We start from the raw sequence: 57,671 nt of genomic DNA on the forward strand, positions 1-57,671 counted from the left end.
GGCCAGGTCTGCGGCCGGTCCATGACTGCGGTGCGCGAAGGTCTGCTGATAGGGCAGCTTCAACATTTGCGCATACGCCGCTTCAGCCAGACGCGGTTGGCTGAAGCCCAGCGTTGCACACCACAGGCCTGACATGCCCTCGATGTAGCGCCGGCCTTGGTCATCAAATACATGAATGCCCTCGCCACGCTCGATCAGCAATGGACCGAGTTGTTCGTGCAGTCGCAGATTGGTCTGCGAGTGGAGATGGTGGGCGATGTCTCGCTTGGCCAGGGCCGAATCACGAGCGGTCATGACGTCATCCTCTTAAATCATTAATCAGTCGTATGCGTATGCGGTACGTAGTTTCATTTTTACGACTATTGGCGGTGATCGTCAAATGTTTTGTGTATCGCTGTAAGCAATAACGTTTCGTTGGAAGAAAAATTATTCGATGGATTTTTGTAAGGGGAAAGACTTTTGTCGAGAAATCATCCGCTTATGCTGCGGTCGGTGAGATGTCGAGATGAGGAGTTCAGTAAGGCGAAAATGCAGAGTCACAGACTTGTTTATCGATGATATACAGTTGTATCGTTTCGCCTACGCGAACACAGTGCTTTAGCACAAAGCTTGCCAGCTCGACGCGGGCTTCGATGAATCGCATGAACGGGATCAAATATGAGCGACGATGCAGGGAAAGGTGGAGTCAGATCGGTGCAACTGGCCCTCGATGTGCTCGAACGAGTGGCAAGCGCGGGGGATGAGATTGGGGTCAGTGAGTTGGCCGTACAACTGGGGACTACTAAAGGCTCAGTGTTCAGGCACCTGAAGACTCTGGTCGAGCGCGGTTACTTGAGTCAAAACCCGCAGACCTCAAAGTATCGACTGGGCATCCAGGCCTATGTGCTCGGGCAGGTAGCCGCCAGCGGCATCGACCTGCTAAGTGCATCCGCTGACGCCATTCGAGATCTGCGAGACGAACTGGGATTGACGGTGGTTCTGTCGGTGCTTCAAGCGCGCCGGTTGATAGTGGTCGAAACGCTATTGGGTAAATCCGCGCTTGAAATTGGTGTGCGTATCGGCACTGAACTGCAGCTGCATTGCAACGCCCAGGGCAAGGTCGCGCTGGCCTTTGCCAAGCAGTTGAGCATGGATCAACTCCCAGGCGAGTTGCCCGCCATCACGGTGAATACGGTGACCGACCGTGCCGATTTGGTGCACCAGGTCAGCGAAGCGAGGTCTCAAGGTTGGGCGTCAGCCATCGAGGAAGAAACACTGGGAATTTCTGCTATCGCTGCTCCGATATTAGGCATCAACGAGGAATTTATCGGCACTGTAGCGCTGGTGGCGACCGTGCAGAATATTTCTCGTGAACTGGATCCTGAACAGGTCAGGGCATTGAAAAAAGCAGCGTTGCGCGCGTCTTGGAACCTTGGGTTCAAAGGAGACTTTTGACGGGTGTAGTCATTACTGGCTAGCCGCATCCAAATCGACATGCTCCACATACACGACTTCACGGACGAGCCGGTGTAGGGGTCACCTTGGACGGGTATAGGCCGATCTTCTACTGCTTCCTACTATGGGGTCATGTTCAATGCCCCATTGGGGTAACAAGAAGCCTGAGTCATGGCGATCGACAGTAATGATTGTTCACGCCTGGGCCCTGCAGCTCGTGTATTTCTCGAGCACACACACGGTCACTTTTTGATGGGCAGTGGCAGGCGCCTACAGCCAGCATTGCTGTGCTCGACCCCTCCAGTGGTCATCAGATCAGTGCTATCGGGGCAGGCAATGCCGCGGATATCGACGCCGCTGTGCAGGCTGCTCATCGTGCTTTCAATCAGCCATCCTGGCGCGGACTGTCGCCGCTGGATCGTGAACGCCTGATCCTGCGCCTGGCCGATTTGATCGAAGCCAATATGGCACTTCTGGCTCAAGTCGAAAGCGTCGATAACGGCATGCCTTTGGGCTTTGCCGAAATCAACGTGGGCGTCGCCGCTGACGTTCTGCGCTACATGGCCGGCTGTGCACACGGCTATCCGCGCGAGCGTAGCTTACAGTTGTAGCGAGTCGGTGAAAAAAAACATTCCGATATTGCCGACTGCCTGCACTGAGGGTACGTCCATGAACCATAAGCTTTCTTCGAGTATCTGCGGTTTATTGGCTGGGGTTGTTCTGGCCAGCAATGCTTCGGCTCAGGTCACCTTGGTGTCTTGGGGGGGCATTTTTCAAGATGCGCAGCGAGAAGTGTTCTTCGATCCCCTGCGATCCGAAGGGCTGAACATTCATGAAGACAGTTGGGACGGTGGCATGGGTATCTTGCGTTCGAAGATCATGGCCGGTGACTCCGGATGGGAGCGTCAACCCAACCCTGAGGACGGGCGCAGCGCACTGCTTTGCCTGAGTGCGGAAGGCAAGGAGATGGTCCACCGGATCCTCGATGATTCTCACGAGCGAAACGAACGCATGCTGCCAGGTCCCATTCACAGGCTCGGCAGTTGCCAACTTGCGCGCACTGTGTTTTGGCCATTGCCTTTAGGTCATCCAATTCAAGCACAACTGTTTGAAGATCAAGTAAAACATCTTGTTGGTGCTGCTGTAGAGCGTTGCGCTCTCGTAGCAGCGTGTCCCGATCTGCTTGCAGCGCAAGAAAGGTTCCTAGATTGATTTTCTCTTGATCTTCTCTGCGTGACCCAAACAGAAAGCTTGGCTTTTGATCAGAATGGTAGACCTACATCCAATGACGTAAATCAGAGTGACGGATTGTTAGCTGAGCTGGCTCGACATGACTTCCCAAAGGGACTGAAATACCAAGACTGCCATACGGTAATTCTTTGTTTCGTATGGCATCATAGATTTTTTCCGTAGCTATATACAGACATGGCCATTGAGGGAATAGGGCAGAAAGTTCATCAAGATAGGATAAAGTTGCTTGCCTGATTTGTGCTTCGAAATGAAAGAGATTGCACCAGCGCAATGCCGCTTCAATTGGGCGATAGAGAATTTTGGCGTGTGGATTGTATGTGTCGGACATAAAACGATGGACCTCCACTCCTCATGGAAGGCCTCTGCCGAACACCTGTGTTTCAACCAAACTAAGGGTGGCGGCTGTTTACTCGGATTTATGATTCGGTGAGGTCATCCATTCTCGTCGAAACATTGCACGTAATTTGTATTTGTCGATACTAAGAACATCCCCTCCTCGACAATGAATGACGAATAAGCTTTGAATGCTTTTGCTAAGAATGCTGCCACAGACTCGTCAGAAAACTGCAACATTATGAATGAATGCCCATCGTGGCGAAAAAACGCAAGGAGTTTAGTAATAGCTTGAGACCCGATTTTATTTCGCCTGTGCTCCGGAAAAATAAACAAACGACGAATTTCAGATGTCGTACGACGAAAAATGCAAAATCCGACAGCTTTGTCGCGCAATAATATTATAAGACACACATCATCTAGATCCTTGTCAGGCTCAGTGAACCAAGCGAGCTCCGGCTTGGCGGCCAACTGAACGGTAGCAATCATTGCCAGACGCTGCTCCTTGCTAGCTAAAATAATCGTTAATTGCCTTACCATGTTGTTTGCTCTTTCGCAGCTGATCGCTTGACTATCATAGGTATCTGACCTCCCAGTATTAGTCGGCCTTGGGATCGGACTGTCCAATTGGCTATTGTCAGATGTTTACAGGCAATATCATTTGAAAGTTCAATATTAAAGGAGCTGCTATTTTTATTTTTTACTGAAAAGGCACTCATGTTTTTAGACTCAAATCGTACGGAATTCAAGGTTGTTAAAGCTTTGGCAGTGTCGCAGTGAACATAAGTACACAACCTTCCCGTTTGAAGGTGACATTGCGAAAATGTTGTTTCAGATGGGTTTCAAAACCTGCTTCGGTATCCGCGCTATTAGCGAAAATGCACTTTCGGTTGTAGATTGTCATCAGCCTGCGTCCAAAGCCATTGTGGTCGGTGGCATCACCCAGAATGGTTGCACTGAACAATATGCCTTGGGGATCGACAATGCTCAGGAAACCCAGTTCGTCGAACCTGCCGATATAGCCGGACAGGAAAAAGCCAGACGCGCGCTTCATTACTCCAGTACAACCGTGCGCGATGTAGCGAACGGGTGAGCGGCACGTTGGCAAACAAGCGTTTTTCCCAGTTGGCATAGGCCCGTTCATCTCGTGGGATCACCCAGGCAGGGGTGCGCTGCAGGATGTGTAGCTTGGCCACTTTTTGCGCAATTTCCGGGGCGTACTGGATAGCGCTGCTGCCCGTGCCAATCGACAGTACATGCTTGCCTGTCAGATCGTAATCATGGTCCCACTGCGCTGAGTGGAATATTTGGCCCTTGAATTTTTCCTGCCCTGGAAGCGTGGGGATAGACGGGACATGAAGGGGGCCGGAAGCCATTACCACATGGCGAGCAACAAACTGCTCACCTGCCATGGTGTCGACGGCCCACAGTCCCTTGGCCTGATCGAAGTGCATGGCGCAGACTTTACGATTGAAGCGCACGAATGGACGGATGCCGAATTTATCTGTCGTATCCAGAATGTATTGCTGGATTTCCTGCCAGCCTGCATAACGTTTGCTCCAGTCGTGCTTCGGTGCAAAGGAAAACGAATACATGTGCGATTGCACATCGCAGGCAGCGCCCGGATAGCTGTTTTCCCTCCAGGTGCTGCCTACTTCGTCGGCCTTTTCTAGCACAACAAAGTTGTCGTTACCTGCTTCGCGCAACTTGATGGCCATGCCCAGCCCACCAAAACCTGAACCAATGATGACGACATCGATAATTTTTCTTACGCCGGTATCGGCTTGTGCTTGGTTGTTCATAGGCATTCTTGGACGGGGAGGAAACTCGACGGGGCCAGTCTAGGAACCTGTACTTGCTGGGGCTATGCTAGGATTGAGAATAAATTGATAATTCCGGCAAGCTAATAAAACCAATACGGCCAGTCACCCTATCCTCGGATTCATCTACATCATCAAGAGCCTGCATAAGCAGGGTTTGGATGTCTCCCCGCTACTACAGCGCCATGGTCTGAATCTGGAGCACCTGGCCCCCGATGCCCGTATTGATCGTAACCTGGAGCTACGCCTGCTCTGTGAGTTAGCCGAAGAGCTGGAAGAGCCCAGCATCGGCCTGAGCATGGGAAGTGGCGTTGGCTTTGCCGGCTACGGTCCCCTGGGGCTGCTTATGTTGAGTTGCGATACCGTCTATGAGGTCATGCACTGCGGACTGCGCTATCAACAATTGACCTATCTGTTCAGCGAACTTGGTTTTCATCCCGGCGAGAAAACTAATGCTTTGACCCTGACACCACTCAAGCTGGCAGAGCCAGCGCGGCGATTGATGGTCGACCATCCAGATGGCCGGCACCTACAAGTTTATACGCGACATTCAGACCAGCCTGCACAAGGGCCTGCACGTCATTCAGGTAGACATTCCTTACCCCAAGCCCGCGCAGGCCCAGCTCTATGAGCAGTTTTATGGTTGCTCAGTGAGGTTTGCCGCGAGTAAAGGGCGTTTCTGGATGTATAACGTGCACTTTCAATCGCACCTGCCCAGTGGCGATCCGACGGCTAAAGCGCTCTACCGCCAGCAATGCGATCAACTGTTGCAAAAGCAAAAACAGGAACAGACCAGCAGTAACCTAGCCGAACAGGTGCGTGCGCACTTGACCCTATTTACCGAAGACTTTCCAGCGGTCGCAGAGGTGTCCGCGATTCTGGGATTGCCCGAGCGGACCTTGCGTCATGAACTGCGCCGTCTGGGGACTTCGTTTCGTCGCATTCTGGACGACTTGCGCTTCAATCGCGCACGGCAGTTACTCGAGAACAGCCAGCTACCCGGGCCGACTCAAGCTCTGGGCGCAACAGCCTATGAGGGTGTTCGCGTCTCTGGTGCCGCGTACGCTGGAAAAGACAACATCGACTCGTTTGGCGTGTGCGCGTAAGTTGAGGACAGCACGGCGCTGAGTCGATCGCCCAACAGGTTCCAGGCGCTTTTCTTCTCTTCGGCATAGTCGTGATGCAGGTAGTGGCGTCTCACCCGCGAGCCTGCCAGTACATGATTTTGGCAGCGATCGATGACGTCCAGGCTGACCCCCAAAGCCTGCATCATGGTCGCGCCCGTGCGGCGCAGGTCATGTGGCGTCCAGTCGCCGTTTTGGCCGTGGGCAAGGAGCAGGGTGTCGTCGTGACGCCGTCTTGAGAGGGCCTTGCGGTTTTTGAACCGGGCTTGGCGATCGCCGACCTGTTTACTCACCACCTTTACGTCCACATGCCCATCATCCTGCTTGTTCGGAAAGCACCACTGGGAGTCTCCCGTCAGGGTCTTGAGTTCCTGAAAAAAATGCAGGGCGAAGGGGGAGAGGAACACATGGTGGTCCTGTTTCTTGCCCCGGGTGCCTTTGACGTTTTCGCTGGGGAGGAACCAGGTCTGCCGGTCCAGATCGACGTTTTTCCATTCGGCCTGGAGCAACTCGCCTATCCGGCACAAGGTGCCCAAGCTGATCCAGAGCGCGAGTTGAGTTTCTTTTTTCAACGGCCGAATGCCATCGTATTTTTGGCCCGCGGGGAGGGCGTTGTAATCGGCGGTCATTTGCTGGAAGCGGTTGTGCAATTCCAATAGCTCAGCCGGGGAAAGGATGCGGCTTCTTTCCGCTTCGTAGTCGGCAGGGATCAAGGGGGAGATGTCGACCAGTTCCGTCGGATCGCCCTCGACCAGTAACGCCCGCCAGGGCTGGCGCTTTCTGGCCCAGCTGAACATCTGGGTGAGGTCGGCGAAGAAACTGATGGCTTGTCGGTGAGCGCCGCGGTTGACCACGGTGCGGGTCAGCGCCCGAATATCGTGTTCGGACACACTACTCACCGCGGTCTTGCCAAGTGCCGGGAATAGGTCCTTGTTAAAACGGCGCTGCAACTCGGCATTGCCGTCTTTCCGCGCGACGCCATCCAACAGCCAGGCCTTGGCCAGATCCTGGACGGTCAGTGTTTGCGCCTTCGACGTCTTTACCTGTTCGGCCTCTATATCAGCCGCGGCGTATGCCTGTGTCTTGGCGGTCTTCTTTTGCTCGTTAGGATTGATTTGCTCATCGATGAGCGCCCGGGCTTGGTTGCGTGCCTTGCGGATGTCCGTCAGGGATTTGCGCGGCCAGGTTCCGCAGGCGTACTCTTTGTTCTGGTCGCCCCAGCGATAACGATAGAAAAAGCTGACCGACACACCGTCCTTGCGGACGGAGATTCGACCGGCCAGATTGCCATCCTCCCGGAGGATTCGGCCGGCATCGTTGGGAGTCAGCGACTCGAGTTCTTTGATGGTAATTTTGGCCATGAAATGGACTCCCCCTACTTTTACCCCCACAAAAACGTCGGCTCTTAATGGACGTTACTAGACTCTCGTAGAGCAGAACACCGCTGGAGCTCAAGCAAATACTGGCTTAGAAAAATCCAGAGTAAAATTTTGGGATCTTTCAAGAAGTATGAAAAAGGAGATGGGGTGCTAGGGGTCGAGTGTTCGAATCACTCCGTCCCGACCATTTAATTTCAAGAAATCCAGTCACTTAGCGGTGACTGGATTTTTTTATAGCTTATCGTATTTTACATTGCTGATTTTTGCCCCGCTTTTTGCCCCACCGAAGATTTCGATTATCCGCCGGTCTGACTGTGTGGGGGATTTTACGTAGAGTGTGCGTTACCGGGGTTTCAAGCGACTCCGGTGTGAGTTCACGCCGCTTTTGGCCCTTTTTCGCGCTGCCTTTGGCACCAATCCTGTCTGATATTTCTCTTCCTTTCTCAGCTTTTTCGCATGTCAGATAGCCTTGCCAAGCGCCCTGTTTCCGGGCGATTAGGGCGTTTTTCCTCACCCGCTCCGCGGCACTAAACCTTGGAAGCTCAGTTCCGATTCTTCGTTCTTAACGGTCACCATCCAAAATCAGCGAACCGGCTGTACGTCACGCGGGCCGTGCCTTTGAAGACAAACRGAAGCACCTTTAGGCCGGACTTCCGATTGTGCGCTAGGGAAACGGAACAGAGCGCGGGGAKGCGGGGAGGGTGGTTGGGCAATCGCCAGGTCTGCGGAAGGTCTCTAGTCGCCGGYCGAGCCCTTTGATCACAAGGCCCAGGGGCCGATTTGGAATCAAACYATCGCGTCCGAGAGCCTKMYTCATACCTCCAAATTCGACGTTTTTGGGCCCAAACCGCAGTGCCAAACAGACCGCAAATTCACCCGACTTCTTGCTGTTTTGGTGAMAAACCATTTTGCAGGTAGTTGGCACCGATTGAGTGCCGCTGAACCCWCGAAAGATCCGTCGGCCGCGGCTTCTAGCGGTCAGCTCGGAATCTCTTGCAAGGTCCTGGTCGGTGCCAAATCCGCTGCTAACTCACAATAACGCCGACGGAGACTCTCCGTGTATCGGTAGTTCTGCTCTGCGTTTCTTAGGCGTGTTCATATTCGCCTCAAAGCTATCCACAAAAAACGGGGGTATACCTGTGGATAATGGCCCGGACACTGCGGAATACAGGGCTTGCAATGCAATGGTCAGTAACAGAGCAAGTTTTGTGTTCGGCTGAGCCTTGTTGGCGGTAATCTGCCCGTTATCAAAACTGTGCAGCAGTATTACTCTCAATTGCCTCTGCAGCTGTCAGAGTATTTCTCATCAAACAAGCAACGGTCATAGGACCTACGCCACCTGGAACTGGAGTAATTGCTGCTGCAACGTCCTTGGCAGAGTTGAGATCGACATCACCCACCAGAACCGACAGCCCGTCTCTTTCAACTCTGTTGATACCAACGTCAATGACCACTGCACCTGGCTTGATCGCCCTTGCATCAATAAATTCCGCCCGTCCAATCGCTACCACTAGGATGTCGGCCTGACGACATTCAGCGATGAGATCTCGTGTTCGGGAATGCACAATCGTGACCGTGCAGTTTTCCTGCAAGAGCAAATTCGCCATTGGCTTTCCGACGATGTTGGACCTGCCGACAATTACCGCTTTTTTACCGCTAAGGTCACCGATCTGATCCTTCAACATCATCAGGCATCCCAGAGGAGTGCAGGGAATCAGTTTGGCTTTACCCTGACCCAGCAGACCCACGTTGATCGGATGGAAACCGTCGACATCTTTGGCCGGATTAATTGCTGCAATAACCTTCGACTCATCGATATGGGCGGGCAACGGAAGCTGCACCAAAATCCCATGCACATAGCGGTCATTGTTCAGCTTATCGATCAGGTTCAGCAGGTCCGCTTCGGACGTATCGCTTTCCAGTAGGTGAGGGAAGGAGTCAATCCCGGACTCAAGCGCCTTTTTCATTTTGGTTTTCACGTAAACCTGACTGGCAGGATCGCTCCCGACTAGTACGACAGCCAGCCCTGGTGCTCTGCCGCGTTTCTCCCTGAAGGCCCTTGCACCGACGGCGACATTCTTGCGCAAGATTTCGGCAAACGCCTTCCCGTCGATTATGGAGGCCTCCGCATTGGGCGCGTTATCCAAAGATTGTGTAATGGTCATTTCGTCCTACCCCATTAGCGGTCAGAAAGCTGCCTCCACGTTCTTGGAGGCAGTTGCATAATCAAGACTTCAGGCGTTCGCCTTTCGGGTCGTAAAGGCATCCACGAATGACTTTCGCGGAGCATTCTTCACCCAGAATTGTGATGGTCAGCTCAGTATCCAGGGACGCAAGTTCGCGCTTGATAAAGCCCATGGCCAAACTCTTATTAACGCGATAACCATAGGCGCCTGATGTGGTAAGCCCTACCAGTTTCCCTTGATGGAAAATTGGCTCGCTACCCAATGCATCAGTAGGGCCCGCTTGCACTTCCATCAGCACGAGACGGTGGGTACTCGGCTTCTCTTTTTCTGCCAGCACTGCCGCACGCCCTTCAAAATCACCTTTATCAGTCTTGATGAAGTAACCCATGTTGGCAGCTAGCGCCGAGTACTCTGTTGTCAGCTCGCGGCCCCAGATTTGATAACCCTTTTCGATGCGCATCGAGTCCATGGCCCGCAGCCCGAAGTCGACGATTCCATGCGCTTCACCCGCCCAAACGAGTGCTTCGTAAAGTGCTTGCTGGTGTTGGAGTGGATGGTGGAGTTCCCATCCCAATTCGCCGACAAAGTTCATCCKCAACGCGCGTACGGGAGCGCCAACGACCTGGATCTCCTGGCCAGTAAACCAGGGGAATGCTGCATTACTCAGATCGGTGTCGGTAAGTTTGGACAGCACTTCTCGTGCTCTAGGGCCAGCCAGGATGAGCGTGCCCCAGTCCCTGGTGATATTCGCGATGGAGATATTCGCGTATTTCGCTGCCCGTTGCCGCAGCCAATCTTCAATCAGCAGCTCGCAAGCCGCTGGGCACATCAGGTAAAACGCGCCGCTTTCCAGTAGCGTCATGGAGAATTCCCACGCCACGCTTCCTGATGGGGTGAGTACGTGGGCGAGAGCTACATCCCCGCATTTGGCAGGAACCTGGTTGGGGCTGATCCGATCCAGAAATGAACGAGCATCCTTTCCAGATATCTCGAATTTTGTGAAGGCGCTCAGATCGAGGATACCCACGCGATTTTGCACCGCTTCACATTCCGACCGGACTGCTGCATCCCAATTGCCCCGGCTGTAGCTGAAGTTCTCGACGGGGGCATGGGCAGATTGTGCAAACCAGCTGGCACGCTCCCAGCCGTAATAAGCGCCGAACACGGCATTCTTGTGTTTGAGTATTTCGTAAATCGGCGTGGTCTTCACTTCGCGACACGCCGGGCGCATCGCGTATTCGTTCGGGCAGCTTAGTTGGTATTCGTTGGCGTACAGCTCAAGCGATTTGGTGACGGTGTAGGAAAGGTTCGCGTAGCTACCAAAGCGTCGGGAATCCAGCTCCCAAAGTTCAACCTCAGGGTGGCCGTCGATTATCCACTGAGCAAGGTAACGGCCCGCGCCGCCACCCTGAGTGATCCCGAAACTGAACCCTGCGCAAGCGAAGTAGTTGTCGTAGCCGTGCACGGGCCCGAGTAGGGGAAGCCCATCCGGGGTGTACACGATAGGGCCATTGACCACGGTCTTGATCCCGCCGTCACCGATTATCCCCACTTGTTCCATCGCTGCACCGATGATTTCTTCGAGACGGTTCAGTTCGGGTTGCAGCAGTTCCTGACCGAACGTCGCTGGAACGCCGTCGACTGCCCAGGCCACCGGCTCGCGCTCGTAGGGGCCGAGTATCAGCCCTTTCCCTTCCTGGCGAAGGTAGTAGGAAATATCGGGATCGCGAAGCAGGGGCAGAAGGTTGGATCTGTCCACCAGGGCTGGAATATTGTCAGTGACCAGATACTGATGTTCCAGAGAACAGATTGGAAACTGATGGCCGATCATGGCGGCCACTTCATTTGCTCTGAAGCCTGCGGCGTTCACGATAATGTCTGCGTGAATGACACCTTGTTCGGTAGTCACTTCCCATTTTTTGTCGGCGAGTTGAGTAATCGCGGTAACCGGATTGTGCCGAACAATGGTAGCGCCGTAACCACGTGCCAATTGAGCCATGGCATTGGTCACACTGGTAGGATCGATATGACCGTCATACGGGTCCCAAAGCCCGCCCAGCAAACCGGTGGTGTCCAGGAAGGGATGCAGTTCCTTCAAGCGTTCATTGTCGACAACTTCGACGCCAGTCAAACCGGCGAGTGTGGCCAGGCCTGCTACCCGCTTGAACTCATCCAGACGTTCTTTGGTATGCGCAAGCCGGATCGAACCTGTTTGATGGTGGCCGACCGATTGACCAGTCTGTTCCGCGAGTTGTTGATACAGCTCGATGCTGTTTTTCTGAAGCTTCATGATGTTCAGGCTGGTACTGAACGAAGGAAGGTTGCCCGCGGCGTGCCAGGTTGATCCAGATGTCAGTTCAAGCTTCTCCACCAGCATGACATCCGTCCAGCCGGATTTGGCCAGATGGTAAAGCGTGCTCACACCAGTAATACCACCACCAATCACTAAAACTTTGGCTTCCGATTTCATCTCGGGGGGATCCTTTGACGGGTCTATTGGAGACGTGATTCGCCGGGGCTCCGGGCGTCTGGATTCGATGCTAAGGCGCTTGAGATGGCACTACAAACGATGTATACCAGTGTCATTTATAAGTAGGGCTTATGCCGGGGTGCCGCGATGTCGTTGACCAATCTTCAGCTCAACTGGCTTCGGACGTTTGAATCAGTCGGGCGGCATTTGAGTTTTTCTGCTGCGGCAATTGAACTGAACATGAGCCAGTCGGCGGTCAGCCAGCAGATAAAATTGCTCGAACACAAACTTGGCAAGGCGCTATTCCTAAGGCAAACACGTTCGATCCAGCTGACCGTATCGGGGCGGGCGTATTTGGCAGTGGTCCGGGAAGGCCTTTGGCACATGCACCAAGGGATGAACAACATCTTCAGCTCGGTCGCCCAAGGCGTACTTGAATTGAGCGTCAACAACTCTTTTGCGCAGCTGTGGCTCGCCCCCCGCATGGAACGCTTTGCTGAGCTGTATCCGCAAATTTCTCTTCGCATGTACGGTGTTAACTGGGAGGCGGATGCGCCACCTTCCAGCGCAGAGCTGGAGATTCGCTATGGTGCGGGTAACTGGCAGCAGTACGACATCCAACAGCTGCTCTCAACTGAGCTGAAACCGTACTGCTCACTGGACGTTGCTGCCAAACTTCGAAGTGCCGGGGGATTGCTCAGCCTGCCCTTGATCGATGTGTTGGGCACACCCAATGGCTGGAGCGACTGGTTGGCTACTTACCCGCAAGGTGAGGCAGAAAACTATCAGCGTTTCTACGTCGACAGTTACGCAATCGCGGCGAGCATGGCCATTGAAAACGCAGGCGTGTGTCTGCTTAACGAGGAACTCGTGGAGAAATCCAGGCTGCGTGGACAGCTCGTGTCGCCGCTCGATCAGAGCATTGAGTGTCTTGCTGGGTTCTACTTGCTGAAGCCGCACAACAAGCCGCTATCAGGGGCTGCACAAGCCTTTTGCACTTGGCTGGAGTCGGAGCTTCGTTAATCTCTGCGGACGGGGTGAGGAGTCAGGAGCCCGCCATAGGCGGGCTCCTTTCCCTTAACTGTTACTTGGAAACGCGAACTGCGCAGCCTCATGGCTGGCACGTTGTGGCCAGCGCTGTGTGATCGCCTTGCGACGCGTGTAGAAACGAACACCATCCGGACCATACGCATGAAGATCGCCAAACAGCGAGCGCTTCCAGCCGCCAAAGCTGTGGTACGCCACCGGAACCGGTAGCGGAACGTTCACACCCACCATGCCGACTTCGATTTCGTCACAGAACAAGCGCGCAGCTTCACCGTCGCGAGTGAAGATGCAAGTACCGTTGCCGTACTCGTGATCGTTGATGAGTTGCATGGCCTGTTCAAGGCTCGCTACGCGTACGATGCACAGCACGGGACCGAAAATCTCTTCCTTGTAGATGCGCATTTCAGGCGTCACGCGGTCGAATAGGCATCCACCCAGGAAGAAGCCATTTTCGTTGTTGGTTACCTGAAGCCCACGACCATCGACGACCAACTCGGCCCCGGATTCAACACCTTCGTCCACGTAGCCCTTCACTTTGTCCCGGAGGGCGCCAGTGATCAGTGGTCCCATGTCGAGGCCACAGGATGTGCCTGCGCCAATTTTCAGCGCCTGGATCTGCGGTACCAGCTTATCGATCAGCGCATCGGCGATTTGGTCGCCCACACAAACGGCGACGGAAATCGCCATGCAGCGTTCGCCGCAGGAGCCGTAAGCCGCCCCCATCAGGGCGCTAACGGCATTGTTCAGGTCAGCGTCCGGCATGAGCACAGCATGGTTTTTAGCGCCGCCCAAGGCCTGGACACGCTTGCCGCGTTTGGTGCCTTCGGCGTAGATGTATTCAGCAATCGGCGTCGACCCTACGAAGCTCAATGCTTTCACTTCCGGCGCCTCGATCAACGCATCGACCGCTTCTTTATCGCCGTGAACTACGCTCATCACCCCTTTAGGCAAACCCGCTTCTATCAGCAACTCTGCAATGTAAAGGGTAGAGCTTGGATCGCGCTCCGAAGGCTTGAGGATGAAGCAGTTGCCGCACACGATGGCCAACGGATACATCCAGAGTGGAACCATCGCCGGAAAGTTGAACGGCGTAATACCAGCCACAACTCCGACGGGTTGGAAGTCGCTCCAGGCATCGATGTTCGGGCCAGCGTTGCGGCTGAACTCACCCTTCAGGATTTCTGGGGCCGCGCACGCAAACTCGACGTTCTCGATCCCGCGTTTGAGTTCCCCAGTAGCATCTTCAATGGTTTTGCCGTGCTCTTCGCTGATCATTTGCGCGATTTTGGCTTCGTTCTGCTCCAGCAACTGCTTGAAACGAAACATGACCTGAGCGCGCTTGGCGGCCGGAGTCTTGCGCCATGCAGGAAAGGCGGCTGTCGCGACGTCAATGGCGTGTTGAACGGTGGCGCGATCCGCGAGTGAGACCTGATGGATGACCTCACCCGTGGAAGGGTTGAACACGTCCGCGGTGCGGCCGGCGGTGGCGATATGCTCGCCGTTGATCAGGTGTTGAATGATGCTCATGGATAAAGACCTGCAAGATTGAAAATAGAAGTGATGCTGGCGGAGTTGACCCGCCAGCATGGGTGGTTTGCCTGCACGTTGTTGCGTTAATCGATGTGGTTCAAGGCTTCCCCGACGGCGTCAAACATCCGGTCAAGATCTTCAGGTTTAGCGTTGAAGGTCGGCCCGAACTGAAGGGTGTCGCCGCCGAAGCGCACGTAGAACCCCGCTTTCCAAAGCGCCATGCCCGCCTCGAACGGACGAACAATTGCATCCCCTTCGCGGGGTGCAATTTGAATAGCGCCTGCGAGGCCGCAGTTCCTGATGTCAACGATGTGTTTTGCGCCCTTGACGCCGTGCAATGTGCGTTCGAAATGCGGTGCCAGATCAGCTGATTGTTGGATGAGGTTTTCCTTCTCCAGCAGATCCAATGTTGCGAGGGCCGCAGCGCAGGCAACCGGGTGCGCCGAGTAGGTGTAGCCATGGCCAAATTCGACCGCGTATTCCGGACTCGTCTGATTCATGAAGGTTTGGTAGATCTCACTGGAAGCGATCACGGCGCCCATTGGAATGGCGCCATTGGTGATCTGCTTGGCCACGTTCATGATGTCCGGCTTCACGCCGAAGTACTCCGCGCCGCTCCAGGTGCCCATCCGCCCGAACCCGGTGATCACTTCGTCGAAAATCAACAGGATATTGTGTTGAGTGCAGATCTCTCGAAGGCGCTGCAAGTAACCTTTGGGAGGCACGATGGCACCTGCGGAACCCGACATCGGCTCGACAATAACGGCTGCGATGTTCGTCGCGTCATGCAGTTCAATGAGCTTCAACAACTCATTTGCCAGTTCCACACCACCGGTTTCCGCCATTCCTTTGGTGAAGGCCAATCCCGGCTGCAACGTGTGGGGCAGGTGGTCGACATCCATTAGTTGACCGAACATCTTGCGGTTGCCCCCGATGCCACCCAGGCTCGTGCCGGCGATGTTCACGCCGTGATAGCCGCGTGCTCGGCCGATCATTTTGGTCTTGGTCGACTGACCCTTGAGGCGCCAGTACGCCCGGGCCATTTTGACCGCAGTGTCCGCGCACTCGGAGCCCGAGTTGGTATAGAACACATGGTTCAGGTCGCCGGGCATGAGGTCAGCGACGCGCTCGGACAACATGAAGGATAACGGGTGGCCATATTGAAAGGCGGGCGAGTAATCGAGCGTGCCCAACTGTAGGGCAACGGCTTCCTGGATTTCCTTGCGCGAATGGCCTGCACCGCAGGTCCACAGGCCTGACAGACTGTCGTAGACCTTTCTGCCTTCGGAGTCTGTAAGCCAGCTACCTTGCGCAGAGACGATGAACCGTGGGTCACGCTGAAAGTTGCGATTCGAGGAGAACGGCATCCAGTGTGAATCCAGTTTCAGCTGGCTGGCCAAGGGAAGTTCGTGAGCCTGTTGTGTGTTCATGAGCAGTGGTCCTCGTGGAGAGATACTCATCGTGGTCAATCGGAGAGTTGGCCTTGTTGAGCGTCCTGAAATGGAATTCAAGGCTTGCCTAGAAACTGACACGCGCTTAGATTCCAGAAAACACACCTTTCGATACCCTTAGTTTCAGGTTACCTAAACTATGAAAGCGCGCCGTCCCAATCCAGTTGCTCAAGTCACTGATTTTGATATTCGGATGCTCAAGATATTTCGGAGTGTTGTGGAGTGCGGTGGATTCTCCGTTGCAGAGAGCATGCTCGGTGTTGGCAGGTCAGCAATCAGTCAGCAAATGACAGAGCTTGAACAGCGATTAGGCCTTCGGTTATGTCAGAGGGGACGTGCCGGGTTCTCGCTGACAGAGGATGGGCAGCAGGTGTATGAGGCGTGTTTACGCTTGTTGTCGGCGATGGAGGGATTTCGAAGCGAGGTCAACGGGATGCACAGCCATCTCCGGGGCGAGTTGATCATAGGCTTGACGGATAACCTGGTAACGATGCCTCACATGCGCGTCACGGATGCATTGGCTTCGCTAAAGAAAAAAGGACCTGACGTTCAGATCCAGATTCGAATGAGTACACCTGGTGAAGTAGAACAAGGTGTGCTCGACGGCCGTCTGCACGTAGGCGTAATCCCCCAGGTCGGTGCGCTTTCAGGCCTTGAATACCAGCCTCTGTACAGCGAGCGTTCTCAGCTCTATTGCGGTGTTGGTCATCCTCTGTTTTTCATCAAGGATCTGGAATTGAGTGAGCAGCGTATCCAGGAGCAGGACGCCATAGCCCCGACTTTCCGCTTACCTGCAACCATCCAGGAGCATTATCAAGCGCTCAACTGCACTGCCAGTGCATCGGACAGAGAGGGAATGGCATTCCTGATTCTTACCGGCCAGTACATTGGGTACCTGCCAGATCACTACGCGCGTAGTTGGGTTGCAGAAGGAAGGCTCAGAGCGTTGAAGCCCTATTCCTGTTTTTACGACCTGACGCTGGCATCTGTCACCCGAAAAGGTCGCCGTCCCCATTTGGTATTGGAGACCTTTCTCGAATCCCTCGCGATGAGCGGCTGACGGATTGTCGAGCCTTCAAAGTGGTAACCGACGAATCAGTACAGCTTATTAATAAGCACCTGATACATCGTTTGTTGTGGGCATAAAACCGCTCGTACGATGCGCTCCAGAGGCTATGTTCGATGCCTGTGGAGGTTTTGATGCAACGCGAGTCTATGGAATTTGATGTCGTCGTAGTGGGAGGAGGGCCTGCCGGTCTATCGGCTGCCATTCGCCTGCGCCAGTTGGCGATCGTAGAAGGGCGGGAATTATCAGTATGTCTGGTCGAAAAAGGCGCAGAGGTCGGTGCGCATATCATGTCCGGTGCTGTATTCGAACCTACCGCACTGAATGAATTGTTTCCTGATTGGCGAAATATGGGGGCGCCACTGAACACCCCCGTGAAATCAGACGAAATTTTCTATCTGTCCTGCTCTCACCGTTCCATTCGGGTTCCCGGAGTATTCGCTCCCAGTACGATGCACAACGATGGAAACTATATCGTCAGCCTTGGCAATGTTTGCCGTTGGCTGGGTCAGCAAGCCGAGGCCCTCGGTGTCGATGTGTTTCCGGGCTTTCCTGCATCGGATGTCCTGTACGACGAGGAGGGGAGGGTCAGAGGCGTTGTGACCGCAGACATGGGTGTCGGTCGAACTGGTGAGCAAAAGGGGGGCTTCACGCCCGGCATCGAGCTGATCGGTAAGCAAACCGTCTTCGCTGAAGGTTGTCGGGGACACCTAGGAAAACAACTGATTAGTAAGTACTCCCTTGATGCAGATAGCGACCCTCAACATTACGGGTTGGGCATCAAAGAGGTCTGGGAGATACCTGCTGAGCAGCATGTTCCAGGGCTTGTGATTCATAGCACGGGATGGCCATTGAGCGAGAGTGCCACTCAGGGCGGCGCCTTCATGTATCACTTGGAAGACGGCACAGTAGTAATTGGGCAGGTGGTAGATCTCAATTACCGCAACCCCCATCTTTCGCCCTTTGATGAGTTTCAACAGCTCAAGCATCACCCTCTTTACGAGCAGTATCTGCGTGGTGGCTCGCGCATCAGCTACGGCGCGCGTGCCATTGCGAAAGGCGGGCTTCAGTCGTTGCCGAAGATGCACTTTCCGGGTGGTCTGCTGATTGGGTGTGATGCCGGTACCTTGAATTTTGCCAAGATCAAAGGTTCCCACACAGCCATGAAGTCCGGGCTGCTGGCGGCTGACACCATCTATGAAGCGCTTGCTGTCAATGATTCGGCCGGTCAGGATCTGGCAGCGTATGCGGGGAAATTCAGAGCGTCATCAATTTACGACGAGCTATACCAGCAGCGTAATTTTGGTCCTGCCATGCACCGATTTGGCAATCTACTCGGAGCCGCATATTCCTGGGTTGATCTGAATCTTTTGAAAGGGAAATTGCCCTGGACTTTCCACGACAAGCGCCCCGACTACTCGACTATGGCTACTGCCGATTGGGCTCCGGTTATTCACTATCCGAAACCCGACAACATACTGAGTTTCGATAAGACCTCCTCGGTCTATCTGTCGAACACAAACCACGAAGAAGATCAGCCCTGCCACCTGACGCTCAGGGACTCTGCGATCCCCATCGCTTTCAACCTGCCCACCTATGCCGAACCGGCGCAACGGTACTGTCCTGCCGGTGTGTACGAGGTTGTGGAGGATACATCAGCGAGCCGATTTCAGATCAATGCGCAGAACTGTCTGCATTGTAAAACCTGTGACATCAAGGACCCGAGTCAAAACATCATTTGGCGCGCACCCGAGGGAGGCGGGGGCCCCAACTACACCAGCATGTAGAGGAGAAAGAGTCGCTACGCGATTGAGCGACCGAAGCGTGACTAGTGCGATGCGTGGAACAAAACAATAACGAACTCAATGATCACACTGCCTTCCTTACTAGAAATCTATCGGGAGCATCATGAAAAAATTAGCGTTAGTCCTCGTCTCCGGTTTGACCTCCTTCACCGTGATGGCGCAAGAAAACCTGACGGTTGTCACATATGGCGGAAGTGTCGCGGCGGCTCAGCAACAGTCCTCGATCAAACCCTATGCCGATAAAACAGGCGTCAAGATTCGTACCGAAGATTACTCGGGAGGTATTGCCCAGCTCAAAGCTCAGGTTGAGTCGAAAAAAGTGGCCTGGGATGTAATCGATATGGAAATGCCAGATGCCGTGCGGGCCTGTAATGCCGGCCTGTTGGAGCGCATCAACCCAGCGAAAGATCTCGCCGCCGCGCCTGATGGCTCTACGGCGACGGATTTCCTGCCAGGTTCGCTGAACGATTGCGGGGTCGGTGCTTACATTTGGAGCACGGCGGTTGCCTACAACACCAATGCCTTCAAAGGACAGGCCCCCACAACACTGGCTGATTTCTTCGACCTCAAAAAATACCCCGGTAAGCGTGGCTTGCGCAAAGCGCCCCAGGCGAACCTCGAATGGGCGCTGTTAGCGGATGGTGTTCCTCGTGATCAGGTGTACGAAACACTGGAGACCGATGAGGGGCTTCAGCGTGCTTTCAAAAAGCTCGACTCGATCAAGAGCCAGGTGATCTGGTGGGAAGCTGGCGCGCAACCTCCGCAGTTGCTGGCAGATGGTCAGGTCACGATGACTTCAGCCTGGAATGGTCGGATCTGGGCCGCACAGGCGAAAGAAAAACAGCCATTCAAAATCATCTGGGACGGTCAGATGTATGACATCGATGTGTGGGCCGTGCCGGTGGGTGCACCCAATAAAGCCAAGGCCATGGATTTCCTGCGCTTCGCAACCTCGACTCAAATCATGGCTGACCAAAGTCAGTACATCGCTTATGGCCCTACACGCAAGTCGTCCCAGCCACTGGTTCACGCCGATATGAAGTCGAGTATGCCGACGKACCCGGCCAACTTTGCGACGGCATTGCAGGTTAATTCGGAGTGGTGGGGCGATCATGCTGACGAACTGAACGAACGTTTTAATGCCTGGCTTGCAAAAAGATCCTCTGAATTTAGCCGTTAAGCCGTGTGGGTAGGCTTGCCATCGAAGTACCAGATTCGGTGATGGATAGCGGCTATTAGCCGAGCTGATCAAAGGAATTGCTCTCTGCTTGGTGCACTTTGCCCGACGCTTGCGTCGGGTTTTTTTTGTTTCAGCGCAAAACAAAAAAGGTGACCTGCAAGACGCATCGACGAATAAGCTCTGCTTATCTATGTACCAAATATAGATCGTTTGTAATAGGGTATAGGGGCTTATAGCATCGGATTCCAGAGGTTTGGACTTATTCGGAGGTTGCTATGAAGGTGCTGGTGGCGGTGAAGCGTGTCGTAGACGCCAACGTCAAAGTCCGTGTCAAAGCGGATGAATCTGACGTTGAGTTAAGCAACGTAAAAATGTCGATAAACCCCTTCTGCGAAATCGCTGTGGAGGCCGCACTTCAGTTGAAGGAAAGCGGGCAGGCCAGCGAAGTCATCGCCGTATCGGTGGGCCCTGATGCTTGTCAGGAGCAGTTGCGAACCGCACTGGCAATGGGCGCAGACAGAGCCGTGCTGATCAAGACGGGTAGCGATCTGGAGCCTCTTGCGATTGCCAAGCTTCTCTACACCGTTACCCAGCGCGAAGAACCCGGCATTGTTCTCCTGGGTAAGCAATCCATTGATGGTGATAACAATCAGACCGGTCAAATGCTTTCCGCATTGATGGGCAGCGCTCAAGGCACCTTCGCTTCGCAAATCAACGTCGTCGGTGAGTGGGTCAATATCATTCGTGAGGTCGACGGTGGACTGGAAACCAGAAGCTTGCGGTTGCCCGCAGTGATCACCGCTGATCTGCGCCTGAATGAGCCACGCTACGCCTCACTTCCCAACATCATGAAAGCGAAGAAAAAACCACTGGAGGTCATTGATGCCAGCGACATCGGTGTCGATATCGCTCCTCGTTTGAAAGTCATCAAGGTCTCGGCGCCGCCTGAGCGTAAGGCAGGCATTCGTGTGAGTAGCGTTCAAGAACTGGTCGAGAAGCTGAAGAACGAAGCGGGGGTGATCTGATGGCTGTGTTATTGATTGCTGAGCACCACGAGGGGGCTCTTAAGTCGGGCACCTTGAACGCTCTTTCAGCGGCTGCGAGCCTTGGGGCCGACGTCGACGTTTTGGTAGCAGGTCAGCAAGCGGGCAGTGTCGCGGAGGCGTTGGCTGCGTTTGCAGGTGTGAGTTGCGTACTGATTTCAGATGCGCCTGAGTATGCCGATCAAGGTGTCGAGAATGTGGCCGCTCTGGTTACCGAGCTGGTGAAGACCTCGACCTATGGTCATGTCATTGCCGCCTCTACGGCGTACGGCAAAAATTTGCTTCCTCGTGTGGCTGCATTGCTGGATGTCGCCCAGGTCAGTGACGTTGTGGAAATCGTTTCCCCGAACACATTCGTTCGGCCGTACTACGCCGGTAATGCCCTGGCGACCGTTGAAAGCTCTGACGCAGTCAAGGTGCTGACCGTCCGCACCACGGCGTTTGCAGCTGCCGAACGGACGGTGGCATTGGCGCCCATCAAGGCCATTTCTGTCTCTCACGACACCGGTCTTTCCAAATTCTTGAGTGCCGATTTCAGCGTCTCTGATCGGATCGAACTGACCTCGGCCAAGATCGTCATTTCCGGTGGCCGTGGCATGGGTAGCGGCGACAACTTCGCGCTACTGGAAAAAGTCGCCGACAAGCTTGGTGCCGCAGTGGGTGCCTCTCGCGCAGCCGTCGATGCAGGTTTCGTCTCCAACGATATGCAGGTTGGCCAGACAGGCAAGATCGTGGCGCCTGACTTGTACATCGCTGTCGGCATCTCGGGTGCAATTCAACATTTGGCCGGCATGAAAGATTCCAAAATCATCGTCGCGATCAACAAGGACGAGGAGGCGCCGATTTTCCGCGTTGCTGACTACGGCCTGGTTGCCGATTTGTTCGAAGCAGTTCCGGCTCTTGAAGCTGCCCTGTCCTAAGGAGTCTGAAATGAGCGCCAAGCGTACCTATACATTCGCTTTCGATTGTCCAGACCGGGTGGGAATCATCACCCGCACGGCGGGTCTTTTCGCCAGTCATGGCGGTTGGGTTGAGGAAGCCTCGCAGTTCTCTGACGAAGAGAGCAATCGCTTCTTCAGTCGCATGGTTGTTCGCGCGGAGACCCTGCCGTTTGACATCGAAGTGTTGAAACGCAAAGTCGAACCGCTCGCACAAGAGATGTCGATGAACTGGCGTCTGGTCGACAGCGACCAGCGCAAGCGCGTGGTGCTGATGTGCAGCAAAGGCTCGCACTGCATGACCGATCTGCTCGATCGCTGGAAAACCGGTGACCTGGTCTGTGACATCGCCTGCGTTATTTCCAACCATGAGGATTTGCGCAGCCTAGTTGAGTGGTACGGCATTCCATTCGAATACGTACCGGTCGACAAAGATAATAAGGCTGCAGGGTTTGCCAAAACCGAACAACTGATCGATGAGTACCGCGCGGACTGCATCGTTCTCGCTCGTTACATGCAGATTCTTCCGCAGAACCTGTGTGAAAAATACCGCCACAAAGTGATCAACATCCATCACAGCTTCCTGCCCTCGTTCATCGGCGCAAAGCCGTATCACCAGGCGTCGCGTCGTGGAGTAAAGCTGATCGGCGCGACCTGTCACTACGTGACCGAAGACCTCGACGAGGGGCCGATCATTGAGCAGGACGTCGCGCGCGTCAGCCACGAACAGTCTGTCGATGATCTTGTGCGGTTAGGCAAAGACGTCGAAAAAACCGTATTGGCCCGTGGGCTTCGAAACCATCTCGAAGATCGCGTGCTCGTGTACGGCAATAAAACCATCGTGTTCTAAGCACCCCCCAATCGTCGAGCCAGTTGCCCTGCCTGGGGTGCTGGCCCTGGAGTTTTAAAATGAGCAATACCGTTCCGAGTTCGGCTCGTGTCGTCATCGTCGGTGGTGGGGTTATCGGGTGCAGCGTTGCATACCACCTGACCAAACTGGGCATCAAGGATGTTGTGCTGCTGGAGCGCAAGACGCTGACCTGCGGCACGACCTGGCATGCTGCCGGCCTGGTGCCGACCCTGCGCGCGACCTACAACATGAGCATGCTGGCGAAGTACAGCGCTGGTTTGTACGAGGGCCTTGAAGCAGAAACCGGTCAGGCCACTGGCTTTGTGCGTAACGGTTCCTTGAGCGTCGCGACTCACCAGGAACGTTTCACCGAACTCAAGCGCGGCGCGTCGATGGCCAAGCTTTGTGGCTTTCCCTGTGAAGTGGTCAACCCTGAGCAAGCGCTTGACCTGTGGCCACTGCTGAACATCGAAGACATCGTCGGCGGCGTGTATTTGCCACTGGACGGTGTGGTCAACCCGGTTGATGTCACCCAGGCACTCGCCAAGGGCGCTCGAATGGGCGGCGCAAAAATCATTGAAAACACCCAAGTCCTGGACATCAAGATCAAGGATGGCAAGGCCGCCGGCGTCGTCACGGCTCAGGGCGATATCGACGCTGAGTTCGTGGTGAACTGCGCTGGTATGTGGGCGCGTAATTTCGGCAAGAAAGCCGGGGTCAACATTCCCCTCCACGCCGCAGAACACTACTACGTGGTCACGGAGCCGATGCCGGAAATCAACGGCATCATGCTGCCGACACTGCGTGACCTGGACTACTACAACTACTTCAAGACCGACGCCGGCAAACTGTTGATCGGCACCTTTGAGCCCAACGCCAAACCTTGGGGGCATGAAGGCATTCCTGATAGCTTCAGTTTTGATGAATTGCCGCCTGATTTCGATCACTTGGAACCCTACCTGGAAGCGGCCATTCGCCGAATCCCAGCGCTGGAAAAGACCGGGCTGCAAGTGTTCTTCAACGGTCCTGAAAGCTTTACCCCCGATGACCGCTACCACTTGGGTGAAGCACCTGAGTTGCGTAACTATTTTGTCGCCGCGGGCTTCAACTCGGTGGGCATCCAGTCAGCGGGCGGCGCCGGCAAGGTACTTGCCGAGTGGATCGCCAAAGGTCACGCCCCAATGGATCTGTGGGACGTCGACATCAAGCGTAATTTGCCGTTCCAGGGTAACTCTCAATACCTGTACGACCGCACCACGGAAGGGCTGGGCTTGTTGTATGCCATGCACTGGCCATTCCGTCAGTTCGAGTCCGCCCGTAACGCACGCAAAAGTATCCTCCATGACCGTTTGGTGGCCGCCAATGCCTGCTACGGCGAAGTGGTCGGCTGGGAGCGCGCGAACTTTTTTGCACCGCAGGGTGAGAAGCCGGAATACGGGTACAGCTGGGGTAAACAAAACTGGTTCGAGTGGTCGGCAGCCGAACACAACGCGGTTCGCAAAACCGTCGGTCTGTTTGATCAAAGCTCCTTCGCCAAGATATTGGTCCAGGGTCGCGATGCGATGTCGGTGCTCAACCGCATTTGCAGCAACAACATCGATGTCGAGCCGGGCAAGATCGTTTACACCCAGTGGCTTAATGAGCGCGGTGGTATCGAGGCCGACCTGACCGTGACACGACTTGAGAAGGAGTCGTTCCTCATCGTCACCGGTCCATGGACGCAGACTCGCGAGCTGAACTGGTTGCGCCGCAACACGCCGGACGAGGCCAATGTTGTCTACACCGATGTCACCTCGTCGATGGCCGTGATCAGCGTGATGGGCCCCAACGCTCGCAACTTGCTGCAACCGCTGACCACCGACGACCTCTCCAACGAAGGCTTCCCGTTTGCCACGTCCAGGGAGATCGAACTCGGCTATGCCCGCGTACGAGCGTCGCGTATTACCTACGTGGGCGAGTTGGGCTGGGAGTTGTACATCCCGACTGAATTCGCTCCGGATGTATTCGACCGAATCGTCGCGGCGGGGGAGCCTCACGGCTTGAAGTTGTGTGGTTATCACGCCCTGAACTCCCTGCGTATCGAGAAGGGCTATCGCCACTTCGGCCACGACGTGGTGGAGGAGGACACCCCGCTGGAAGCCGGGCTGTCGTTTGCCTCGGACTTCAACAAGGCCGGCGGTTTCATCGGCAAAGAGGCCTTGCTCAAGCAGAAAGCCGAAGGCGTGAAGAAACGCATGGTCCTGTTCAAGTTCCTCGATCCAGAAGCTACCAACTATCACGAAGAACCGATCTATCGGAACGGAGAGATCGTCGGCCGCACGACCTCTGGGATGTACGGCCATTACATCGGCGGCAACGTCGCCATGGGGTATGTCTGCAACGCCGAAGGTGCAACGGCTGACTGGGTGAAAGAAGGCAAGTACGAGATTGAGGTGGCGACGAAGCGGTATGAGGTTGAGGCCAGCCTTCGTGCGTTCTACGACCCTGAAATGAACAAAATCAAGTGCTGACCCCCCTGGGCCAACCGTATTAGCGGCGGTCAGGCACGGTATAGAAACGTCATAACAACAAGTCGATTGAGTCGCGCAGTGCCCGGAGGTTCGACTCCGGGCCAGGCGCAAAAATCGCCGGAGACAACCATGAATGCAAAATGCATCGTCAGGTCGAAGTCGTCGACAATCCAACAGGGTTCGCAACTTCGTGCCGCTCCATCACACCTTATCGATTCCGGGCTCGCCCTGAGCCTTTTCTGCCGAAAGATTCCTCTTGAGTTTGCCGCGTCGACCATCAGACACGGGCGTCCGTACGCCTGATCGAAAGCAGTCCTGAGTCCACGCGAACAAGAGAAACCGTGTGAGCGCCGCTAAAGACGGCTTCGCACTTAGCTGATCAAAGAATTGCAGAAGGGTGTTCACATGCAAACAGAATCCTTTGTGAGTTTTCGCAATGTGCAGAAGAGCTACGATGGCGAAAACCTCGTGGTCAAAAACTTCAATCTGGATATTCAGCGCGGCGAATTCATCACCATGCTTGGGCCGTCTGGCTCTGGAAAGACAACGTGCCTGATGATGTTGGCGGGTTTTGAAACCGTCACTCACGGTGAAATCTCCATCGACCGACAGCCGGTTAACGATATCTCGCCACAGAAACGCGGAATCGGCATGGTCTTTCAAAACTATGCATTGTTCCCGCACATGACCATTGCTGAGAACCTGGCTTTTCCACTCAAGGTCCGCGGCCTGTCTTCAAGCGACATCCAGGGCAAAGTTAAGAAGTCCCTGGACATGGTCGCCATGGGGCCGCTGGGCAATCGCATGCCGGCACAACTGTCCGGCGGGCAGAAACAACGAGTAGCCCTGGCTCGCGCGCTGATTTTTGAACCTCGCCTAGTGCTCATGGACGAACCGCTCGGCGCGCTCGACAAACAACTGCGTGAACAAATGCAGTACGAGATCAAGCGCCTTTCCAAGCAGCTGGGCATTACCGTTGTTTACGTCACCCACGATCAGACTGAAGCGCTGACCATGTCTGATCGCATTGCGGTGTTCAATGATGGTGTGGTTCAGCAACTGGCCAATCCGTCCGACCTGTACGAGAAACCCGAGACCGCCTTCGTTGCCAGCTTCATTGGTGAAAACAACCGGCTGACGGGGGAGGTCATCGAACGCGATGGCGATTACTGCCAAGTGCAAGTCGGCAACCTTCGAGTGAAGGCCGTTGCGGCGAAATCCGCGAGTACTGCCCGTGGCACGAAAACCAYCTTGTCGATTCGCCCAGAGCGCGTCTACCTCGATCCGGCCGACGGTCAATGTGAAAACCGGCTACCGGCAAAAATTCAAGAGCTGATCTATCACGGGGACCACCTTCGTTTGCGGTTAAGCGTCGCGGACCAAGATGACTTCATCGTCAAAGTGGTGAACGGCGTCAACCAGTCGACGCCGACTCCCGGCGCCCTGGTGACCGTAGGGTGGCGTGCTGACGACTGTCGAGCGCTCAACACCGTTATCTAACTTTCGTCACCGCTCACACGGAGATCACTCCATGAATCGCCCTGTAATGTCTGAAGGGCCTGCGGATCGGCTGTTTGTGCAGCCGAAGGTTGGCCAGTCAATAAAGGAAAGCCTGGACAAGGCCGAGCGTCGGAACAAGTTCAAGTCCGTGCTACTGGTGTTGCCACTGCTTGCGTTTATCGCCGTCTTCTTTCTCATGCCTATTGGCGACATGCTAATGCGCAGCGTGCAAAACGGCACACTCGCCGACTACATGCCTAACAGTGCGGTCGAGTTGAAGCACTGGGAGCGGCACGCGCTGCCTGAGGAGAAGACGTTTGCAGTCCTCGGCAACGATATTCTCGCACTGCTCAAATCGCAGAACCTGGACCGGGTCGGGACTGACTTGAATCGCGTGCAAAGCGGCATGAAGCTGCTGTTGAACAAGACGGCGAGAGGCCTGGAAAAACAGAGTCAGGCTGGGATCACCGAATTCAAGCCGCTAATGATCAGCATCGACAAACGCTGGGGTGAAACCGCAACGTGGTCGCAGCTCAAGGTAATGGCGCCCTCGATTTCCGCAGTGCATTACCTGGCGGCGCTGGATCGTCAATACGACGATAACGGCGACATCGTCCAGCAGCCAGAAAGCCGGCAGATCTATGTCGACAACCTGCTGAAGACGCTTGCGGTCAGTGTCGCGATCACCTTCATCTGCTTTCTGCTGGGCTATCCGCTGGCGTACTTCCTGGCCAGCTTGCCGGACCGCTTCAGCAACTTGCTGATGATCCTCGTGCTACTGCCGTTCTGGACATCGTTGCTGGTCCGGACCAGCGCCTGGATCGTGATTCTCCAGTCAAACGGGGTTTTCAACGATGTCCTTCGCAGTCTCGGCATCATCAATCAGCCGCTCGATCTGATGTACAACCTGTACGGCACGATCATCGCCATGACGCATATTCTGCTGCCGTTCATGGTGCTGCCGCTTTACAGCGTCATGCGCGGTGTCGACCAGATCTACATCCGTGCTGCGCACTCCATGGGCGCCAGCTCCATGCGTACCTTTTTCAAGATCTACTTTCCGCTTTCCCTGCCAGGCGTCAGTGCAGGGGGGATTCTGGTCTTCATTCTCGCGGTTGGTTACTACATCACGCCTGCACTTGTGGGTGGCCGAACCGGCCAGATGATCAGCAACTTCATCGCTTATCACATGCAGACGTCCTTGAACTGGGGGCTGGCTTCGGCAATTGCCAGCCTGCTTCTGGTGGTGGTGCTGCTGATGTACTGGGTCTACGACCGATTCGTAGGCATTACCAATATGAAGTTGGGGTGAGCCATGAGCCTTCCAAATTACATCGGACCTTTCGAACGCTGCTGGTTTTTCACCGTGCGCGGATTTGCCCTGCTCGTGCTGATGTTTCTGGTGGTACCGATTCTAGTAATCATCCCGTTGTCCTTTAACGTCGAGCCGTATTTCAGCTTCACGTCGGACATGCTTCGTCTGAAACCGGAGGCATTTTCCTTACGCTGGTATCACCAGCTGATCAACGACCCGCTTTGGGTGCTGTCGATCAAGAACAGTTTCCTGGTGGCGTGTGGTGCAACAGTGATCGCTACCGCGCTCGGTACGCTCGCATCCATTGGGCTGAGCCGCGCTGACCTGCCGTACAAACGCCTGCTCACTGGCATTCTGATTTCGCCGATGATCGTCCCAGTGATTATTTCAGCCGCTGGCATGTACTTCTTTTACAGCAAATTGGGGATTGGCCAGAGCCTGCTCGCGCTGATCCTGTCGCACGCTGTGCTGGGTACACCTTTCGTGATTCTGACCGTCACCGCAACGCTCGTGGGGTTCGATCATTCACTGACCCGCGCCGCCGCCAGCATGGGCGCATCGGCAACCTATACGTTTTTCAACGTGACGTTTCCGCTCATTCGCCCCGGCATCATTTCAGGCGGGCTGTTCGCATTCATAACTTCGTTCGACGAGGCGGTGATCGTTCAGTTTTTGGGGGGAGTCGAGCAGCGCACCATCCCTCGTCAGATGTGGTCCGGAATGCGTGAGCAGATCAGTCCCACGATTCTCGCTGCTGCAACGTTGCTGATCATTTTGTCTGTCTTGCTGTTGCTGTCTATCGAAGTCCTGCGCCGTCGTTCGCTCCGCGTTCGTGGAATCACTAATTGATCTGAGATCTAGGGAAGCAGTTATGAAAAAGATGTTGATATGCGCGGTAACAAGCCTCGCGTGTGTGTCTGCGATGGCGCAAGAGAATCTGACGATTGTCACATACGGTGGCTCATTGGCGGCTGCCCAGACCAAGGCAGCGATCAAGCCATTCAGCGAGAAAACTGGAGTGAAAACCACGCTGGAGGATTACTCCGGTGGCATCGCTCAGCTCAAGGCTCAAGTCGATACCAAAAACGTCACCTGGGACGTCGTCGACATGGAATTACCGGATGCCGTTCGGGCGTGCAATGCGGGGCTGTTCGAACGTATCAACCCGAGCAAGGACCTGGAAGCGGGGACGGGCGGCGCCCCGGTTGACGTGGACTTCATCTCCGGCGCCGTCACCGACTGTGCGGTGGCAAACATCATTTGGTCGACGGCGGTCGCTTACAACGTCAACGCGTTCAAAGGTGAGCAGCCCGCAACGCTTAAGGATTTCTTCGACCTGAACAAATTCCCTGGCAAGCGTGGCTTGCGCAAGGCGCCTCAAGGCACGTTGGAGTGGGCACTGCTGGCCGATGGGGTGCCTCGTAATGAAGTGTATTCCACCTTGGAAACCGAGGCGGGTATCGAGCGGGCATTCGCCAAACTCGACTCGATCAAGAGTCAGGTGATCTGGTGGGAAGCAGGTGCCCAGCCGCCGCAGTTGCTTGCGGACGGCCAGGTCGTAATGACCTCGGCATGGAATGGACGTATCTGGACGGCTCAGACCCAAGAGAAGCAACCGTTCAAGATTATCTGGGACGGTCAGTTGTACGACATGGATGTGTGGGCTGTGCCGGCCGGCAGCAAGAACAAAGCGCGGGCCATGGAATTCCTCAAGTTCGCCACGAGCACCCCGGTGCTGGCTGAGCAAAGCAAATACATCGCCTATGGCCCGACGCGTAAATCGTCGCAAGCCCTGGTCAGCGAGGAGATGAAACCGCATCTGCCGACCTCCCCGGAAAACTTCAAGACAGCATTACAAATGAATGCCGAGTGGTGGGGTGACCATGCCGACGAACTCAATGAACGCTTCAATGCCTGGCTGACAAAGTAAACCTTTGCCGTTACAGCCTTCTCAGGAGTCCAGCGCCATGTCGACTTTGATTTACCTCGGGTTAGGGAGTAACCAGGACCGAGATCATCATTTGGGGCTGGCGTTGGATTTCCTGGCCGCATTGCTAGTGGATGTTCAGTGCTCCCCGGTCTATTCCTCTGCGGCTGCCGGCTGTGTGGGCGACGATTTTTTTAACCTTGTTCTGTCCGGACGCACTGAACTATCGCTGGGCCAGTTGAGTGATGTTCTAAAGCGTTTTGAGGCCAGATACGCGCGCGTGCTGGCTCCTCGAATCGTCTTACCGGTGGATATCGATATTTTGCTGTACGGGGATTTTGTGGGCGTTTATGAGCATGGGGTACTGCCAAGGTCGGATCTCATCGATAGACCTTACGTGATGATGCCGCTTGCTGTGCTCGCTCCGGAGGGAGTGCATCCCGTCACCGGTAAAACCTGGAAAACGACCTGGCTTGAGTTCGAGCGGGACATGCCTGCCGAGGAAATACCTGTCCTTGTAGCCAGCGACGGGCTGACCCTGGACAAGGGTAGAAAAACAGCTGGGGCGGATGATTTTGTGATGGCGCAAACGCTTAAATCACTACGTCTTCGACAAGGCCTTACACAGCGCAAACTCGCCGAAAAAGCACGGGTTACCCATAGCTCCATATCTGTCATAGAAAAGAATCAAGCAAGCCCCGGGGTTAACACGCTGGGCAAGATCCTGTCCGCGCTATCGACTTCACTGCCTGAGTTCTTTGCAGAGATTGAGCGAGGAGGTGCAGAAGTAAAACCCAAGAAGAGAATTCTGGAGTTCTGAACAAATAGGGTTGGAGTGGTTTTAATTCATCAAATCTGAGGTCGAAGACAATGAAAATGGTACCCAGACTGACAATGGCTGATGCTCAACACATCATGCAAGCTTGCCTTGCGAAAGCCAAGGAGCTGGCGGTTGATATGGACATCGCCATTACCGATGACGCCGGTCATCTGATCATGTTTCAGCGCATGGATAATGCGCGGATCACCAGTATCGACATTGCCATCAGCAAATCCTTCACTGCTGCCGCCGCACGTAAATCGACGCGCGCCTATGGCGACATCAGCGTGCCAGGCAAGCCGGCCTTCGGCATCAATACCAGCAACCAGGGACGCTTTTCCATTGTCGCCGGTGGGCTGCCGCTCTTCATGCAAGAGTTCATCGTGGGTGGGGTAGGGTGCAGTTCAGGTACTCCCGATCAGGATGAGATTGTGGCGCAAGCAGGCGTCAATGCCTTTATCGCCTATATCAGCTGACCAACTCAAACATTCAAAAGTCGTTCATCCGGCGCGTTCACGTTCGCTGTTTGAACCGTTTCTGCGCGCTGGATTTCCTGATTCGAACAAAAATAAAAGTTGAAGGAGAGATAAGCAATGTTCAGCCAGCAAGACCAAATCCAGGGCTACGATGACGAACTGCTGAGTGCGATTGACGCCGAAGAGCTCCGTCAGGAACAGCATATCGAGCTGATTGCTTCAGAAAACTACACCAGTCAGCGGGTGATGGAAGCCCAGGGCAGTGGGCTGACCAACAAGTATGCTGAAGGTTACCCAGGCAAGCGTTACTACGGCGGCTGCGAGCACGTCGACAAGGTTGAGCAGTTGGCGATCAACAGAGCCAAGGAATTGTTTGGTGCAGATTACGCCAACGTTCAGCCGCACTCCGGTAGTCAGGCTAATGCCGCTGTTTACCTGGCACTCCTCCAGCCGGGTGACACTGTATTGGGGATGAGCCTGGCTCACGGTGGACATTTGACTCATGGTGCCAAGGTCAGTTTCTCCGGTAAGCTCTACAACTCGGTGCAGTATGGTATCGATACCGTGACGGGGTTGATTGATTACGACGAGGTGGAACGACTGGCGGTCGAGCATCAACCGGAAATGATCATCGCCGGGTTCTCCGCTTACTCAAAAACCCTGGATTTCCCGCGCTTTCGCGCCATCGCTGATAAGGTCGGCGCCTACCTGTTCGTCGATATGGCCCACGTGGCCGGATTGGTGGCGGCCGGCCTGTATCCGAATCCGCTTCCCTACGCGCATGTAGTCACGACTACCACTCACAAGACGCTACGCGGTCCCCGTGGTGGTTTGATTCTTGCCAAAGGTAATGAAGACCTTGAGCGCAAACTCAACGCGGCAGTCTTTCCAGGCGGGCAGGGCGGCCCATTGATGCATGTGATCGCCGCGAAGGCTGTGTGCTTCAAGGAAGCGCTGGAGCCTGGATTCAAAGCGTATCAACAGCAGGTCATCAAAAACGCCAGGACGATGGCAAACGTATTCATCCACCGAGGTTACGATGTGGTTTCGGGTGGAACCGACAATCATCTGTTTCTGGTCAGTCTGATTCGTCAGCGTCTGACGGGTAAGGATGCCGATGCTGCGCTGGGCCGAGCAGGCATTACCGTGAACAAAAATGCGGTGCCGAACGACCCACAGTCGCCGTTTGTGACTTCCGGCCTGCGAATTGGTACTCCTGCGGTTACCACACGTGGATTCCAGGAGCCAGAATGCAGCGTCCTTGCCAGCTGGATCTGCGACATCCTCGACAAACTCGGTGATGCCGAGGTAGAGGTTCGTATCGCTCGCCACGTTTCAGAGCTGTGCGAACGCTTTCCGGTCTACAAAGCCTGATCATCCACCAGCGTTAGCTGCGGAACTAAGTATGCCGCTGGAGTGTTTTTGATCTGTTAAAGGTTGGCGTCGGCCCTTCCAGTTCGCACGCTGTCGGGCCGATGCGTGCAGCCGTGCGCTTTGCAGAAGGACTGAGGGACTGAGGGACTGAGGTTTGTTGGAGCAAGTGGAGAGTGTCCGGGTATGGCTATACGATTCTCTCGGCGCCAATCAGTCGATAAAAGGTCCCCTTTTTGGTGGTTAGGGCCAGGTACGTAATCCAGTGCTTGGCCTTGTGCTTTAATTTCTCTCAGTGGCTTGGCCTGAGAGCTGAGCCACTGCCCATGATGTGCACTCCCGGTATCCAGTACCCGCGAACTACATTAAGCACTGGGAAGGTTAGCGGTCCGTTATCGGCCAATCTTCGATGTCCCCTTTTGGCCGATTTCTGCCCGTCGCGAAGCACTACAAAGCGACCTCAAACGAACATGCTTTGCTCATGAAAGTCTTCAGTGCCCGCAGAAATTTTTTTGAATAAAAAAGGGCCTTTTAAGGGCCCTTTACAGTTAGAGAAAATCAGTAATTTCAAGGAGTTTTCACTTCCCATCAACAGGCCATTGATCGGTTAAAGCGCTGCCTCTGGATTACGCCCGAACACTCGGCTGTATTCGGCCTTTGCAGTCTGTTCGGTAAACTCCCCCGACCACTTTGAGACCACCACCGTCGCCACGCTATTGCCGATGGTGTTGCAGGTGGCGATGGCCATGAAGCGATACACCCCGAACAGCAATGCAAGTCCTTCCACTGGCAGCACGCCGACCCGCATGCCGGGTGGTGTGGCAGGGGTACGGTCTATGAAGACCGTCCCCTATGCCGATCTTGTGTGGAACGTAGGATTTATCGTCCTATGGTCGCTTCTGCAGTGCCACGGTTGAAAAAAACGCGGTCTCCAGTATCGAGACCGCGCTCACGCTTAATCGTCAGAATGCCATGCCCACTTCCGGCGGATTTTTGAAGATGCCATGGGCATGCCGCCGCATCGTTATATTCTGAGTGTGCGGCTGGAGCAGGCGCGCAAGCTGCTGAGCATGTCCAGCATGTCCAGCATGTCCAGCATGTCCAGCATGCCGATTGCCCGCATTGCCCAGGAGAGTGGGTTCAGCACCTGAGGGCCTGTTTTCGGGCTGCGCATGCGGTGACGCCAGCCAAGTATCGTACGGCCGTTGCTGCTGGCGCCGAGCGGTAAAGCACTCCTTGTCGAGTGCGGGGCGTTGCCAACTCGGCGTCTGCTGCACCTCAGAGATAGCCGGCCTTGCGGGCGTTGCCAAGCGTCACCTTCTGCAACAGGCGCCGCGAGATGCGCTTGAGGTGAAAGGCCAGGCTCGCATAAGGACCGCTGAGCACCAGGGTCTTACCGGTTTTCACGGCTTGTAGCACGTCGTTGGCCACGACATCCGGGGAGCATCCCTCGCGGGCGTAGTAGCTCTGCAGGCGCTGCAACTGCGCCGAGGTCATGCCCGGGGAAGTAGCGCTGCCGCTGGTGGTGATGGCAGTGTTGATCACCCCCGGACAGACGTCGGTGACCACTATCTCGCTACCGGCCAGTTCCATGCGCAGCACATCGCTGAGGCCGGCGACGGCCGCCTTGGAGGCCGCATAGGCTGCCATGGACGGCGCCGGGGCGAAGCTCGCCGTGGAGGAGACATTGACCACCTGGCGCGCGCCGCCGGCGGCCAGCATGTGCGGAATGAACAGGTGGCAGCCGTAGACCACGCCCATCAGGTTGACGTTGATCACCCGCTGCCAGTGGGCCAGGTCGCTGTCGAGGAACTTGCCGAGGTGGGCGATGCCGGCATTGTTGTAAAGCACGTCAGGTGCCCCCAGTTCGGCGATCACCTGCTCGCAGAAGCCCCGCATGGCCGCTTCGCTGCTGACGTCGACCGTGTAGATGTGGCATTGCACATCCAGCGCGTGGATTTCTTCCTGCAGGCTCCGCAGCGCGTCGAGCTGCAAGTCGCTGGCGATGATGTGGGCGCCCTCGCGGGCGAAGGCAATGGCGGACGCGCGGCCGATGCCGGAGGCCGCGCCAGTGATCAGGATCTGTTTGCCTTGCAGTTGTGCAATTGCCATGGGTAGCTCGCTGGTTGGAATGTCTGTTGGTGAGGTCTGTGGATCAGGCATTGATTGGCTTGATGGAAGGCGATTGGGTTCAGCTCTGCTCCCCGAGCACCGTCATCGCAAGTTCGTCGAGATCGAGCACCGCGTGACTGAGGTAGAACTCGGCGCCGCCCTGCGCGCGACCTTTATCCTGTTGCAATTCGGCGCGCACGAAGCGGTAGCTGGCCCTGATCTTGGCCAGCACCTCGGTGTGCGTGGAATGCTCGACCAGCAGGCCATCGAAACGCTGTTCGATGGCGCCGTCGAGGGCCTGCACCTGTGCAGGCGTCAGGGCAAATCCAGTCTTGTTCGGCAGCGGGTAGCGGCGCAGCTGGTAGTCCAGCAACAGGCCGGTGCCACCGGCTCATGTCACCGCCTCGGCGTTGCTCTTGGCAGGCGCGGCGCCATCCGCTGGAATCGGCTTCATCTGCGCCTGAGCCGGCAGCAGGAAGTGCGACAGCGCCGGGATCAGGATCAGCGCACCGAGCATGTTCCACAGGAACATGAAGGTCAGCAGGATGCCCATGTCGGCCTGGAACTTGATCGGCGACCAGGCCCAGCAGATCACCCCGGCCGCCAGGGTGATGCCGACCAGCCCCACCACCCGCCCGGTGAAGGCGACCGCGTTCTGGTAGGCGTCCGACAACGACATGCCATGGCGCTGGTAGTGCAGCTGCACGCTGAGCAGGTACAGCGCGTAGTCCACACCTATGCCCACGCCCAGGGCGATCACCGGCAGGGTGGCGACCTTGACGCCTATGCCCATCACCACCATCAGCGCCTCGCAGAGAATCGAGGTCAGCACCAGCGGCAGGAGCGCCACCAGCGTCGCGCGCCAGCTGCGGAAGGTGATCAGGCAGAACAGGATCACCGCCAGGTAGACGTACAGCAGCATGGTGCGGTTGGCTTCGCGCACCACGATGTTGGTCGCGGCCTCGATCCCGGCTGAGCCTGCGGCCAGCAGTAACTGGCGATCTTCGGTGCTGTTTTCCCGGGCGAACTTGTCGGCAATGGCCACCACCGCGTCCAGGGTTTCTGCCTTGTGATCCTTGAGAAAGGCGATCACCGGCATCAGCGAGCAGTCGGTGTTGAATAGCTCGGGGGCGTTGACCGAGGCTTGTTGCGCGGCGTAGTTGAGCATGTCCTGGTTGCGCTGGATGCTGTTGAGCTTGGGGTTGCCCTCGAAACTGCCGGCGGTGATCTGGCGCACGGCGTTGACCAGCGATACGGTGGTCTGCACCCCCGGATGCTGTTGCAGCTCCCAGGCCAGGCGATCGGCCAGGACCAGGGTCTGGTAGTTCAGGCAACCTTCCGGGGCGGTCTTGATCATCACCGCGAACATGTCGCTGGAAAGTGCGTAGTGGCTGGTGATGTAGGCATTGTCGCGGTTGTAGCGCGAGTCGGCGCGCAGCTCGGGCGCGCCGCTGTCGAGATCGCCGATCTGCAATTGAAGGCTGACCATGAAACCGCCGATGCCCATGAGCACGGCCACCAGCACGGTGCAGGTGGCCCACTTGCGCGTGGTGAAGCGGTCAAGCAGATCCCATAGCTTGCCGAAGCCACGGTGCTCGACGGCGCGGTTGTCGATCTTTAGCGCGCGGTCGGCGGCCTTGCGCCCGACGCCGACGTAGGACAGCGCCACCGGCATCATCAGCAGCGAGGTGAAGATCAGCACGGCCACGCCGATGCTGGCGGTAATGGCCAGGTCCTGGATCACCGGGATGTCGATCAACATCAGCACGGCGAAGCCCACGGCGTCCGCCAGCAGCGCGGTGACTCCGGCAATAAACAGGCGGCGGAAGGTATAGCGAGCGGCGATCAGCTTGTGGGTGCCGCGGGCGATGTCCTGCATGATGCCGTTCATCTTCTGCGCTGCATGGGACACGCCGATGGCAAATATCAGGAATGGCACCAGCACCGAGTAGGGATCGATGACATAGCCCAGCCAGGCGATTATGCCCAGCTGCCAGACCACGGCCATCAGTGAACAACCGACCACCAGCAGGGTACTGCGCACACAGCGGGTGTACAGGTAGATGATCAGCAGCGACGTGACCACGGCCAGGCCGAAGAACATCATGACTTGAATAAGGCCGTCGATCAGGTCGCCCATCAGCTTCGCGAAGCCGATCACCCTGATCTTGTACTTGCCCGTGCCCTCCTCACCCGACGCGCGCGCGGTGCTGTCCCCAGCGTACTCGATCTTGTCACGCAGGCGCTGCTCCAGCAGCTTGGAAAACTCGTGGTAATTCAGGCTCTTGCCGGTGGCCGAGTCCTTGTCCAGCAGCGGTACGACCAGCATGGTCGACTTGAAGTCGCTGGCCACCAGACTGCCGACTATGCCGGCGCGGTTGATGTTCTGCTGCAGCTGCTCGATGTCGCTCGCGCTACCCTTATAAGAGTCGGGCATCACCGGACCRCCCTGGAAGCCTTCTTCGGTCACCTCGGTCCAGCGTACCGCCGGGCTCCACAGCGACTTCATCCAGGCACGGTCGACGCCCTCGGTGAGGAACAGCTCGTCATTGACCTGCTTGAGCACGGCCAGGTACTCGAGGTCGAAGATGTCACCCTGGGTGTTCTCTACCACCACCCGGACCGAGTTGCCCAAACCCCGTAGCGAGGCGCGGTTCTCCAGGTAGTTCTGGATGTAAGGCTGGCTCTGGGGAATCATCTTCTCGAAGCTGGGGCGCAGTTCCAGGCGGGTCAGCGTCATATAGCCCAGCACCAGAGTGATTAGCGCCATGAACAGGATGAACGGCCCCCGGTGGTTGAAGACCAGTCGCTCCAGCCGATTGCCGGAGCGGGGGTCGAAGTCAGCCAGGTCGCGGATCACCGGCATGGTGTCTTGTTGGATTTTGCCCATGTAGGGATACTCGCTCGTATTCTTCTGGTTATTGGGCAGGCAGGCTGCGTACGCCGCGCGCACCAACCAGGATCAGCGCACCATTGGCGGCCTGGATCGCACCGGCGACCGGGGCCTGCTGCGCTTGCGGCAACAGGCGCAGCCGCGGCTGGCTGTCCTCGGCCAGCAACTGGTGGCCCGCCTGGGTGAACAGCCGATAGTGGCCCTGGGCATCGACCAGCGCGGCGGAAAAGCTGATCTGCAGATCGGAGGGGCGTGCCTGCCAGGTATAACCACCGTCACGGCTGTACAGAACATTCCCGCGCAAGCCATAAACCAGCACCTCCCCGGGTTTGCCGATAACGCCGAAGAAGCTGCCCTTGTAAGGCGTTTCCAGCGCGGTGAAACGTTCGAGAATGGCATCCCACTTGCGCAGCAGACCCTGTTCGCCCGCGATATAGAGCGCGTCGCCAGTGGCGGCGATGGCATTCAGGTGCAGGCCCTGGGGGTTGTCGGTGCGGTCCTGGAATGGCGTCCAGCTCTGCCCACCATCGGTGGTGCGCAGAATCAGGTTGAAGACGCCCACCGCGTAGCCGAGCTGCTCGTCGGCGAACCAGACGTCGAGGAAGGGCTTATCGGCACCCTCGTCGACCAGCCGCTGGCCGGCAGCGGCCAGAATGGCCCACTTTTCGTTGCCTGGCTCGGCGGCGGCCAGGGTGCTGTAGTGCTTGAGTACCAGCTCACCGATCTGGCGGCCATCGAGCTGCTTGCTCCAGGTCAGGCCGGCGTCGCTGCTGTGCAGGATCACGCCGTCATTGCCCACCGCCCAGCCGTGCTTGGCGGTTGGAAAATACACGGCATTCAGATCGGAGCTGACCGGCACGGCGGCCTGTTGCCAGGTCTTGCCGGCATCATCGGAATAGAGAATATGGCCACGCTGGCCAACGCTCACCAAACGTTCACCCGCACGGGTAACGTCCAGCAGGGAACTGCGCAGTGCCAAGGCACTCGCCTTGGCCGGCAGGTCCAGCACGTCGACATAGCTGGCAGCCTGAGCGACAGCCTGCTGTAGCGTCAACGTGGCGCACAGCACGAGCAGCACGCATTTGTTGAAAGAACACATAGTGCGTCCTCTTGGAAAAAGGTCTCCGAAAGGCATGGACATGCACTCCGGCGTAAAGTCTGCCCGGCGTTACCCGGGCAGGCGGAGTAGCTTCAGCGGATCCCCGCGCCGGCCAGCGACTCGGAAGACCACTGCGCGTTGGACAGTGGCTTGCTGTACTTGATGCCGCCGTACGGGCCGGTAAGGCCGCTAACGCTGTAGCTGCCACCGATCAGGTCATAGTTGACGTAGGGTGTGGCATCCGGGACCTGCTGGTCATAGCTCTGGCTGAGGAAGGCAAAGGCCCCCCGGTACAGCTGGCCGCGGGCGTCGTACTGGTCCGAAGCCAGGGCGATCCAGGTGTCCTCGTCCAGGTAGAAACGGCGCTTGTGGTAGATATGGCGGGCGCCCTCCTTGAGGGTGGCTTCGACCACCCAGACGCGATGCTTCTCCCAGCGCACGGAGCTTGGTTCCATGTGGTTGGCCGTGAGCAGCTTGTTGGCGTCGGTCGCATAGGTCACCCGGTAGGCGTTATAGGGCACGATCAGTTCCTGCTTGCCCACCAGCTTCCAGTCGTAGCGGTCCAGCGCACCAAGAAAGACGAAGGCGTCATCGTAAGTCGCCGCACCGGCGGAGCCCGGGTCGGGGGTATCGTAGGCCAGGCTCGGCGCCAGCTTGACCCGGCGCACGCCAGGCAGGTACTGCCAGGCGCGCCGCGGCTGGACCAGTGGGTTGACCGCGTCACGTAGCACGATCGCTTCGCCGGCACGGCGGGCCGGGCCGGTGTACATCAGCTTGATCTGATAGTAGGTATCCTGGGCTTGCATCGGCTTGTTCAGATCGTCGTATACCGCGTAGTTCACCCAGGCGTTGCCGGTGGCAGCCAGGCTGGGCTGGCCACTGCTGTCGACAAACCAGTTGTCGAACTTGCTGGAGATGTTCATGCCCTGGTAGCGCAGCAGGTGGTTCCACATGGCCTCGGCGCCGGACTGCGGGATCGGGAAGGGGGTGCCCGGCAGCGCGTTCTCGATGGCGTTGCCACCTTCCGTGGACTTGGTCGTGACGGCGTTCTTCAGGATGTTGTCCAACACACCCTTGGGGATGGAAGCACTGCGATGGGTCGGGTAGACCTCCATACGGAAGCCGGGATAACGCTTGGCCAGTTCGACGGACACGGCAGTCAACTGGTCTTTGTACTGCTCGACGTTCTTGCCGTCGATCACCAGCAGCGGCTTCTCGTTGGCGAACGGATCGGGACGCATGCTTTCGCCGGGCTTGTAGCTGGCCGGCGGGGTAGTCAGACCGCCCTCGTAGGCCGGGATGGAGCCGTCGGCGTTGCCGGCCTTTTCCGCGCCGATCAGCGTCAGCTCGGCGCCGAGCTTGGCGGCTTCTGCAGTGGAGACGGCCGCTTGGGCCGGACCTGCGAGGGTCAGCGCCAGGGAGGCGGCCAGAAGCGTATGCACGAATTTCATCTTGTTGTTCTCCTGCTTAGTAGCTAAGCCGTTCGTGGATCAAAAGGTGGTCTTGAAGGTGAGGTACATGGCGGCGCGGTCCTCGGTGGCGCCTCCACCGGTGAACGCCGTGTAGCCACCGGCGTAGCAGGTGTAATCCTGTTCAGTGTCGAACGCGTCCGGCGTAGTGCCATCGGTCTGACCGTCGTCGCAGGACTGACTCTTGCCGAAGGCGTCTACGTACTTGAGATCGACGTAGTACTTGTTGTAGATCGCCGCACCGAGGCCGATGGCATAGGTGCCCGCGCCCTCCGCACCGCCGGCCACCACCGGTGAAACGCCGTCGACGCCGACGTTGAGTGACAGCGGTGCGCTCAGGTCGACACCCGGAAATACCTGGTACCAGGTCGGGGTGAAGTTGACCGCCAGGCCCCAGTTGTCGCGGGTTGGCTTGTCGATGCCGCGGTAGCTGCTCTTGCCCTTGTAGAGCGCCTCGTTCTCGCTATCGAGGCTGATCAGCCTGCTGTAGTACAGCTCGCCGAGCAGAGTGGCTGAATCGAACAGCGGGGTGTCGGCGATGGTCATCAAGCCATTGAGGGTCCAGTGCAGGGTATCGCCTGTGGCGCTCAGGCTGTCGCCATCCCGGGGCGTGCCATAGACGACACCCGTGCCCGCCGTGCGCGGCGGAATAACCATGAAGCCATTACCAAGGCCCAGGGGGCTGGTTGAACTCAGCACGGCGGGGATGCTGGCCAGTGGCATGTTCTGCCGGAAGTTGAGATCGCTGCCGACACTGACGCCGCCGAACTCCTTCGATAGGCTGATGCCGTAGATGTTGATGTCATCGCCATAGGCGAACTGGTAAGTGCCGGTGCCGAGCGAGTTGAGCAGGTTGGGAAATGCCCCCGCTGGTAGCGGGAGTGCCCCGGCGGTTGAGAGTGACGAGGTATTCAGCCATGCCTGCGGAAGAATGTCCGAGGTTTTACGGTAGTAGAATCCGAGGGTGCCATCCAGCCATTCAGGCGACCACTTGGCCATGACCCCCCAATCGCCACGGTCATCCGGGGTAAGGTCCTTGCCACGACGAACGCTGGTCAGGGCATTTTGCAGCAGGAAACCCGGGGTGCCGGTATGGCCGAGCAGGAATGATTGAGCGCCTTGTCCAAGCAGGTCGGAACCACCGTAGTAGGTGCCGGCCTCTGGCAGGCGGGCCTCGTCCCAGCTCAGGAAGTACTGGGCACCGATGCTCAGCTCCGGGTTGACGGTGAAGCTGGCGGAAATCTGGTTGCGTGGGATGAACAGCTCCTTGGCCTCGGTGCCAGGGGACGCCGACAGCTTGGCCAAATCCAGGCCGGCCTGGCCATAGCTGACCGAATGCACCGGATTGAGGATAGTCTCGCCCCAGAACACGTTGTGCTGGCCAGCCTTGATGCTCAACAGTGATTCCTCACCCACTTCGGTGCTGTAGAACACGAAGGCATCGAGGATCTCGCCGGAAGGGCCGCTGTAGTAACGCTTGGCATATCTGCTCAGGTGCGGGCTGCCAAAGCCAACACCGTCCGCGGTAATCAGGGGCGTGCGTGGGTCTACCAGCACCTGGCCAGACTGGGCGCCATTGCCGTTGACGAACGGGTTGGAATTGGAGCCGGTATTGTCATAGGCCTTGTCGTACCAGCTGGCGGCACTGACGCGAAACCCCATGGCTTTCTGGTAGACGACGTCTAGTTCGCTGAGCAGGTCGACGCGGTTGGTGATATTGGTCCCGGACTTGCGGAAGTTGTAGTCGCCGTCGTTGCTGTTAGGCGTAGCGAGCATGCGCTTGTCGGCGCTCTCGGTGCGCACGCCGTAGTTGTACTTGACCGTGTTGTCGAAGCGCACCGACCAGTCTTCGCTGCCGGTGTCGAACTCGAAGGCCTGGGCGGCTGGCATGGCGGCCGCCAGAATGGCCGAGGCCAGCAGGCTTTGCCGCAGGTTGAGGTGGCTGTTATTGCTTTTCATGGGCTGATGCACCTTTTTGTTGTCGTTGTTGGTTGTGCGGCAGACATTTCGGTCTAACGGCCGTTACGGGGAAAGCCGTTGCAGGATGCTGAGAGAGACCGCGCGGCCTAACGCCGTGCTGTGCTGCAGGGCGGTTCTGGCCCTGCTCAACTGACGAGGACCCGCCACGCCACGCAGTTGCCAGACCAGTTCGACCAACTGGGCGATACCAGTGGCGCCGGGTGCGTGGCCGCGGCCGAGCAGGCCGCCGGACGGGCAAACCGCCACACCGCCGCGGTCACCGTTATGCCGGCCCTGGGCGAAGGCGGCGAGCTGATCCTCACGGCAGAAGCCCAGGGCGGCACAGTTGATCAGGTAGTCGCCGACGCTTTGGTCATGCAGCTCGACCAGGTCGATATCTTCCGGGCCGAGACCGGCCAACTCGTAGGCACGGGTCGACAGGCGCCGGGTAGCGGCGCGGCCCAGCACGTCGAGTGCACTGAACGACTCCTGGTCGGCATCGTTTTCGCCGCCGCGCAGGCTGACCAGGCAGGCGATATCGGCACGCAGCCCGTAGCGCTGGGCGAACGACGGCGTGCACAGGATCAGGACGGCGGCACCGCATGCCGGGGCACTCAAGTAAGGGGCAAGCCAGCTATCGACCTCATCCAGCTGGTTGAACAGGGCATAGGGATTGAGGCGTGCCTGGGTTCTGGCCCCCAGCACAACCTGTTCGTAGATGGCCTCCGAGACTCCCAGACCGGTGAGCAGATGGCTGTTCTGGGCGGCGAACAGTTCTGCCGGATGTTGCCGTCGTTCCAGCTGTTCGAGGGCTTGATGGTTTTCCGCCGTGAGGTCCTGCGGTTTGCCCGCGCGTTCGCCCAGATCGAAGAACGCCCGGCTGGAAATGCCTGCCGGCATGGCTTCACAACCAACCACCAGCACGCACTCGGCCTCGCCCGCAAGCAGGCTCTGGCGCGCCAGGTGAAAGGCTGCATGTCCAGAGACGCAGCCATCGCGGACATTGACCAGGCTGGTCCCGATCAGTCCGAGAGGCGCCATCAAGCGCTCGCCGATGCCCGAGCCGGAGTGCACGCAGGCGAAAAAGGTCTGGTCGATCAGATCGAGATCGAGGTCCGTGTCGGCCAAGGCCAGGTTCACCGCCGACTTGGTCAGTTCAGTGGCATTGCCACTGCCCAATGCGGTGAACGGGGTCATGCCAACACCTGCGATCAGTACCTTGTGCGTCATCGTCTCTGTCCCGAGGTCGATAGCGCGACGCTGCAATCGGCGTCGCACCGAGCCGTCAGCAGACCTGCCGGCGGTTCTTCATGGGATCGAGATTATTCCCGGCGCACTACTTTGCCCCCCCCGGCGATGGGGGGGGCTGTGCAAGAGGTCGGGGAGAGGCTGCTAGGGCTGCAGAATGCCCAGCAGATAGGCGCGATCGAGCACATGCTTGCGGTTGCCGGCCTGGAACTTGCCGAACAGGTTCTTCATGTGCCATTTCACGGTTTCTTCGCCGACCTCCAGGGCCAGGGCGATCTGCTTGTTCGACATGTTGCGCGCGAGCAATTGCAAGACCTCGCGCTCCTTGGGGGTGAGCATCCGGCTCGGCGAGACGCTCACCGTCGAGTGCTTGCGGGGCGGGCCGGGCGCTGCGGCGGGTGGCTGCACGGCGGCCGTCGGGGCATTGCCCTGTAGCTGGGCCGCCCAGGCCGGCAGGTCCGGGTGGGTGTCGGCGAGAATCCGCAGCAGGCCGTATTCTTCGGCCAGACTGACGGCCTCGCGCAGGGCCGGCACACCGTCCTCGCCGAGACGCTGGCGGGCAAGTGCCTGGAGCAGCAGTATCTGTACGCTTTCACGGCCACGGCGCAGGCGCTCGGCCAGTGGCGCGGCCTGCTCCAGCAGCGCCAGTACGCCGCTCCAGTCATGGCTGGAGACGCAGGCATAGACATGCCCGAGTTGTGCGTACAGGGCCAGTTCGGGGCCCAGCAGACCGCTTGGTTCGCGGACGAAGTCGGGCAGCAGTTGGTCGAGGCGCTGCCACAGGGCCTGGCAGGTTTCGCTGTGGCCGCGCAGGGCGTGCTGGCGCAGCTGTTCGGCCAGCGCGCTGATGCACAGGCGTGGCATCTGCCGGGTCTCGCCGATGGCGAACAGTTCGTCGAGCAGGTCGTGGGCGCGGTGGGTCTGCCCCTGCAGGGCCGCCAGGCGGGCCGCGCTGACATAGCCCTGGACGATCGCCTCGGGGGCGGCCAGGCGCGCCAGCAAGTCCAGGCGATTGGCGAGTACGGTGCTGGCCTCGATCTGGGCGTCGCGTTCGAGCAACACGTTGGCCAGGGTCGTGGCCATCAGCAAGGCGATGCCGCTGCGCCGGCCGATATCCTGGTCGGCCTGGCTCAGGCTGGCGCGCAACGCCCGCTCGGCGCTGAGCATCTGGCCCTCCCAGAAATACGACAAGCCGAACTGCCAGTCGCGATGGCCGCGTACGGCATCCATGCCGGAGGTCCATTCGAAGCGCGGCGCATTCTGGCAGTAATGGCGGGCACGCTCGGTATGCCCCGCCGCCAGGGCTAGGCGAATCCTGTGGTTGGCCAGGATGGCCTGCAACTTGATGGAAAAGGCGGGCGCCTTGTCCAGCCAGGGTTCGATGATCTGCTGCGAGGAATCGGGGTGGTCGGCGGAAAAGGCGGCGGTCGAGAGGATCGCCGCCGCTTCGCACTGCTCTTCTGCGCTGGCGTTCGGGTCGCTGCCGACCTGCTCGATCATCTGCACGGCCTGCGTCTGGTGCCCGCTCAAGGCCAGTGACCAGGCCACGACCAGGCGCAGGCGCGGACGCCGCTCGACTTCGTGACTGGGCAGTTGCTCGATCCAGTCCAGCGTCCGGGTAAAGTGACCGCGCAACATCAATTCGTACAGGCAGCTCTCGGCCAGTGCATAGGCTTGCCTGGTTTGCCCGGCCAGCAGTGCCTGGCGCGCGGCGGCCTCTGGCAGGCCATGGCCAGCGAGCCATTCGGCGGCGCGCTGGTGTAGCAGTTGACGCTCTGCTTCGGGCAGTGCGGCGAAGCGGCTGCGCAGCAACTCCTGGGCCAGCGGATGGATGCGCAACCAATCGCTGTCCACGCCCTCGATCAGGATCGGAGTGCTGCTCAGCAGCTCTTGCAGCCATGCCGCGGCGCGTTCATCGGCGAGCAAGACGACGCACAGTTGCGGATGGACCATCTCGAACAGCGAGATGCGCGTGAGGAAGTCGGTCTGCTGCTGCGAGAGGCGGGACAGCAGCGAGTCGATGAAGAAATTCTGCCGATTGCCATTGCTCACGGCCAGGTCGCGAATGGCGCTGTGCAGGTCGCTGCTGCGCTCGATCGCCGAGATCGTCAGTTGCAGGCCGAGCGGCCAGCCCTCGGTGATCTCGTGCAGGTGTGCGCAGTCGTCCAGTTCCAGGCGCTGGCCGAAGCGCGTCGCGAGCAGGGCGAGGGTCTCGTCGAGGGTGAAGCGCAGGTCATCGACGCCGACCACGCCGAAGTAACCCTGCGCGAGCAGGTCGGCCATCGGCAGGGTCATGCGTCCGCGCGAGGCCATGGCCACGCGCAGGTTGGCGGGTGTGTTGCGCAGCAGGTAGGTCAGCGAGTGGCGTGCCGTCGCCTCCGGCAGGCTGTGCGCGTCATCCAGAATCAGCAGGGTTTCGGCACCCAGGTCGGCGATTTCGGCCAGCCAGCTGGTCAGCTCGTCGAGGTCGTCGAGGTCGTCGGCGCCCTTGCCGAAGAGGCTGGAACTACTCTGGGGCATTACTGGTCGACCGCTGCCGACCGCCTTGGCAACGGCCAGGCCGTGAGCCAGGCGCAGCGGATCATCATGCTCGTCGAGGGCCAGCCAGATCACCACGCCGCCCTGCGCCAGCCAGTCGCGGCGCCACTGGGCGAGTAGTTGGGTCTTGCCAAAGCCCGCCGGTGCCTGCAGCGCGATCACTGCCTTGTCGGCCAGCTCGGCGGAGTCCAGGCTCAGCCGGGGGCGCGCCGTGGCGGACTTCTGCAAGCGCGGCGGGGTGGCCTTCAGGACCAACCCGGGTTCGGTACTCACTAGGCTCAAGTGCTGTTCTCACGGTTGACGGAGTGCGGTCTCCAGCTGGCTACGGTGCGCCGCTGGCGGTTCTTATTGTCGGACCATTCTGTATCCGTTTCCGCCGGCTGGCGATGCTGCCGGCACGCGATGCGATCTTTTCATTTGGCCATTGCCGACGAACAGAAGTCCAGACGTTCGTTGCGCCGAGTCTGATCGGGTTCCGACGCCCCCCCCATCGAGGGGGGCGGAGCCGCAGTCCGGGCGGCCTATGGTGGCAACGTCGAAGGGTATGGCTGACTGCTGCTCCCCCTCCGCGCCAATTGCACAGGCATCTGGAGACCCCATGAACGCTCGAATCCTGGCAGCACCCCTTGCTGGCATCCCGCCTGACCTGCAGCGGCCTTCGCTTAACGAGCCGGTGTGCCCAGGCGTTGGTCCTGCTGGTCCAGAGCATTACTGATGCTAGTTCGGCGCCACTGCAGAAGGTCCCGCTCACGGGCTGGCTGCTCCCTGTGCTGTTGATCGCGCTGCCGGCAGGGGCGGACGATCTGGAGCCTGGTTTGCTCAAGGTGGGTATCGCCTACCTCTGGCGGTCAGCCCGGTTTTATTTACGCCCGCCATGGGGCGGAGGTCGAGCAGCTGTGGACGGAGATAGTCCGCTTGAACCGCCCCCAAACGCAGCGCTGAACGTGCCGTTTGGTGAAGTAAACCCAGTGCTTCGATCATTCGCCAGGATGGCGAGATTGATGCCATTTCAGTGAACAACGCAGTATTCGAGGAGTGTGTCGTATGAGTCCGTATCGCGTAGGGCTGGACAAGCAACCGGCCAACCACATGGCGTTGAGCCCGCTGACGTTCATCGAGCGTTCGGCTTACATCTATCCGCAGCGTCCGGCGGTGATTCACGGTCAGCGTCGTTATACCTGGGCCGAGACCTATGCGCGCTGTCGTCGATTGGCGTCGGCGTTGGCGGCTGCCGGTGTGGGGCAAGAGGACACGGTGGCGGTGATGCTGGCCAACACCCCGGAAATGTATGAGTGCCACTTCGGCGTGCCGATGTGCGGGGCTGTGCTCAACACCCTCAACACCCGCCTGGATGCCGAGGCCATCGCCTTCATGCTCGAGCATGGCGAGGCCAAGGTGTTGATCACCGACCGCGAGTTCGCCACGACCATCCGAGCGGCATTGCCCAGGGTCGGCCATGGCATCCTGATCATCGATGTCTGCGATAGCGAATACGACGGTCCCGGCGAACAGCTCGGCAGCTACGAGTACGAGGCGTTCATCGCCAGTGGCGACCCGCAGTTCGCCTGGTCGTTGCCGGGCGATGAGTGGGACGCGATTAGCCTGAACTACACCTCGGGCACCACCGGCAATCCCAAGGGCGTGGTCTACCACCACCGCGGCGCCTACCTCAGTGCGCTGTCCAACATCGTCACCTGGGGCATGCCGCCGCATGCGACTTACCTGTGGACGGTGCCAATGTTCCACTGCAATGGCTGGTGCTTCACCTGGGCCCTGGCGGCCAATGCCGGCACCAACGTGTGCCTGCGCAAGGTCGACGCCCAACTGATCTTCCAGGCCATCCGCGAGCACCGGGTCAGCCACTATGGCGGCGCACCCATCGTGCAGTCGCTACTGATCAATGCGCCGGCTGAATGGCGCGAGGGTATCAGTCATCGGGTGTCGGCGATAACCGGAGGTGCCCCGCCGCCGATGGCGATGGTCGAGGGTATGAAGCAGTTGGGCTTCGACCTGACCCATGGCTACGGCCTCACCRAAACCTATGGTATGTCTACGGTATGTGCCAAACACCCGGAGTGGGATGCGTTGCCACTTGAGGAGCAGGCTCGTCTCGGCGCGCGTCAGGGCGTGCGCAGCATCTGCCAGGAAGGCATCAGCGTGCGCGATTCCGAGACCATGGAGGAAGTCCCCCATGACGGCGAGACCGTGGGCGAGATCATGCACCGCGGCAACCTGATGATGAAGGGCTACCTGAAAAACCCGCGCGCCACCGAGGAGTCCTTCGTGGGTGGCTGGTACCACAGCGGCGACCTGGCGGTGGTAGAGCCGGATGGTTACGTGAAGATCAAGGATCGCAGCAAGGACATTATTATCTCCGGGGGCGAGAACATCAGCTCGATCGAGGTCGAGGACGTGCTCTACCGCCACCCGTCCGTGCTGGCCGCCGCGGTGGTCGCCACTCCTGACGAGCGTTGGGGCGAGGTGCCCTGTGCCTTCCTCGAACTGCGCGATGGCCATGTGCCCAGTGCGCAGGAGCTGAGCGCGTTCTGCCGCGAGCGCCTGGCCCGCTTCAAGGTGCCCAAGCAGTTCGTCTTCGGCCCTTTGCCGAAGACATCCACCGGCAAGATCCAGAAGTTCGTCCTGCGCGAGCAGGCGCGTTCGGTGATGGCCATCGACTGAGACCCGCCAGGGTCTCACGTATCGCCCCACCCTAGACCATATCTAAGAAAGAGGATTAGCCCCATGCACACAGACACGGCCTCCACCGCGGCGATCACCGGCGCCTCCTCGGGCGAGATGGCCTCGCGGATCGACAAGCGCGTGAAGTCGGGCGTGGTATGGGCCTTCCCGTGGGCGCTGGTGCTTTCCTTCCTCAGCCACCTGCCAGAGCGCCTGGCCAACGCCCTGGGAGATTGAACGAGATGGACTATCCGATGCGCAGATTGCAGATCAACGGCCTGGAAATGAACGTGCTGATTGTCGGCGAAGGCTCACCGGTGCTGCTGGTGCATGGTTTTCCCGACACTCATGCAGTCTGGCGCAAGCAGATCCCCATGCTGGTCGCGGCCGGCTACCAGGTGATCGCCCCGGATACCCGCGGCTGCGGCGAGTCGCAGATGCCAAGCCGGGTCGCCGACTACCACCGCGACCTGCTGGTGGCGGACCTGCGTGCGCTGCTCGATGCGCTCGGCATCGAGCGGGTGCGCCTGGTCGGCCACGATTGGGGTGCGATGCAGGGCTGGTTTTTTACCCTGACCCATCCCGAGCGGGTGGAGCGCTACATTACCCTGTCGGTTGGCCATCCGGCGGCCTATGGCAGCGGCGGCTTGGCACAGAAACTCAAGGGCTGGTACGTGTTGATGTTCCAACTGCGCGGCTTTCCCGAGTGGCTGCTGAAGGCCGGCTTCTGGTGGTTATTCCGCAAGGTCACCGACTTTCCCGAGGAGTTTGGCCACTGGCGGCAGGCCCTGACGCGGCCGGGGCGCCTCGCGGCCGGCATCAACTATTACCGTGCCAACCCCGGCGTGATCCTGCCGCGCGCCTGGCCCAAGGCCCGGGTGCCGGTGTGCGGCATCTACAGCAGCGGCGACCGCTTCCTGACCGAAGGGCAGATGCGCGACACCGCGCGCCATGTGGACGGCCCTTTTCGCTACGAGCGCATCGACGGCGCTAACCACTGGCTGCAGCTGCACGCGCCGGAAAAACTCAATCCACTGCTACTCGACTGCCTGCGTTGAGCAAGGAATTCACATGCAAACCTATCGTTTCGAACTGACCCTGACGGCGCATCTGCTGCTCGCCTTCTCGTCTTATCCCAGTGGCACACGCCGGGCAGTATGCTCGGCGCCGACGAGATCGACGGTTACATGAGTAGTTTGGAGCAGAACCTGCCCTGGCCGGCGCAGAAGAAGGGCGATCTGATCCCGCCCATGCTCAGTTGGGCGCTGGCCTGCTGATCCTGTTCCTGGCTGTGGCCTGGGTCCGCGCGCTGCGTCGCAGTCGCAGCTGAACCATGGCTGGCGGCGAAGCTACGCGAGAGCTGCCGGCTGTCGCGGAGCCTCCCCAGATGATTCCCCCCCCTTATTCGGAGTTCCTCTCATGTCGATTGAACAAGTCGGGCCGGCCGTCGAGCAGATGCGCCAGGTCTTCGCCAGCCAGCGGGCCGCCTTCGCCGGCGAGCGCTATCCGTCGTACCCGGTGCGCCGGGCCAACCTGCAGGCACTCAAGGCGGTGGTGCTGGACAATGCCGATGCGATCGCCGCAGCCATCGCCGCCGACTTCGGCCACCGCTCCAGCCACGAGAGCAAGCTGCTCGACATCTTTGGCCTGGTGAGCGAAATCAACCACGCGCTCAGATGCCTAAAACAGTGGATGAAGCCGCACAAGCGCGGGGTCGGTCTGTGGTTCCAGCCTGGGCGTGCTGCTGTGCTGGCGCAGCCGCTCGGGGTGATCGGTATTGCGGCGCCTTGGAACTATCCGCTGTACCTGACCTTGGGGCCTCTGTGTGGTGCGTTGGCTGCCGGCAACCGCGCCATGATCAAGATCGCCAGCGACTCCAGCCAGTACGGGGCGTTGCTCGCGCGCTTGTTGGGCGAGCGGTTCGCGGAAGATCTGGTGGCAGTGATCCAGCCGGGACCCGGGATCAACGACCAGTTCTCCCGCCTGCCGTTCGATCACCTGATCTTCACCGGCTCGCCGGGCGTCGGACGGCAGATCATGCGCAACTGCAGTGAGAACCTCACCCCCGTGACTCTGGAACTCGGCGGCAAGTCGCCTACCCTGGTGGCGCCAGGCTTTTCGCTGCAGCGCGCCGCCGAGACCATCCTATGGGGCAAGTGCCTGAACTCCGGGCAAACCTGTGTCGCGCCGGATTACCTGTTCCTGCCCGAGGGTAGCGAGCAGCAGTTCATCGAGCAGGCGCGGAGAGCCGTGGCCCGTTACTACCCGGGGCCGCTTGGCAGCAACCCGGATTACAGCTGCATGATCAATGCCCGGCAGCTGGCCCGGGTCGAGGCTCTGCTCGCCGATGCCCACGACAAGGGCGCGCAAGTCGTGGCGCTGGCTGATGCCGAGGAGGCGCGCCGCGCCGGTAAGCTGGCACCGCACCTGGTGCTGAATGTGCGCGACGACATGCAGATCATGCAGGAGGAAATCTTTGGCCCGCTGCTGCCGGTGCTCGCTTATCGCGAGCTGGAGCAAGCCCTGGACTACATCAATGCGCATGAGCGGCCGCTGGCCCTGTACATCTTCGACGAGGACGAGGCGCGGGTTGAGCAGGTGCTGAGGAAGACTCTCTCAGGAGGCGTCTCGGTGAACACCGTGATGCTTCACGTGCTACAGGAAAACCTGCCGTTCGGCGGTGTCGGCAACTCGGGGCTGGGGCATTACCACGCGCAGGAGGGGTTCCAGACCTTCAGCAAGATGCGGCCAATCTTCTACCAGGCCCGTTTCAATGGCAGCTTCCTGCTCAAACCCCCCTATGGGCGTCTCACCGAGGGTCTGCTGCGCCTGCTGCTGCGCTGAACCGCCCGGCTCAGCGCTGGCCTGCTGTTCCTGGCCGCGGCCTGGGTCCGCGCCCTGCGCACTAACTTACATTGGCCGCAGCCGCTGCCCGGCCCCATCCAACATTCCGGAGATAGTGGATGAAAGCTGTTGTTTGCCAGAACACCGAATTGCAGGTCGTCGAGCTGCCGGAGCCGGTACCCGCCAAGGGTCAGGCACTGGTCAAGGTGCTGCGCTGCGGCATTTGTGGCTCGGACCTGCACATGCGCCACCACTGCGACGAGTTCAAGGCCGTGGTGGATAAGGTCGGCTTCGCCAAGGTATTGCCGTCCAGTAGCGATCCGGTGGTGTTCGGCCATGAACTATGTGCCGAGGTGCTGGAGTACGGCGCCGGGTGCAACAAGAAACTCAAGCCCGGTACCCGGGTGGTGGCCCAGCCGGTCCTGCGTATCGGGGCTGCGATCCACCTGGCCGGCCTGTCGCCGCTGGCCACCGGCGGCTACGCCGAGCGCATGCTGTTGCAGGAGTCGGCGCTGGTGCCGGTACCCAATGGCCTGTCGGCCGAGATGGCGGCCCTGACCGAGCCGATGGCGGTGGCCTGGCATGCGGTACGCCGCAGCGAAATTCAGCGCAAGGACGTGGCCATCATCATCGGTTGCGGGCCGGTGGGCCTGGCGCTGATCTGCCTGCTCAAGGCGCAGGGCGTGGAGCGCGTGGTGGCCAGCGACTTCTCCGCCGGGCGGCGTGCCCTGGCGCAGCGGTGCGGGGCCGATGTGCTGATCGATCCGCGCGAGGGCTCGCCCTACGCCGAGCGTCCCGGCGAGGATTTCATCCGCGATCTGCCCAGCTTGTTGGAACTCTCGTTGGGCACCCGCGAGAAGCTCGGCAAGCTGCCGGTGCCCTGGCACATCGCCTGGCGCCTGGCCGAGAAGCTTGGTGTCGGGGCGCCGAAGCGTCCGGTGATCTTCGAGTGCGTAGGCCTGCCCGGGCTGCTGCAGCAGATCATCGATGGCGCGCCGCTGCTGTCGCGGGTGATGGTGGTCGGTGTGTGCATGCAGGTCGACCGTTACGAGCCGGCCCTGGCGATCCACAAGGAGATCGACCTGCGCTTCGTCTTCGGCCATTCGCCGCTGGAATACCGCGACACCCTGCACATGATCGCCGAGGGCAAGGTCGACTGTGCGCCCATGATCACCGGCACCGTCGGCCTGGACGGGGTCGCCAACGCGTTCGACGCCCTCAAGGATCCGGAGCAGCACGCGAAGATCCTGATCGACCCGCAAAGCGCGGTGGCCCAGCTATGAACAGGACGACGACCTTGAACGCACGTTCGCCCTTGCCCCTGCCGTTGAACCAGATCGCCTTCAGCGTGGTCGATCTGCGCCGCACCGAAGCCTGGTGGTGCGACGGTCTGGGCTTCCTCCCGGCTGGCGGCAGCCGCCTGATGATGCGCGGCCCGCTGAGCGCCACCATCGTCGACCTGCCCGGCGCGGCAATGACCTGCTGGTGCCTGGTCGGGCGCAACGACTGGTGTCAGTTGGAGCTGTTCCAGTACGAGCGGCCGATGGCGCGCCTGATGCCGGCCGATCGCCAACCCAACGACATCGGCTATAGCCGCATGGGCGTCTGGGTGGCCGATTTCGACCTGGCGCTGGCCCGTCTGGTCGCGCTCGGTACCCAGCCGTTGACGGCGCCGCTCGGCGCAGCCGGTGCGCGCCGCGTATGCGTGCGCAACCCCGACGGGGTCTATGTCGAGTTGCTGGAGCAGGATCCACTACCCGAGGAGAACCTTCGTGGTCGCCAGGACTGCCCGGTGGCGATCCGTTACGTGAGCATGACCACTCCGGATTTGGCCGGCTCCAGCGCGTTCGTCGGCAGCGGCCTGGGCGTGCCTGAGCACGACCTGCAGCTGCACGACGATGCCCATGAAGCGCTGTGGGGACTGGCGGACGCCGGCGCCAGGCGCCGGGTATTCGGCGGGCCGACCCTGTTGCTGGAGATCGTCGAGTATGGCCGCGCTCCGGGGCGGCCCCGCGAGGCGGGCTACCGGATCAACGACCAGGGCATCCTCAACATCTGCTTTGGCGATCCGCGAAACCGCCATGGCGTCAACGCCATGCACCAGCGGGCGCTGGCCGCGGGCGCCAAGGCGAATTGCCGGCCGATCCATATGCCGCTGGCCGGTTGCGTCTACGTCAACGATCCGCTGGGGTTTTCCTACGAGTTCATGTGGGCCCGCCCGGGCAGAGGGCATCGTGACTTCGGCTTCCTGCCGCTGCCGCGCGAGCGGCGCCCGCTCGCCGACAACCAGGCCTGCGCCGCGAGCATCGAAATCGCCTCCGCGCCAGAGCGGGTCTTCGCCCTGCTCAGCGACCACCAGGCACTGGGACGCTGGGCGGGGCTGGGGCAGTGCCGCCTGGTCAAGCCGGGGGCCGGCGAGGTCAACGGCTACGGCGCCGAACGGGTGCTGAACTCGCTATTTGGCGCCATTCACGAACAGATCACCGAGTTCAGTCCGAACCGGGGCTATCGCTATCGCGTGCTCCAGGGCTCGCTGGTGTATTGCCATCAAGGCGAGGTGCGCCTGACCCCCTGCCGCGGCGGCACGCGCGTCGACTGGCAGATCCGCTTCCGTACGCGCATCCCCGGCCTGGGCGTGCCCCTGCGTTATCTGCTCGAACACAAGCTCAATGCTGCGCTCGTAGGCCTGCGCCGCCAGCTGACGAACTGAGCATGTCCCCTGGTCACCCCATGAATCTGGAGAAAAACAGCATGCATATCCTGAAATTCATCAGCAAACACATCGTCTTGAGCATTGTCATGCCGGTGACGATCGTCGCCGGGCTGCACTTCTACTTCTATCACTTCGGTTGAGCGAGATGCCTCAAATGAAATCAGCCTACTCCCTCGGTCTGCTCACCCTGCTATTCGGTGCCGGCGCCAGCGCCGCCACTCTCAGCGGCCACGTCATGACTGACGATGGCAAAGCGGTCGCCGGCAGCATGGTAACCGTCTGGAACGAAGCGCGTAACCGCAAGGAAACCGTCTACAGCGACGCCGACGGCCGCTACTCGCTGGAAACCGGCTTCGCCGGCAAGCTGCAGGTGCGCACGCGCACCCCCTATTTCAAGGATATCGTGCAGCCGCTGGAACTGGCCGCTGCCGATCGGCAGCGCCTGGATTTTCGCGTGGCCAAGATCGCCTCGGCCGAGGAGCTGTCCAACAGCCTGACCGCCTCGGCGCATGCCGCGACCCTGCCGTTCCCGGATGCGTCGACCAAGGAAGCCTTCATTTCCCAGTGCAGCTTCTGCCACCAGCAGGGCAACGCACTGACTCGCACGCCGCGCAGCGAGGAGCAGTGGGGGGGGACAATCAGTCGCATGGAAGGTTATCTGGCGACGCTGACCTATGGCGAGAAAAAGAGCATCGCCAAGATGTTCGCCGAGGGCTACGACGGCAAGCCGATCAAGGCGATCCAGAGCCACCAATTCAGCCCCGAACTGGCCAAGGCGCGCGTCGAGGAGTGGCATGCGGCCACGCCCCTGTCCTTCCTGCACGACACCATGGTACTGGCAGACGACAAGCTGATGGGCATCGACGAAGGCCGCGACGAGGTGTACATCCTCGATCGCCAGAGCGGGCAGATCGACACCTACCAGATGCCGGTGACCGACGAGGTCAAGGGCGGCAACTTCCGCGGCATGCAGATGCCGATCGGCATCTTCACCGGTAAGCACGGCCCGCACAGCGGCGCGCAGATCTCCGACGGGCGCATCTTCTTCACCGGCGCGCTGTCGAGCAACCTGATCATGTTCAACCCGGCGACCAAGGCCTGGAAGCTCTACCCGATCCCGCAGGGCTTCCTCTGGCGCAAGGGCCTGTATTCGCACACCATCCGCGTCGACAATGATGACAATGTCTGGTTCACCGTGCTGATCTCCAACACGGTGATGAAGTTCGACACCAAGACCGAGCAATTCACTGAAATCGAAACCCCGCACAATGGCGTGCTGCGCTGGATCACCGACACCTTCATCGGCGTCGTGCTGAAGATCTCCGCTTGGTTCCCCGAGCAGAATTTCCACCTGGCGCTGTCGCACCACAAGTGGCTCAACGGCGGCCGCAACGTGTTCAACTGGCCCTACGGCATTGATATCAATCCGCTCGATGGCGGCGTTTGGTACAGCAAGGTACTGGCCAACAAGATCGGCCACATCGACCCCGTCACCCATGAGGTCACCGAGTACGACGTGCCGCACAAGGGCCCACGCCGCCTGCGCTTCGGGCCGGATGGCAGCCTGTGGATTCCGTCTTTCGACGAGGGCTACCTGATGCGCTTCGACACCCAGAGCAAGACCTTCGAGAGCATCGCGCTGCCTCTGCTGGCGGCGAACGAGTACGAGATCCCCTATGCGCTGAACGTCGACAAACACGGCGACGTGTGGATCGCCACCAACAATACCGATCGGGTGATGCGCTATATCCCGGCGCAGAAGAAGTTCATTGCCTACCCGATGCCCAACCGGGTGATCTGGTTCCGTGACTTCGAGTTCACCCAGGATGGCCGCGTGTGTACTTCCAACTCCAACCTGCCGGCCTATGCCCACGAGGACGGCCTGCCTGCCTTCGTCTGCATCCAGCCGGACGTCGCCGATACCGACACCCTGCAGCCGGCGCATCAGCATGCGGCGGTGATGGCGACCAAGTAAGTGCGCTGTACCGGGCGCAGCTCTGCGTCCGGCAGGCCTAAACCGACGAAGCCAGCGCGGCGCTGAAATGGCTGCCGCGCATAACGGCAGGGGCGAAAACCTCGCCTCCGGCGTTACACCGATTGGGGAGAGAGACCATGTGAATTGCACCGCTCAGCGCCGCTGGCGTTCCTTTGCTGCAGCGCACCTTGCGCGAGCCACTGCTGCATTTCCTGCTGTTCGGCGTGCCGGGCGAGCCGACGGCTGATCAGTAGAGAGTTGTCGACCCTGGCCGCCTCGCCGCGCTGCAGGACAACGTCCTCAAGGGCAGGCGGCGAGCGCAGACGGGCGAAGAGCTGGAGGGCCTGGTGCGCGACTATGTGCTTGAGGAAATGGCCGGGCGTGAGGCGCGGGCGCTGGACATTGATCGGGCTGACAGCGTAATCCTCCGTTCATGGCCGATGAACAGGAGCGCAAGTTGCGTGAAATGATTCGCACTGGCCAAGCCAGTGCGCTCAGGCCGCGATGGAACTAATCACCAGTTACGGTAATGGCACCCTGTCCAAGCAGCTGGTGCCTGTACCCGGCTCCGAGCCCTTCAGCAATGCCTGGCAGGAGTCGGTGAGTGTAGGTGAGGACTACAATGAACCGGGTCGTTTCACGGCTTTGCTCGGTTACGAGCAGACCTCGGACACGGGTGCCAACAACCTGCACCGCAACGTCATCTTCCGTGACAACGGTGACAAGGTGGCGCAAGTCGATCCCTTCACCACCCTCAAGCCGCTGGGCATCGACAACCCGCGAGTCGATCTGGGACGCGATGCAGCGCGGCGAGACCTATGGCATTACTGGGCCGCGCATGAATGTGCGCCTGTTCGCCGGCGGGATTTCAACCAGGCTGACCCACAGAGCCGCAGTCTGGCCGATGCCGGCTACTGCAAGGGCTGGTTGGATGCCTCCGGCAAGCTGCACGAAAAGGTCTATGGCGTGGCCTGGAGCAGTAAATCCAGTAGTAATGCCCGTATTACTCGATACCGGCATTGTCGCTTGGGGCTACAGCGGGTTGAGATGCTCGTCGAACTGGTTGAGGCTGACGAACTGCAGCGCTTGCAACTGGTCCAGTCGGCGCAGGTGCTGGCGGTATTGATCGAGCAGTTCCAAGCGTGCCTCGTGCGAGATGTAGGGCACATGGTAGGCGACGAAGGGCGGCAGTACGGTCATTCCGGTTTAGGCCAGGGTGCCTGGCAGGATGGGGCGCAGCATGGCATTGAAGTCGCCGTGCACGCCGCCCTCGACCAGCATGTGCGGTTGTCCGCCGACACTGATCGCCAGCATGG

46 protein-coding genes and 6 pseudogenes (1 of these 52 running past the window's edge) are annotated in these 57,671 nt (G+C 58.7%); 33 read left to right on the plus strand and 19 right to left on the minus strand.

Features of this window, described 5'->3' with window-relative positions:
* The coding region (locus tag AC1DXW_RS12980; RefSeq protein WP_477760062.1) for an aminotransferase class III-fold pyridoxal phosphate-dependent enzyme at nt 1-294 on the minus strand (294 nt) is incomplete at its 3' end.
* Between the two features lie 363 nt (nt 295-657).
* Here AC1DXW_RS12980 and AC1DXW_RS12985 point away from each other — a divergent pair.
* The 3 genes from AC1DXW_RS12985 to AC1DXW_RS12995 all read left to right on the plus strand — a co-directional run bounded on the left by AC1DXW_RS12985 (nt 658) and on the right by AC1DXW_RS12995 (nt 2,646).
* Nucleotides 658-1,434 (plus strand): IclR family transcriptional regulator, encoded by a 777-nt coding sequence (locus AC1DXW_RS12985; RefSeq protein ID WP_477752706.1) that lies wholly within the window; start codon nt 658-660, stop codon nt 1,432-1,434.
* A 191-nt stretch (nt 1,435-1,625) separates the two neighbouring features.
* A complete protein-coding gene (locus AC1DXW_RS12990) occupies nt 1,626-2,045 on the plus strand; it encodes an aldehyde dehydrogenase family protein (protein ID WP_477752707.1) in 420 nt (139 codons plus the stop codon).
* A 58-nt stretch (nt 2,046-2,103) separates the two neighbouring features.
* Nucleotides 2,104-2,646, plus strand: a complete 543-nt coding sequence (locus tag AC1DXW_RS12995; RefSeq protein ID WP_477752708.1) for a hypothetical protein — start codon at nt 2,104-2,106, stop codon at nt 2,644-2,646.
* Between the two features lie 64 nt (nt 2,647-2,710).
* Here the strand turns inward: AC1DXW_RS12995 and AC1DXW_RS13000 are convergent, their stop codons facing one another.
* The 3 genes from AC1DXW_RS13000 to AC1DXW_RS13010 form a co-directional block, all read right to left on the minus strand.
* Complete coding sequence (locus AC1DXW_RS13000; protein WP_477752709.1) at nt 2,711-3,013, minus strand: hypothetical protein; 303 nt, start codon at nt 3,011-3,013, stop codon at nt 2,711-2,713.
* A 104-nt stretch (nt 3,014-3,117) separates the two neighbouring features.
* Nucleotides 3,118-3,558: a GNAT family N-acetyltransferase gene (locus AC1DXW_RS13005; protein WP_477752710.1), complete on the minus strand. Its 441-nt coding sequence runs from the start codon at nt 3,556-3,558 to the stop codon at nt 3,118-3,120.
* Between the two features lie 398 nt (nt 3,559-3,956).
* Entirely contained in the window at nt 3,957-4,820 is an 864-nt protein-coding gene (locus AC1DXW_RS13010) for a flavin-containing monooxygenase (RefSeq protein WP_477752711.1), read from the minus strand.
* Between the two features lie 175 nt (nt 4,821-4,995).
* On the opposite strand from AC1DXW_RS13010, the gene AC1DXW_RS13015 reads away from it, so the two are divergent.
* On the plus strand, nt 4,996-5,469 hold the full coding sequence (locus AC1DXW_RS13015) for an AraC family transcriptional regulator ligand-binding domain-containing protein (RefSeq protein WP_477752712.1): 474 nt from the start codon (nt 4,996-4,998) through the stop codon (nt 5,467-5,469).
* Complete coding sequence (locus AC1DXW_RS13020; protein WP_477752713.1) at nt 5,357-5,944, plus strand: helix-turn-helix domain-containing protein; 588 nt, start codon at nt 5,357-5,359, stop codon at nt 5,942-5,944. Before AC1DXW_RS13015 ends, AC1DXW_RS13020 begins: the two co-directional genes overlap by 113 nt.
* Here AC1DXW_RS13020 and AC1DXW_RS13025 read toward each other — a convergent pair.
* The 3 genes from AC1DXW_RS13025 to AC1DXW_RS13035 form a co-directional block, all read right to left on the minus strand.
* Complete coding sequence (locus AC1DXW_RS13025; RefSeq protein ID WP_477760063.1) at nt 5,869-7,323, minus strand: tyrosine-type recombinase/integrase; 1,455 nt, start codon at nt 7,321-7,323, stop codon at nt 5,869-5,871. The two genes, AC1DXW_RS13020 and AC1DXW_RS13025, sit on opposite strands and share 76 nt — an antisense overlap.
* Nucleotides 7,324-8,588: 1,265 nt before the next feature.
* Nucleotides 8,589-9,506, minus strand: a complete 918-nt coding sequence (gene folD / locus AC1DXW_RS13030) for a bifunctional methylenetetrahydrofolate dehydrogenase/methenyltetrahydrofolate cyclohydrolase FolD (RefSeq protein ID WP_477756761.1) — start codon at nt 9,504-9,506, stop codon at nt 8,589-8,591.
* A 61-nt stretch (nt 9,507-9,567) separates the two neighbouring features.
* The gene (locus AC1DXW_RS13035) at nt 9,568-11,997 is read right to left on the minus strand and encodes an FAD-dependent oxidoreductase (protein WP_477760064.1); all 2,430 of its coding nucleotides are present in this window, start codon (nt 11,995-11,997) and stop codon (nt 9,568-9,570) included.
* A gap of 147 nt (nt 11,998-12,144) precedes the next feature.
* On the opposite strand from AC1DXW_RS13035, the gene AC1DXW_RS13040 reads away from it, so the two are divergent.
* Nucleotides 12,145-13,020, plus strand: a complete 876-nt coding sequence (locus AC1DXW_RS13040) for a LysR family transcriptional regulator (protein WP_108215547.1) — start codon at nt 12,145-12,147, stop codon at nt 13,018-13,020.
* 54 nt (nt 13,021-13,074) lie between these two features.
* Here AC1DXW_RS13040 and AC1DXW_RS13045 read toward each other — a convergent pair whose 3' ends face one another.
* A complete protein-coding gene (locus tag AC1DXW_RS13045) occupies nt 13,075-14,571 on the minus strand; it encodes a CoA-acylating methylmalonate-semialdehyde dehydrogenase (protein WP_477760083.1) in 1,497 nt (498 codons plus the stop codon).
* An 86-nt stretch (nt 14,572-14,657) separates the two neighbouring features.
* On the minus strand, nt 14,658-16,004 hold the full coding sequence (gene aptA / locus AC1DXW_RS13050; protein WP_115947916.1) for an omega-aminotransferase AptA: 1,347 nt from the start codon (nt 16,002-16,004) through the stop codon (nt 14,658-14,660).
* Nucleotides 16,005-16,164: 160 nt separating this feature from the next.
* Between aptA and AC1DXW_RS13055 the strand changes: the two genes are divergently transcribed.
* From AC1DXW_RS13055 to AC1DXW_RS13125, 15 genes and pseudogenes are all read left to right on the plus strand, one after another.
* Complete coding sequence (locus AC1DXW_RS13055; protein ID WP_477760065.1) at nt 16,165-17,085, plus strand: LysR family transcriptional regulator; 921 nt, start codon at nt 16,165-16,167, stop codon at nt 17,083-17,085.
* 140 nt (nt 17,086-17,225) lie between these two features.
* Nucleotides 17,226-18,878 carry an electron transfer flavoprotein-ubiquinone oxidoreductase gene (locus tag AC1DXW_RS13060; protein ID WP_477760066.1) on the plus strand — a complete coding sequence of 551 codons (1,653 nt, stop codon included), beginning with the start codon at nt 17,226-17,228 and terminating at the stop codon, nt 18,876-18,878.
* 121 nt (nt 18,879-18,999) lie between these two features.
* The gene (locus tag AC1DXW_RS13065) at nt 19,000-20,076 is read left to right on the plus strand and encodes an ABC transporter substrate-binding protein (protein ID WP_477760067.1); all 1,077 of its coding nucleotides are present in this window, start codon (nt 19,000-19,002) and stop codon (nt 20,074-20,076) included.
* Between the two features lie 275 nt (nt 20,077-20,351).
* Complete coding sequence (locus tag AC1DXW_RS13070; RefSeq protein WP_477760068.1) at nt 20,352-21,101, plus strand: electron transfer flavoprotein subunit beta/FixA family protein; 750 nt, start codon at nt 20,352-20,354, stop codon at nt 21,099-21,101.
* A complete protein-coding gene (locus AC1DXW_RS13075; protein ID WP_477756376.1) occupies nt 21,101-22,039 on the plus strand; it encodes an electron transfer flavoprotein subunit alpha/FixB family protein in 939 nt (312 codons plus the stop codon). The genes AC1DXW_RS13070 and AC1DXW_RS13075 overlap by 1 nt, the downstream gene beginning before the upstream one ends.
* A 10-nt stretch (nt 22,040-22,049) precedes the next feature.
* Nucleotides 22,050-22,907: a formyltetrahydrofolate deformylase gene (gene purU, locus AC1DXW_RS13080; RefSeq protein ID WP_046035443.1), complete on the plus strand. Its 858-nt coding sequence runs from the start codon at nt 22,050-22,052 to the stop codon at nt 22,905-22,907.
* A gap of 59 nt (nt 22,908-22,966) precedes the next feature.
* Complete coding sequence (locus AC1DXW_RS13085) at nt 22,967-25,417, plus strand: GcvT family protein (RefSeq protein WP_477760069.1); 2,451 nt, start codon at nt 22,967-22,969, stop codon at nt 25,415-25,417.
* A gap of 405 nt (nt 25,418-25,822) precedes the next feature.
* Nucleotides 25,823-26,917, plus strand: coding sequence for an ABC transporter ATP-binding protein (locus tag AC1DXW_RS13090; protein WP_477760070.1), 1,095 nt, complete (start codon nt 25,823-25,825; stop codon nt 26,915-26,917).
* 31 nt (nt 26,918-26,948) lie between these two features.
* On the plus strand, nt 26,949-28,229 hold the full coding sequence (locus AC1DXW_RS13095) for an ABC transporter permease (protein WP_477760071.1): 1,281 nt from the start codon (nt 26,949-26,951) through the stop codon (nt 28,227-28,229).
* 3 nt (nt 28,230-28,232) lie between these two features.
* A complete protein-coding gene (locus AC1DXW_RS13100) occupies nt 28,233-29,081 on the plus strand; it encodes an ABC transporter permease (protein WP_477753214.1) in 849 nt (282 codons plus the stop codon).
* Between the two features lie 73 nt (nt 29,082-29,154).
* A complete protein-coding gene (locus AC1DXW_RS13105) occupies nt 29,155-30,162 on the plus strand; it encodes an ABC transporter substrate-binding protein (RefSeq protein ID WP_256594895.1) in 1,008 nt (335 codons plus the stop codon).
* Nucleotides 30,163-30,199: 37 nt separating this feature from the next.
* Nucleotides 30,200-30,979 carry a 2-amino-4-hydroxy-6-hydroxymethyldihydropteridine diphosphokinase gene (gene folK, locus AC1DXW_RS13110; protein WP_477753215.1) on the plus strand — a complete coding sequence of 260 codons (780 nt, stop codon included), beginning with the start codon at nt 30,200-30,202 and terminating at the stop codon, nt 30,977-30,979.
* Nucleotides 30,980-31,053: 74 nt separating this feature from the next.
* Nucleotides 31,054-31,455: a GlcG/HbpS family heme-binding protein gene (locus AC1DXW_RS13115; protein ID WP_432783427.1), complete on the plus strand. Its 402-nt coding sequence runs from the start codon at nt 31,054-31,056 to the stop codon at nt 31,453-31,455.
* A 117-nt stretch (nt 31,456-31,572) separates the two neighbouring features.
* On the plus strand, nt 31,573-32,829 hold the full coding sequence (gene glyA, locus AC1DXW_RS13120; RefSeq protein WP_477760072.1) for a serine hydroxymethyltransferase: 1,257 nt from the start codon (nt 31,573-31,575) through the stop codon (nt 32,827-32,829).
* A gap of 53 nt (nt 32,830-32,882) precedes the next feature.
* Nucleotides 32,883-32,966, plus strand: a pseudogene (locus AC1DXW_RS13125) (serine dehydratase beta chain); the annotation flags it as partial.
* Between the two features lie 467 nt (nt 32,967-33,433).
* Here the strand turns inward: AC1DXW_RS13125 and AC1DXW_RS13130 are convergent.
* Nucleotides 33,434-33,628, minus strand: a pseudogene (locus AC1DXW_RS13130) (dicarboxylate/amino acid:cation symporter); the annotation flags it as partial.
* Between the two features lie 184 nt (nt 33,629-33,812).
* Between AC1DXW_RS13130 and AC1DXW_RS13135 the strand changes: the two are divergent.
* Nucleotides 33,813-33,977: pseudogene (locus AC1DXW_RS13135) on the plus strand (helix-turn-helix domain-containing protein); the annotation flags it as partial.
* Nucleotides 33,978-34,104: 127 nt separating this feature from the next.
* Here the strand turns inward: AC1DXW_RS13135 and AC1DXW_RS13140 are convergent.
* From AC1DXW_RS13140 to AC1DXW_RS13175, 8 genes are all read right to left on the minus strand, one after another.
* Complete coding sequence (locus AC1DXW_RS13140; RefSeq protein ID WP_223510780.1) at nt 34,105-34,938, minus strand: SDR family NAD(P)-dependent oxidoreductase; 834 nt, start codon at nt 34,936-34,938, stop codon at nt 34,105-34,107.
* A gap of 79 nt (nt 34,939-35,017) precedes the next feature.
* Complete coding sequence (locus AC1DXW_RS13145; protein WP_477753218.1) at nt 35,018-35,311, minus strand: hypothetical protein; 294 nt, start codon at nt 35,309-35,311, stop codon at nt 35,018-35,020.
* An 18-nt stretch (nt 35,312-35,329) separates the two neighbouring features.
* Nucleotides 35,330-37,828, minus strand: a complete 2,499-nt coding sequence (locus tag AC1DXW_RS13150; RefSeq protein ID WP_477760073.1) for an efflux RND transporter permease subunit — start codon at nt 37,826-37,828, stop codon at nt 35,330-35,332.
* Between the two features lie 28 nt (nt 37,829-37,856).
* The gene (locus tag AC1DXW_RS13155) at nt 37,857-38,930 is read right to left on the minus strand and encodes a WD40/YVTN/BNR-like repeat-containing protein (RefSeq protein ID WP_477753220.1); all 1,074 of its coding nucleotides are present in this window, start codon (nt 38,928-38,930) and stop codon (nt 37,857-37,859) included.
* Between the two features lie 92 nt (nt 38,931-39,022).
* Nucleotides 39,023-40,381: a DUF1329 domain-containing protein gene (locus tag AC1DXW_RS13160; protein WP_477753221.1), complete on the minus strand. Its 1,359-nt coding sequence runs from the start codon at nt 40,379-40,381 to the stop codon at nt 39,023-39,025.
* A gap of 39 nt (nt 40,382-40,420) precedes the next feature.
* Nucleotides 40,421-42,358: a DUF1302 domain-containing protein gene (locus AC1DXW_RS13165; protein ID WP_477753222.1), complete on the minus strand. Its 1,938-nt coding sequence runs from the start codon at nt 42,356-42,358 to the stop codon at nt 40,421-40,423.
* 63 nt (nt 42,359-42,421) lie between these two features.
* On the minus strand, nt 42,422-43,588 hold the full coding sequence (locus AC1DXW_RS13170) for a thiolase C-terminal domain-containing protein (RefSeq protein ID WP_477753223.1): 1,167 nt from the start codon (nt 43,586-43,588) through the stop codon (nt 42,422-42,424).
* 162 nt (nt 43,589-43,750) lie between these two features.
* Nucleotides 43,751-46,417 (minus strand): helix-turn-helix transcriptional regulator, encoded by a 2,667-nt coding sequence (locus AC1DXW_RS13175; protein WP_477753235.1) that lies wholly within the window; start codon nt 46,415-46,417, stop codon nt 43,751-43,753.
* Between the two features lie 771 nt (nt 46,418-47,188).
* On the opposite strand from AC1DXW_RS13175, the gene AC1DXW_RS13180 reads away from it, so the two are divergent.
* The 10 genes and pseudogenes from AC1DXW_RS13180 to AC1DXW_RS13225 form a co-directional block, all read left to right on the plus strand.
* Nucleotides 47,189-48,823 carry an acyl-CoA synthetase gene (locus AC1DXW_RS13180; RefSeq protein ID WP_477760074.1) on the plus strand — a complete coding sequence of 545 codons (1,635 nt, stop codon included), beginning with the start codon at nt 47,189-47,191 and terminating at the stop codon, nt 48,821-48,823.
* A 63-nt stretch (nt 48,824-48,886) separates the two neighbouring features.
* A complete protein-coding gene (locus AC1DXW_RS13185; protein ID WP_477753225.1) occupies nt 48,887-49,060 on the plus strand; it encodes a hypothetical protein in 174 nt (57 codons plus the stop codon).
* 17 nt (nt 49,061-49,077) lie between these two features.
* Nucleotides 49,078-49,881, plus strand: coding sequence for an alpha/beta fold hydrolase (locus AC1DXW_RS13190; protein ID WP_477753226.1), 804 nt, complete (start codon nt 49,078-49,080; stop codon nt 49,879-49,881).
* 361 nt (nt 49,882-50,242) lie between these two features.
* Nucleotides 50,243-51,667 (plus strand): coniferyl aldehyde dehydrogenase, encoded by a 1,425-nt coding sequence (locus tag AC1DXW_RS13195; protein ID WP_477753227.1) that lies wholly within the window; start codon nt 50,243-50,245, stop codon nt 51,665-51,667.
* A gap of 119 nt (nt 51,668-51,786) precedes the next feature.
* A complete protein-coding gene (locus tag AC1DXW_RS13200) occupies nt 51,787-52,950 on the plus strand; it encodes a zinc-binding dehydrogenase (RefSeq protein WP_477753228.1) in 1,164 nt (387 codons plus the stop codon).
* A 14-nt stretch (nt 52,951-52,964) separates the two neighbouring features.
* Complete coding sequence (locus AC1DXW_RS13205; protein ID WP_477753229.1) at nt 52,965-54,377, plus strand: SRPBCC family protein; 1,413 nt, start codon at nt 52,965-52,967, stop codon at nt 54,375-54,377.
* Nucleotides 54,378-54,534: 157 nt separating this feature from the next.
* On the plus strand, nt 54,535-56,355 hold the full coding sequence (locus tag AC1DXW_RS13210) for a carboxypeptidase regulatory-like domain-containing protein (protein WP_477753230.1): 1,821 nt from the start codon (nt 54,535-54,537) through the stop codon (nt 56,353-56,355).
* Nucleotides 56,356-56,859: 504 nt separating this feature from the next.
* Nucleotides 56,860-57,034: pseudogene (locus tag AC1DXW_RS13215) on the plus strand (DUF3604 domain-containing protein); the annotation flags it as partial.
* Nucleotides 56,978-57,208 (plus strand): annotated as a pseudogene (locus tag AC1DXW_RS13220) (DUF3604 domain-containing protein); the annotation flags it as partial. The pseudogenes AC1DXW_RS13215 and AC1DXW_RS13220, both read left to right, overlap by 57 nt.
* A pseudogene (locus AC1DXW_RS13225) lies at nt 57,145-57,348 on the plus strand (DUF3604 domain-containing protein); the annotation flags it as partial. The pseudogenes AC1DXW_RS13220 and AC1DXW_RS13225, both read left to right, overlap by 64 nt.
* 39 nt (nt 57,349-57,387) lie before the next feature.
* Here the strand turns inward: AC1DXW_RS13225 and AC1DXW_RS13230 are convergent.
* On the minus strand, nt 57,388-57,555 hold the full coding sequence (locus AC1DXW_RS13230) for a hypothetical protein (RefSeq protein WP_477753238.1): 168 nt from the start codon (nt 57,553-57,555) through the stop codon (nt 57,388-57,390).
* 112 nt (nt 57,556-57,667) lie between these two features.
* Between AC1DXW_RS13230 and AC1DXW_RS13235 the strand changes: the two genes are divergently transcribed.
* Nucleotides 57,668-57,671: the beginning of an acyl-CoA dehydrogenase family protein gene (locus tag AC1DXW_RS13235; protein ID WP_477753236.1), read on the plus strand. The gene runs 1,037 nt beyond the window's last position; the window shows 4 of its 1,041 coding nt (coding positions 1-4); the start codon lies at nt 57,668-57,670; its stop codon lies beyond the right edge, outside the window.

The organism is Pseudomonas sp. P4_C4 (genome assembly GCF_056402055.1).

Bases quoted from the DNA above. Each gene is read 5' to 3' on its own strand.
- AC1DXW_RS13055 (WP_477760065.1), top strand. From the start codon at position 16,165: ATGAAAGCGCGCCGTCCCAATCCAGTTGCTCAAGTCACTGATTTTGAT.
- folD (WP_477756761.1), bottom strand. From the start codon at position 9,506: ATGACCATTACACAATCTTTGGATAACGCGCCCAATGCGGAGGCCTCC.
- AC1DXW_RS13005 (WP_477752710.1), bottom strand. From the start codon at position 3,558: ATGGTAAGGCAATTAACGATTATTTTAGCTAGCAAGGAGCAGCGTCTG.
- AC1DXW_RS13085 (WP_477760069.1), top strand. From the start codon at position 22,967: ATGAGCAATACCGTTCCGAGTTCGGCTCGTGTCGTCATCGTCGGTGGT.
- AC1DXW_RS13020 (WP_477752713.1), top strand. From the start codon at position 5,357: ATGGCCGGCACCTACAAGTTTATACGCGACATTCAGACCAGCCTGCAC.
- AC1DXW_RS13100 (WP_477753214.1), top strand. From the start codon at position 28,233: ATGAGCCTTCCAAATTACATCGGACCTTTCGAACGCTGCTGGTTTTTC.
- AC1DXW_RS13070 (WP_477760068.1), top strand. From the start codon at position 20,352: ATGAAGGTGCTGGTGGCGGTGAAGCGTGTCGTAGACGCCAACGTCAAA.
- AC1DXW_RS13105 (WP_256594895.1), top strand. From the start codon at position 29,155: ATGGCGCAAGAGAATCTGACGATTGTCACATACGGTGGCTCATTGGCG.
- AC1DXW_RS13165 (WP_477753222.1), bottom strand. From the start codon at position 42,358: ATGAAAAGCAATAACAGCCACCTCAACCTGCGGCAAAGCCTGCTGGCC.
- AC1DXW_RS13170 (WP_477753223.1), bottom strand. From the start codon at position 43,588: ATGACGCACAAGGTACTGATCGCAGGTGTTGGCATGACCCCGTTCACC.
- AC1DXW_RS13060 (WP_477760066.1), top strand. From the start codon at position 17,226: ATGCAACGCGAGTCTATGGAATTTGATGTCGTCGTAGTGGGAGGAGGG.
- AC1DXW_RS13185 (WP_477753225.1), top strand. From the start codon at position 48,887: ATGCACACAGACACGGCCTCCACCGCGGCGATCACCGGCGCCTCCTCG.
- AC1DXW_RS13230 (WP_477753238.1), bottom strand. From the start codon at position 57,555: ATGACCGTACTGCCGCCCTTCGTCGCCTACCATGTGCCCTACATCTCG.
- AC1DXW_RS12995 (WP_477752708.1), top strand. From the start codon at position 2,104: ATGAACCATAAGCTTTCTTCGAGTATCTGCGGTTTATTGGCTGGGGTT.
- AC1DXW_RS13095 (WP_477760071.1), top strand. From the start codon at position 26,949: ATGAATCGCCCTGTAATGTCTGAAGGGCCTGCGGATCGGCTGTTTGTG.
- AC1DXW_RS13010 (WP_477752711.1), bottom strand. From the start codon at position 4,820: ATGAACAACCAAGCACAAGCCGATACCGGCGTAAGAAAAATTATCGAT.
- AC1DXW_RS13040 (WP_108215547.1), top strand. From the start codon at position 12,145: ATGTCGTTGACCAATCTTCAGCTCAACTGGCTTCGGACGTTTGAATCA.
- AC1DXW_RS13190 (WP_477753226.1), top strand. From the start codon at position 49,078: ATGCGCAGATTGCAGATCAACGGCCTGGAAATGAACGTGCTGATTGTC.
- aptA (WP_115947916.1), bottom strand. From the start codon at position 16,004: ATGAACACACAACAGGCTCACGAACTTCCCTTGGCCAGCCAGCTGAAA.
- AC1DXW_RS13140 (WP_223510780.1), bottom strand. From the start codon at position 34,938: ATGGCAATTGCACAACTGCAAGGCAAACAGATCCTGATCACTGGCGCG.
- AC1DXW_RS13200 (WP_477753228.1), top strand. From the start codon at position 51,787: ATGAAAGCTGTTGTTTGCCAGAACACCGAATTGCAGGTCGTCGAGCTG.
- AC1DXW_RS12985 (WP_477752706.1), top strand. From the start codon at position 658: ATGAGCGACGATGCAGGGAAAGGTGGAGTCAGATCGGTGCAACTGGCC.
- AC1DXW_RS13210 (WP_477753230.1), top strand. From the start codon at position 54,535: ATGAAATCAGCCTACTCCCTCGGTCTGCTCACCCTGCTATTCGGTGCC.
- AC1DXW_RS13115 (WP_432783427.1), top strand. From the start codon at position 31,054: ATGGCTGATGCTCAACACATCATGCAAGCTTGCCTTGCGAAAGCCAAG.
- glyA (WP_477760072.1), top strand. From the start codon at position 31,573: ATGTTCAGCCAGCAAGACCAAATCCAGGGCTACGATGACGAACTGCTG.
- AC1DXW_RS13000 (WP_477752709.1), bottom strand. From the start codon at position 3,013: ATGTCCGACACATACAATCCACACGCCAAAATTCTCTATCGCCCAATT.
- AC1DXW_RS13045 (WP_477760083.1), bottom strand. From the start codon at position 14,571: ATGAGCATCATTCAACACCTGATCAACGGCGAGCATATCGCCACCGCC.
- AC1DXW_RS13195 (WP_477753227.1), top strand. From the start codon at position 50,243: ATGTCGATTGAACAAGTCGGGCCGGCCGTCGAGCAGATGCGCCAGGTC.
- AC1DXW_RS13025 (WP_477760063.1), bottom strand. From the start codon at position 7,323: ATGGCCAAAATTACCATCAAAGAACTCGAGTCGCTGACTCCCAACGAT.
- AC1DXW_RS13075 (WP_477756376.1), top strand. From the start codon at position 21,101: ATGGCTGTGTTATTGATTGCTGAGCACCACGAGGGGGCTCTTAAGTCG.
- AC1DXW_RS13160 (WP_477753221.1), bottom strand. From the start codon at position 40,381: ATGAAATTCGTGCATACGCTTCTGGCCGCCTCCCTGGCGCTGACCCTC.
- AC1DXW_RS13155 (WP_477753220.1), bottom strand. From the start codon at position 38,930: ATGTGTTCTTTCAACAAATGCGTGCTGCTCGTGCTGTGCGCCACGTTG.
- folK (WP_477753215.1), top strand. From the start codon at position 30,200: ATGTCGACTTTGATTTACCTCGGGTTAGGGAGTAACCAGGACCGAGAT.
- purU (WP_046035443.1), top strand. From the start codon at position 22,050: ATGAGCGCCAAGCGTACCTATACATTCGCTTTCGATTGTCCAGACCGG.